The organism is Jeotgalibaca arthritidis, from assembly GCF_011100465.1.
GTDB lineage: Bacteria > Bacillota > Bacilli > Lactobacillales > Aerococcaceae > Jeotgalibaca > Jeotgalibaca arthritidis.
In genome coordinates, this window is sequence record NZ_CP049740.1 from 1038088 (window position 1) to 1095758 (window position 57671).

66 protein-coding genes and 1 tRNA gene (2 of these 67 only partly in view) are annotated in these 57671 nt (G+C 37.9%); 51 read left to right on the forward strand and 16 right to left on the reverse strand.

Annotated features, from left to right (window positions below; genetic code table 11):
* Positions 1-609, forward strand: partial view of a mannose-6-phosphate isomerase, class I gene (manA, locus tag G7057_RS05315; RefSeq protein WP_166161847.1) — the 3' portion only. 351 nt of this gene lie to the left of the window's left edge; 609 of the gene's 960 nt are visible here — the last part of the coding sequence; the start codon falls outside the window, past its left edge; its stop codon occupies positions 607-609.
* A 42-nt stretch (positions 610-651) separates the two neighbouring features.
* On the opposite strand, the gene G7057_RS05320 is transcribed toward manA, so the two are convergent.
* The 14 genes from G7057_RS05320 to dnaA all read right to left on the reverse strand — a co-directional run bounded on the left by G7057_RS05320 (position 652) and on the right by dnaA (position 16442).
* Positions 652-1509 carry an ROK family protein gene (locus G7057_RS05320; protein ID WP_166161850.1) on the reverse strand — a complete coding sequence of 286 codons (858 nt, stop codon included), beginning with the start codon at positions 1507-1509 and terminating at the stop codon, positions 652-654.
* 163 nt (positions 1510-1672) lie between these two features.
* Positions 1673-1745 (reverse strand) — tRNA-Lys (locus tag G7057_RS05325).
* A gap of 137 nt (positions 1746-1882) precedes the next feature.
* Positions 1883-3253, reverse strand: a complete 1371-nt coding sequence (gene dnaB, locus G7057_RS05330; RefSeq protein WP_166164084.1) for a replicative DNA helicase — start codon at positions 3251-3253, stop codon at positions 1883-1885.
* A 166-nt stretch (positions 3254-3419) separates the two neighbouring features.
* Positions 3420-3872, reverse strand: a complete 453-nt coding sequence (gene rplI / locus G7057_RS05335; protein ID WP_166161852.1) for a 50S ribosomal protein L9 — start codon at positions 3870-3872, stop codon at positions 3420-3422.
* Positions 3869-5890: a DHH family phosphoesterase gene (locus G7057_RS05340; RefSeq protein ID WP_166161854.1), complete on the reverse strand. Its 2022-nt coding sequence runs from the start codon at positions 5888-5890 to the stop codon at positions 3869-3871. The genes rplI and G7057_RS05340 overlap by 4 nt, the downstream gene beginning before the upstream one ends.
* A 414-nt stretch (positions 5891-6304) precedes the next feature.
* Positions 6305-6550: a 30S ribosomal protein S18 gene (gene rpsR / locus G7057_RS05345; RefSeq protein ID WP_076767876.1), complete on the reverse strand. Its 246-nt coding sequence runs from the start codon at positions 6548-6550 to the stop codon at positions 6305-6307.
* A 39-nt stretch (positions 6551-6589) separates the two neighbouring features.
* Entirely contained in the window at positions 6590-7120 is a 531-nt protein-coding gene (gene ssb, locus G7057_RS05350; RefSeq protein ID WP_166161856.1) for a single-stranded DNA-binding protein, read from the reverse strand.
* A gap of 39 nt (positions 7121-7159) precedes the next feature.
* Positions 7160-7450 carry a 30S ribosomal protein S6 gene (gene rpsF, locus G7057_RS05355; protein ID WP_076767872.1) on the reverse strand — a complete coding sequence of 97 codons (291 nt, stop codon included), beginning with the start codon at positions 7448-7450 and terminating at the stop codon, positions 7160-7162.
* 171 nt (positions 7451-7621) lie between these two features.
* Positions 7622-10192 carry a DNA gyrase subunit A gene (gene gyrA, locus G7057_RS05360; protein WP_166161858.1) on the reverse strand — a complete coding sequence of 857 codons (2571 nt, stop codon included), beginning with the start codon at positions 10190-10192 and terminating at the stop codon, positions 7622-7624.
* Between the two features lie 19 nt (positions 10193-10211).
* Positions 10212-12149 carry a DNA topoisomerase (ATP-hydrolyzing) subunit B gene (gyrB, locus tag G7057_RS05365; protein ID WP_166161860.1) on the reverse strand — a complete coding sequence of 646 codons (1938 nt, stop codon included), beginning with the start codon at positions 12147-12149 and terminating at the stop codon, positions 10212-10214.
* Positions 12150-12153: 4 nt separating this feature from the next.
* Positions 12154-13275, reverse strand: coding sequence for a DNA replication/repair protein RecF (gene recF / locus G7057_RS05370; RefSeq protein WP_166161862.1), 1122 nt, complete (start codon positions 13273-13275; stop codon positions 12154-12156).
* Positions 13272-13520 (reverse strand): S4 domain-containing protein YaaA, encoded by a 249-nt coding sequence (yaaA, locus tag G7057_RS05375; protein ID WP_166161864.1) that lies wholly within the window; start codon positions 13518-13520, stop codon positions 13272-13274. Before yaaA ends, recF begins: the two co-directional genes overlap by 4 nt.
* A gap of 256 nt (positions 13521-13776) precedes the next feature.
* Positions 13777-14928: a DNA polymerase III subunit beta gene (dnaN, locus tag G7057_RS05380; protein WP_166161866.1), complete on the reverse strand. Its 1152-nt coding sequence runs from the start codon at positions 14926-14928 to the stop codon at positions 13777-13779.
* Between the two features lie 182 nt (positions 14929-15110).
* Positions 15111-16442: a chromosomal replication initiator protein DnaA gene (dnaA, locus tag G7057_RS05385; protein WP_166161868.1), complete on the reverse strand. Its 1332-nt coding sequence runs from the start codon at positions 16440-16442 to the stop codon at positions 15111-15113.
* Positions 16443-17030: 588 nt separating this feature from the next.
* Between dnaA and rpmH the strand changes: the two genes are divergently transcribed.
* The 6 genes from rpmH (at position 17031) to G7057_RS05415 (ending at position 21331) form a co-directional block, all read left to right on the forward strand.
* On the forward strand, positions 17031-17165 hold the full coding sequence (gene rpmH, locus G7057_RS05390; RefSeq protein ID WP_076767859.1) for a 50S ribosomal protein L34: 135 nt from the start codon (positions 17031-17033) through the stop codon (positions 17163-17165).
* Positions 17166-17236: 71 nt separating this feature from the next.
* Positions 17237-17575: a ribonuclease P protein component gene (gene rnpA, locus G7057_RS05395; protein ID WP_166161870.1), complete on the forward strand. Its 339-nt coding sequence runs from the start codon at positions 17237-17239 to the stop codon at positions 17573-17575.
* Positions 17576-17608: 33 nt separating this feature from the next.
* On the forward strand, positions 17609-18442 hold the full coding sequence (locus tag G7057_RS05400) for a YidC/Oxa1 family membrane protein insertase (RefSeq protein ID WP_166161872.1): 834 nt from the start codon (positions 17609-17611) through the stop codon (positions 18440-18442).
* A gap of 30 nt (positions 18443-18472) precedes the next feature.
* The gene (jag, locus tag G7057_RS05405) at positions 18473-19282 is read left to right on the forward strand and encodes an RNA-binding cell elongation regulator Jag/EloR (protein WP_166161874.1); all 810 of its coding nucleotides are present in this window, start codon (positions 18473-18475) and stop codon (positions 19280-19282) included.
* A 95-nt stretch (positions 19283-19377) separates the two neighbouring features.
* Positions 19378-19818, forward strand: coding sequence for a type II 3-dehydroquinate dehydratase (gene aroQ / locus G7057_RS05410; RefSeq protein ID WP_166161876.1), 441 nt, complete (start codon positions 19378-19380; stop codon positions 19816-19818).
* A gap of 89 nt (positions 19819-19907) precedes the next feature.
* Positions 19908-21331 (forward strand): IS3 family transposase gene (locus G7057_RS05415; RefSeq protein ID WP_227004636.1). Its coding sequence is split into 2 segments (ribosomal slippage): positions 19908-20397 and positions 20397-21331, totalling 1425 coding nucleotides; the frame shifts between segments, so codons are not numbered across the junction.
* A 247-nt stretch (positions 21332-21578) separates the two neighbouring features.
* On the opposite strand, the gene G7057_RS05420 is transcribed toward G7057_RS05415, so the two are convergent.
* Together G7057_RS05420 and G7057_RS05425 are read right to left on the reverse strand one after the other, a co-directional pair.
* Complete coding sequence (locus G7057_RS05420) at positions 21579-21809, reverse strand: hypothetical protein (RefSeq protein WP_166161878.1); 231 nt, start codon at positions 21807-21809, stop codon at positions 21579-21581.
* Between the two features lie 101 nt (positions 21810-21910).
* Positions 21911-22120: a putative sulfate exporter family transporter gene (locus G7057_RS05425; protein ID WP_166161880.1), complete on the reverse strand. Its 210-nt coding sequence runs from the start codon at positions 22118-22120 to the stop codon at positions 21911-21913.
* A 190-nt stretch (positions 22121-22310) separates the two neighbouring features.
* On the opposite strand from G7057_RS05425, the gene G7057_RS05430 reads away from it, so the two are divergent.
* The 44 genes from G7057_RS05430 to G7057_RS05645 form a co-directional block, all read left to right on the forward strand.
* Positions 22311-24098, forward strand: coding sequence for a methyl-accepting chemotaxis protein (locus G7057_RS05430; RefSeq protein ID WP_166161882.1), 1788 nt, complete (start codon positions 22311-22313; stop codon positions 24096-24098).
* Positions 24099-24127: 29 nt separating this feature from the next.
* Complete coding sequence (locus G7057_RS05435) at positions 24128-24571, forward strand: chemotaxis protein CheW (RefSeq protein WP_166161884.1); 444 nt, start codon at positions 24128-24130, stop codon at positions 24569-24571.
* Between the two features lie 14 nt (positions 24572-24585).
* Positions 24586-25071, forward strand: a complete 486-nt coding sequence (locus G7057_RS05440) for a chemotaxis protein CheD (RefSeq protein WP_166161886.1) — start codon at positions 24586-24588, stop codon at positions 25069-25071.
* Between the two features lie 16 nt (positions 25072-25087).
* On the forward strand, positions 25088-26110 hold the full coding sequence (locus tag G7057_RS05445; protein ID WP_227004666.1) for a protein-glutamate methylesterase/protein-glutamine glutaminase: 1023 nt from the start codon (positions 25088-25090) through the stop codon (positions 26108-26110).
* Complete coding sequence (locus G7057_RS05450) at positions 26107-26883, forward strand: CheR family methyltransferase (protein WP_166161888.1); 777 nt, start codon at positions 26107-26109, stop codon at positions 26881-26883. The genes G7057_RS05445 and G7057_RS05450 overlap by 4 nt, the downstream gene beginning before the upstream one ends.
* A 13-nt stretch (positions 26884-26896) precedes the next feature.
* Positions 26897-28873 (forward strand): chemotaxis protein CheA, encoded by a 1977-nt coding sequence (locus G7057_RS05455; protein ID WP_166161889.1) that lies wholly within the window; start codon positions 26897-26899, stop codon positions 28871-28873.
* The gene (locus tag G7057_RS05460; RefSeq protein WP_166161890.1) at positions 28866-29459 is read left to right on the forward strand and encodes a chemotaxis protein CheC; all 594 of its coding nucleotides are present in this window, start codon (positions 28866-28868) and stop codon (positions 29457-29459) included. Before G7057_RS05455 ends, G7057_RS05460 begins: the two co-directional genes overlap by 8 nt.
* A 15-nt stretch (positions 29460-29474) precedes the next feature.
* Positions 29475-29837 carry a response regulator gene (locus tag G7057_RS05465; protein WP_166161891.1) on the forward strand — a complete coding sequence of 121 codons (363 nt, stop codon included), beginning with the start codon at positions 29475-29477 and terminating at the stop codon, positions 29835-29837.
* 13 nt (positions 29838-29850) lie between these two features.
* On the forward strand, positions 29851-30273 hold the full coding sequence (locus tag G7057_RS05470) for a chemotaxis protein CheW (protein ID WP_166161892.1): 423 nt from the start codon (positions 29851-29853) through the stop codon (positions 30271-30273).
* Between the two features lie 2 nt (positions 30274-30275).
* Positions 30276-31271: a flagellar motor switch protein FliM gene (fliM, locus tag G7057_RS05475; protein ID WP_166161893.1), complete on the forward strand. Its 996-nt coding sequence runs from the start codon at positions 30276-30278 to the stop codon at positions 31269-31271.
* Positions 31268-32347, forward strand: a complete 1080-nt coding sequence (gene fliY, locus G7057_RS05480; RefSeq protein WP_166161894.1) for a flagellar motor switch phosphatase FliY — start codon at positions 31268-31270, stop codon at positions 32345-32347. Before fliM ends, fliY begins: the two co-directional genes overlap by 4 nt.
* A gap of 261 nt (positions 32348-32608) precedes the next feature.
* Positions 32609-32902, forward strand: coding sequence for a flagellar biosynthesis anti-sigma factor FlgM (flgM, locus tag G7057_RS05485; protein ID WP_166161895.1), 294 nt, complete (start codon positions 32609-32611; stop codon positions 32900-32902).
* Positions 32902-33270, forward strand: coding sequence for a flagellar protein FlgN (locus G7057_RS05490; RefSeq protein WP_166161896.1), 369 nt, complete (start codon positions 32902-32904; stop codon positions 33268-33270). The genes flgM and G7057_RS05490 overlap by 1 nt, the downstream gene beginning before the upstream one ends.
* A 10-nt stretch (positions 33271-33280) precedes the next feature.
* Entirely contained in the window at positions 33281-34798 is a 1518-nt protein-coding gene (gene flgK / locus G7057_RS05495) for a flagellar hook-associated protein FlgK (RefSeq protein ID WP_166161897.1), read from the forward strand.
* A gap of 2 nt (positions 34799-34800) precedes the next feature.
* Positions 34801-35700: a flagellar hook-associated protein FlgL gene (gene flgL, locus G7057_RS05500; RefSeq protein ID WP_166161898.1), complete on the forward strand. Its 900-nt coding sequence runs from the start codon at positions 34801-34803 to the stop codon at positions 35698-35700.
* A 183-nt stretch (positions 35701-35883) separates the two neighbouring features.
* The gene (locus G7057_RS05505; RefSeq protein WP_166161899.1) at positions 35884-36990 is read left to right on the forward strand and encodes a flagellin N-terminal helical domain-containing protein; all 1107 of its coding nucleotides are present in this window, start codon (positions 35884-35886) and stop codon (positions 36988-36990) included.
* Positions 36991-37074: 84 nt separating this feature from the next.
* A complete protein-coding gene (locus G7057_RS05510; RefSeq protein WP_166161900.1) occupies positions 37075-37425 on the forward strand; it encodes a flagellar protein FlaG in 351 nt (116 codons plus the stop codon).
* A 7-nt stretch (positions 37426-37432) separates the two neighbouring features.
* Positions 37433-38836 carry a flagellar filament capping protein FliD gene (gene fliD, locus G7057_RS05515; protein WP_166161902.1) on the forward strand — a complete coding sequence of 468 codons (1404 nt, stop codon included), beginning with the start codon at positions 37433-37435 and terminating at the stop codon, positions 38834-38836.
* A 10-nt stretch (positions 38837-38846) separates the two neighbouring features.
* Positions 38847-39170 (forward strand): hypothetical protein, encoded by a 324-nt coding sequence (locus G7057_RS05520; RefSeq protein ID WP_166161904.1) that lies wholly within the window; start codon positions 38847-38849, stop codon positions 39168-39170.
* A 30-nt stretch (positions 39171-39200) separates the two neighbouring features.
* A complete protein-coding gene (gene fliS, locus G7057_RS05525; protein ID WP_166161906.1) occupies positions 39201-39563 on the forward strand; it encodes a flagellar export chaperone FliS in 363 nt (120 codons plus the stop codon).
* A gap of 301 nt (positions 39564-39864) precedes the next feature.
* A complete protein-coding gene (gene flgB / locus G7057_RS05530) occupies positions 39865-40248 on the forward strand; it encodes a flagellar basal body rod protein FlgB (protein WP_166161908.1) in 384 nt (127 codons plus the stop codon).
* Positions 40249-40264: 16 nt separating this feature from the next.
* Entirely contained in the window at positions 40265-40696 is a 432-nt protein-coding gene (flgC, locus tag G7057_RS05535) for a flagellar basal body rod protein FlgC (protein ID WP_076767792.1), read from the forward strand.
* 30 nt (positions 40697-40726) lie between these two features.
* Positions 40727-41038 (forward strand): flagellar hook-basal body complex protein FliE, encoded by a 312-nt coding sequence (gene fliE / locus G7057_RS05540; protein WP_227004667.1) that lies wholly within the window; start codon positions 40727-40729, stop codon positions 41036-41038.
* Positions 41039-41079: 41 nt separating this feature from the next.
* Positions 41080-42657, forward strand: coding sequence for a flagellar basal-body MS-ring/collar protein FliF (gene fliF / locus G7057_RS05545; protein ID WP_166161910.1), 1578 nt, complete (start codon positions 41080-41082; stop codon positions 42655-42657).
* Between the two features lie 3 nt (positions 42658-42660).
* Positions 42661-43665, forward strand: a complete 1005-nt coding sequence (gene fliG, locus G7057_RS05550; RefSeq protein WP_076767786.1) for a flagellar motor switch protein FliG — start codon at positions 42661-42663, stop codon at positions 43663-43665.
* Positions 43649-44410 carry a FliH/SctL family protein gene (locus G7057_RS05555; protein WP_166161912.1) on the forward strand — a complete coding sequence of 254 codons (762 nt, stop codon included), beginning with the start codon at positions 43649-43651 and terminating at the stop codon, positions 44408-44410. The genes fliG and G7057_RS05555 overlap by 17 nt, the downstream gene beginning before the upstream one ends.
* Before the next feature lie 6 nt (positions 44411-44416).
* A complete protein-coding gene (gene fliI, locus G7057_RS05560) occupies positions 44417-45727 on the forward strand; it encodes a flagellar protein export ATPase FliI (RefSeq protein WP_076767781.1) in 1311 nt (436 codons plus the stop codon).
* A 25-nt stretch (positions 45728-45752) separates the two neighbouring features.
* Positions 45753-46187: a flagellar export protein FliJ gene (gene fliJ, locus G7057_RS05565; RefSeq protein WP_166161914.1), complete on the forward strand. Its 435-nt coding sequence runs from the start codon at positions 45753-45755 to the stop codon at positions 46185-46187.
* A gap of 21 nt (positions 46188-46208) precedes the next feature.
* Entirely contained in the window at positions 46209-47519 is a 1311-nt protein-coding gene (locus tag G7057_RS05570; protein WP_166161916.1) for a flagellar hook-length control protein FliK, read from the forward strand.
* A gap of 19 nt (positions 47520-47538) precedes the next feature.
* Positions 47539-47964: a flagellar basal body rod modification protein gene (locus G7057_RS05575; RefSeq protein WP_166161918.1), complete on the forward strand. Its 426-nt coding sequence runs from the start codon at positions 47539-47541 to the stop codon at positions 47962-47964.
* Positions 47964-48362 (forward strand): TIGR02530 family flagellar biosynthesis protein, encoded by a 399-nt coding sequence (locus G7057_RS05580; protein WP_227004668.1) that lies wholly within the window; start codon positions 47964-47966, stop codon positions 48360-48362. The genes G7057_RS05575 and G7057_RS05580 overlap by 1 nt, the downstream gene beginning before the upstream one ends.
* A 38-nt stretch (positions 48363-48400) precedes the next feature.
* Complete coding sequence (locus tag G7057_RS05585; RefSeq protein ID WP_166161920.1) at positions 48401-49285, forward strand: flagellar hook-basal body complex protein; 885 nt, start codon at positions 48401-48403, stop codon at positions 49283-49285.
* A 30-nt stretch (positions 49286-49315) separates the two neighbouring features.
* A complete protein-coding gene (locus G7057_RS05590) occupies positions 49316-49528 on the forward strand; it encodes a flagellar FlbD family protein (RefSeq protein ID WP_166161922.1) in 213 nt (70 codons plus the stop codon).
* A complete protein-coding gene (locus G7057_RS05595) occupies positions 49525-50340 on the forward strand; it encodes a motility protein A (RefSeq protein WP_166161924.1) in 816 nt (271 codons plus the stop codon). The genes G7057_RS05590 and G7057_RS05595 overlap by 4 nt, the downstream gene beginning before the upstream one ends.
* The gene (locus G7057_RS05600; protein ID WP_076767768.1) at positions 50333-51058 is read left to right on the forward strand and encodes an OmpA/MotB family protein; all 726 of its coding nucleotides are present in this window, start codon (positions 50333-50335) and stop codon (positions 51056-51058) included. The genes G7057_RS05595 and G7057_RS05600 overlap by 8 nt, the downstream gene beginning before the upstream one ends.
* Before the next feature lie 3 nt (positions 51059-51061).
* Positions 51062-51529 (forward strand): flagellar basal body-associated FliL family protein, encoded by a 468-nt coding sequence (locus G7057_RS05605; RefSeq protein WP_166161926.1) that lies wholly within the window; start codon positions 51062-51064, stop codon positions 51527-51529.
* A gap of 21 nt (positions 51530-51550) precedes the next feature.
* Positions 51551-51859, forward strand: coding sequence for a flagellar biosynthetic protein FliO (locus G7057_RS05610; RefSeq protein ID WP_076767764.1), 309 nt, complete (start codon positions 51551-51553; stop codon positions 51857-51859).
* A 50-nt stretch (positions 51860-51909) separates the two neighbouring features.
* Entirely contained in the window at positions 51910-52590 is a 681-nt protein-coding gene (gene fliP, locus G7057_RS05615) for a flagellar type III secretion system pore protein FliP (protein ID WP_166164090.1), read from the forward strand.
* A 22-nt stretch (positions 52591-52612) separates the two neighbouring features.
* Complete coding sequence (fliQ, locus tag G7057_RS05620; RefSeq protein WP_076767760.1) at positions 52613-52876, forward strand: flagellar biosynthesis protein FliQ; 264 nt, start codon at positions 52613-52615, stop codon at positions 52874-52876.
* 10 nt (positions 52877-52886) lie between these two features.
* Positions 52887-53645 carry a flagellar biosynthetic protein FliR gene (locus G7057_RS05625; RefSeq protein ID WP_156892221.1) on the forward strand — a complete coding sequence of 253 codons (759 nt, stop codon included), beginning with the start codon at positions 52887-52889 and terminating at the stop codon, positions 53643-53645.
* A 14-nt stretch (positions 53646-53659) separates the two neighbouring features.
* Positions 53660-54727 carry an EscU/YscU/HrcU family type III secretion system export apparatus switch protein gene (locus G7057_RS05630; RefSeq protein WP_166161928.1) on the forward strand — a complete coding sequence of 356 codons (1068 nt, stop codon included), beginning with the start codon at positions 53660-53662 and terminating at the stop codon, positions 54725-54727.
* Between the two features lie 36 nt (positions 54728-54763).
* Positions 54764-56845: a flagellar biosynthesis protein FlhA gene (gene flhA / locus G7057_RS05635; protein WP_193566115.1), complete on the forward strand. Its 2082-nt coding sequence runs from the start codon at positions 54764-54766 to the stop codon at positions 56843-56845.
* Between the two features lie 23 nt (positions 56846-56868).
* Positions 56869-57591, forward strand: a complete 723-nt coding sequence (locus tag G7057_RS05640; protein ID WP_166161931.1) for a sigma-70 family RNA polymerase sigma factor — start codon at positions 56869-56871, stop codon at positions 57589-57591.
* On the forward strand, positions 57584-57671 hold the beginning of the coding sequence (locus G7057_RS05645) for a flagellar basal body rod C-terminal domain-containing protein (protein WP_166161933.1). 338 nt of this gene lie beyond the right edge of the window; the window shows 88 of its 426 coding nt (coding positions 1-88); it begins with the start codon at positions 57584-57586; its stop codon lies off the right edge, out of view. Before G7057_RS05640 ends, G7057_RS05645 begins: the two co-directional genes overlap by 8 nt.

Consider the following 57671-nt stretch of genomic DNA (forward strand, 5'->3'; position numbering starts at 1 on the left):
ATCATTGATGCGGATGAAGGTTCTGAAATTGTTTATGGACACTCTGCTCAAACAAAGGAAGCTTTTGCTGAGATGATTGAAGCTGGTCAATGGGATGACTTATTGACTCGCGTTAAAGTTAAAAAAGGTGATTTCTTCTTTGTTCCAAGCGGCACCATTCATGCTATTGGAGCGGGAATTATGATTTTAGAGACACAACAGAGTAGTAATACAACTTATCGTGTCTATGACTATGATCGTCTTGATGATAATGGTAATGGTCGTGAATTACATATTCAGCAATCAATTGATGTTTCTATGATTCCTCATCAAAATCCTGATTTGTTTATTCAGACTAAAAAACTAGATGACAATGAGATTGTTACTCTTATTGAAAGTGACTACTTCTCTGTTTATAAATGGAATATTCAATCTAGTATTCATTTTGATAAACATGCACCTTATACTTTAGTCAGTGTTATAGAAGGAAACGGACAAGTTATTGTCAATGACATCTCTTATCCACTTGCTAAAGGTGATCACTTTATTTTACCAGCTACAGTAACCTCTTGGGACATTAGTGGTAACTTGGAAGTCATTGCTTCTAACCCTGGACCAAAAAATAGTTAATATATAGAAGAAAAAGAATCGAGAGACGCGCTCTCGATTCTTTTATTTTACTTGATTAGCTAAGAGGATAGCCCCTGTAATTCCTGCATTATCTCCTAAACCTGGTTTCACTAAATATGAATCAAGTTCAGGTACATCAACATAATTCCCTAGTAAGGCATCGAATGCTTCCTTTACCTTATCTAGCATCTTAGGTGCGTGCATAACGCCTCCGCCTAAAATAATACGTTCTGGACGAAGAATAACAGTATAGGCTACTAAAGCTTGTCCTATGTAGTTAGCCATGAAATCCCAAACTTGGTGGTCTGGATCAACATCTTTACCTGCCATATCTAGACGCCCATTAATAGAAGGACCTGCTGCCATTCCTTCTAAACAGTTTCCATGGTATGGGCAAAAGCCGTCATAATGATCATCTTGATGTGGTTTTACTAATAAGTGTCCCATTTCAGGATGACCAATTCCTTCTAATAATTGACCATTTACAATAGCTCCAGCTCCTACTCCTGTTCCAATGGTAATATACATCACATTATCTAATCCGGCTGCTGCCCCTTTTTCTGATTCACCTAGTGCGGCAGCATTAACATCCGTTGTCCATCCCATTGGAATATCATAACGTTCTTTCATAGCTCCTAAGAAGTCGAAATCTTTCCATGCCAATTTTGGTGTTGATAAAACATAGCCATAAGTTTCCGATTTTTCGTTAATATCAATCGGTCCAAATGAGCCAATTCCGATACTTGCTAATTTATATTGATCAAAAAATTCAAAAACGTGTGCTAATGTTTCTTCCGGTGTCGTTGTTGGGAAAGAAACGCGCTCAATAATTTCATTGCTTTCATTTCCAATTGCACATACAAATTTTGTTCCGCCTGCTTCAATTGCTCCTACTAGCATGATTAGTCACCTATTCTTCTTATAATTTGTTATTTAAAACCCTTCCAAATGATTATAAGTCTTTAATAGAAAGTTCTCAACTAAGTATATACCTTTTTAATAAAAAAACGATGGTAAGAAAAGAATTTATCTTTTCTTACCATCGATTGATCGTTTTTTCGTATGGGTTATGGGGGGCTCGAACCCTCGACCCGCTGATTAAGAGTCAGCTGCTCTACCAACTGAGCTAATAACCCAATGACTAACAAAATAAATTTTACTCCTCTTTGGATTAAAATGCAAGAATTTATGACAACCTTTTTTCTTTTTTTCTGTCATTAAATAGATAAAAACACGTCCTTTCTATACTACTACGAAGGACGTGTTTTCATAACTATTCTTGTTCTGGAATATAGGAGACTGAAGAGAATTTATTAAATTCTTTTTTGAATAAGAGTTTAACCGTTCCTCGTGATCCACTACGGTTTTTTTCTATAATAACTTCTACGATATTATTTTCGAATTCTGGTTCAGCAGCAGAGTCTTCTCCACCTTCACGTTCATAGTAATCTTCACGATAAAGAAAGGCTACGATGTCAGCATCTTGTTCGATTGATCCAGATTCACGAATATCACTTAGTACAGGTCGTTTATCTTGTCGTTGTTCAACACCACGTGATAATTGTGATAAGGCAATAACAGGTACTTTTAATTCTTTAGCGAGTTTCTTTAACTGACGGGAAATATCAGACACCTCTTGCTGACGGCTCTCTTTATTATTTCCTTCAATTAGCTGCAAGTAGTCGATAACAATTAATCCTAGTCCACCTTGTTCTTGCATCAATCGGCGGCTCTTTGCACGAATTTCTGCTATACGAATACCAGGTGTATCATCAATGAATATCTTAGATTGCCCTAATGTCGCCATAGCCATAATTAAATTAGACCATTCTTCTTCACTCATCTGACCTGTTCTTAAGTGGCCAGCATCAATATTTCCTTCCGCACATAACATCCGGTTAACGAGTGATTCAGCCCCCATCTCTAAACTAAAGATGGCAACAACTTGATCCGCTTTAGTTGCCACATTTTGAGCAATATTTAAGGCGAATGCCGTTTTACCAACTGCGGGGCGGGCTGCTAAAATGATTAATTCTTCTTTTTGTAACCCAGCTGTCATTTTATCTAAAGCGATATATCCTGTTGGAATACCCGTTACATCGCCTGACTGCTGAGATAATAATTCAATGTTCTGTAGGGATGTATTAACCACATCTGAGATACGAATAAAACCTGAGCGATTTCGGCGTTCTGAGATTTGTAAAATAGTCTGCTCCGCACTATCTAAAATAACCGCTACTTGATCAGCTTCTTCGTAACCACTTTTAACAATATCGGTCGCTGAATGAATTAGATTTCTCAAGATTGCTTTTTCTTCAACAATCTTAGCATAATACTCCACATTGGCTGCAGTCGGAACGATAGTTGCGATTTCAGCTAAATAAGCCAGACCACCAATATTCTCTAATTGATCTTTGCTCTGTAATTCATTAGTTACGGTTACAACATCAATCGGTTCGTTACGATTATATAATTGGACAATAACATCAAAAATAAGCTGATGACTTTTTTTGTAAAAATCGACAGCTACTAAGTATTCTAGTACAGTTACAACTGATTCAGGATCAAGAAAAATAGAACCTAATACAGATTGCTCTGCTTCTGCACTATGGGGAGGTATTCGATTTTGGAAAGCTTCTTCCATATATATCTTCATCCTTCTACTCATTATTCAATAGCGACATATCGCTTTGCCTTCTTATTGTACTCTAAAAAACCTGAGAAAACAATTGCCTGAGCTGAACATACGTTCCTATTTTTAAAAAAGAAAGACGAGCAATATTCCACATGAAATATCGCTCGCCTATTCATTATTCTGCTACAATATGAACGGTTAAAGTAGCTGTTACTTCTGGGTGAAGACGGACTTCCATTCGTGTATATCCTAATGAACGAATTGGATTTGGTAAATTGATTTTACGTTTATCTAGCTTCACTTTATGTTGTTTGTTTAAATGTTCTGCAACTTGTTTACTTGTAATTGATCCGAACAAGCGATTGTCTTCTCCTGCTTTTGCTGGAATGGTAATTGCTGTTTCTTCTTTTTCCAATAACGCTTTTAAATCTTGTGCCACTTGCAGTTCTTCGGCTGCTTTTTTATCTTCTGCTTTTTGTTGGCCTTTTAAAGCAGAAACACTTGAAGTGGTTGCTTCCTCAGCCAAACCATTTTTAAGAAGGAAATTATTTGCGTAACCATCTGCTACGTTTTTAATTTCACCTTTCTTACCTTTACCTTTTACATCTTTAAGAAAAATAACTCTCATCGTGTTTCTCCTTTCTCTTCTTCATCTTTTAAAACATCTTCTAATCGTTTTTTTGCCTCTGATACTGATACATTCTCTATTTGAGTAGCAGCATTCGATAGATGTCCGCCACCACCAAGTTTTTCCATAATTCTTTGGACATTGACTTTACTCAAACTTCTTGCGCTAATTCCGACACGACCATCCGTACGTTTAGTAATAACAAAGGATGCCTCTACGTCTTCCATTGAAAGCATAGTATCAGCAGTTTGCGCAGCTAGAACAGTATCGTATACTCTATCATCTGCACCATTCACAACTGCCATTCCTGGAACAACAAACTCCATCGTTTCAAGTAAATGACTTCTTTCTAAATAAGTATCCAAGTCCTCTTTTAAGGCTTCCTGAATTAACACGGTATCAGCGCCATTTGATTGCAAGTAACTTGCTGCATCGAATGTACGAGAACCTGTTCTCAAGCTAAAGTTTCGTGTATCTACTATAATACCTGCTAACATGGCGGTCGCTTCAATTTTGTTAATCGTATCAATATCATTTGATTGGTATTCAAATAATTCTGTTATTAATTCAGAAGCAGATGATGCATAAGGCTCAATATAAACCAAAACAGGATTATCAGGGAATTCTTGCCCTCTTCTGTGATGATCAATAATCACAACATTAGATGAAACGTCCATCAATTCTGGTGCTGGTATCATAGATGGTTTGTGAACATCAACAAGTGTAATGAGTGAGTTTTCTGTAATCATTTCGGCTGCTTTTTCTGGACCAATAATAGACTTAGAAATATTAGAATCCTTATCAATAACAGCCATCATTCGTCTAACATCTTTCGAAAGCTGTTCAGACTTCAGAACAATCCAAGCTTCTTTATTATTCATTTGAACAATTCGTCTGATTCCTAAGCAAGAGCCGATAACGTCCATATCAGGATAATTATGCCCCATTACAAAAACTTGATCAGCGTTGACGATCAATTCTTCCAACGCATGACTAATCATTCTCGCACGAATACGGGTCCGTTTTTCCATTGGATTAGTTTTCCCACCATAAAATCTAGCTTCATCATTTTCAGCTCTTACGACAACTTGATCGCCACCCCGTGCTAAAGCTAAATCAACATTAGCTTGGGCTAATTGAGCAATGTCTTTCCATCTCATCAAAACTTCTCCCGTACTATAGGAGAATCCCATACTTAGTGTCAGTGGGAAGTTTTGCTTATACGTTCGTTCTCTAATTTGATCAACAATCTCAAATTTGTTTTGTTCTAATTTTTGCAGTGTTTTTTTATTCATCAGGCCAATAAAGCGGTCATCATCAACGCGCTTTAAATAAACATTATTTATGTTAGCCCAATTTGTTAACTGGTTAGTAATATAATTATTTACATTTGAACGTTTCCGGTCATTCATTGACTGAACTGCTTCATCATAATTATCTATGATGACATTTCCAAACACTAGACGTTCATCTTGATACTTTTCTTCAATCTTTGCATAGTCCGTAATATCCATTAAATAAAGAACGCCTATATCTTCCTGTATAACCATTTCGAAATAGCGGTCTCCCCATTTAACTTTAGTCATTTCATTATTCTTAAACTTCTCAATCCATTCGTACAGCTCAGAATCAACATCTTCAATTTTTCTTCCCAATATATCTTTGGTTTTAAAATACTTTAAGAGATAAGGGTTAGTCCATTGAATTTCTTGTGCCTCATTATATAACAAAATACCAATTGGCATTTGAATAAGAGCCTCTTGCTCACCCTTTTTAATACGATAGGATAAGTCAGATATATACTTGTTTGTTTCATCTATTAAATAGTCAGTTGAGTAATAGAAGAGTCCTCCTACGATAAAAATGACAAATAGTAAAACTAAACCGATTTTCCAACTCGTTATAAAAGCTAATACGATAAAAAGAATCAATGAAATTAATAAAATATACGCTGGCACTTTAATTCGATTTGAACGTATGAATGGAGGAAGTTTTTCTACTTTTTCCCTTATTTTCATTGTTGCTCCTTTTCTCAAATTATTAGATTGTCTTTTATAATTTTACCACAATGCTTCTTTAATAGCCACATTCCAAAAGAGTAACAAAATGTTTCACGTGGAACATTACTAGCTTTTTACAACTAATATTGTTTCACGTGAAACATTATTAGGAAGCGTTTTCTGTTATTTAAATAAATATCCACAACTCTCTTTATAAACATGTGGATAACTTTCCCTCTAACATATCATATCCTTAAGCTGACGCTCTTCTTTTATCTTTTTCCACATGTGGATATCTATCTCCCGCTTGCATAAAAAATCATTTAAGCTATGCAACGGACACATCAGATAGCAGCTAACATTTCTAACTGTCGTTACTATTTAGGATACAAAAAAGCAGCTAGGATTTCTCCTAGCTGCTTAAAGTTTTAATTATTCAGCAATCGTAAAAGGCATTAAAGCAATAATACGAGCACGTTTAATTGAAACTGTTAAAGTTCTTTGGTGTTTAGCACATGTACCTGTTACACGACGAGGTAAGATTTTACCTTTCTCAGATACATAGCGTTTTAATAGATCTACATCTTTGTAATCTACATGATCAATATGATTTGCGCAGAAATGACATACTTTTTTACGTCTACGTCCTCCGCGACGACCACCACGTTGTTGAGCCATGTTTGTTTTCCTCCTTTTTTAACCTATTCTTACTTTAGACTAGAATGGCAAATCATCATCTGAAATGTCAATTGATTGTCCGCTTGATAAGAATGGATCATCATTCGAATTGTAATCACTAAAGTTATTTTGAGATTGGTTAGAGTAAGACTGATTATTATAAGAGTTGTTTTGGTTAGATTGGTAAGAATTATTATTACCTTGGAATCCGCCGCTATTAGCTTCTCCTCTTGGTCTTTGCTCAGTAACGTTTCTTGACTCTAATAGAGTAAAGTTCTCGACAACAATTTCAGTAACGTATACGCGTTGTCCTTGTTGGTTTTCATAGTTTCTAGTTTGAATTCGTCCTTGAATACCTACTAGAGAACCTTTGCGAGTGAAATTAGCAAAGTTTTCCGCTGATTTTCTCCAAATAACACAGTTAATAAAATCAGTTTCTTTTTCACCTTGTTGATTTTTGAATTGACGATCAACAGCGATTGAAAAAGATCCTACTGCAGTGCCACTTGATGTATAGCGTAAATCTACATCTTTGGTCAATCTTCCTGTTAGTACAACATTATTAATCATTAAATGCTTACCCCCTTAAAATGTTTCACGTGGAACATTTTATGCTTCTTCTTTAACGATAATGTGACGAAGAATGTCATTATTGATTTTCGCTAAACGGTCAAATTCGTTAATCGATTCAGCAGTTTCAGATTTAATTTTCACGATATGGTAGATACCTTCGCGGAAATCGTTAATCTCGTATGCTAAACGACGTTTTGACCAGTCTTTTGATTCAATAATTTCTGCACCATTATCAGTTAAGATTGCGTCAAAGCGCGCTACCAATTCAGCTTTAGCAGCTTCTTCGATGTTAGGACGGATAATGTAGTTAATTTCGTATTGAGTCATTATGACTGTCACCTCCTTATGGACTTTTGGCTCTTACATTTTGTAAAAGCAAGGAGAGTATTCGTAAATACTCACGTCTTAAAATTATAGCACCTCAATCAATAAATTGCAAGTTTTTTCTTAAATTAAAAAGCAAACCTGCGATAAGCAGGTTTGCTTTTTTAATATTTTTTATTCTTCGTCTTCAAACAGACTATCCGCAAAATTTTGCATGTCTGTTTTAATTTGTTCTGAATCATTTTGAACAGTTGCTTGTTCTTCAGTTACAGATCCTTCAATCTCTTCTGTTTCCTCTTCTTCCGGTTCAACAACAGCCATCGTTGATACTTTAGAACCATCATCTAGACGGATTAAGCGAACACCTAACGTTGCTCGACCAATTTCCGATACATCTTTAGCATGGAAACGAATCATTACGCCTGCGTCAGTAATAATCATGATATCTTCATCTTCACGAACAGTCGCAAGACCAACTAGATTACCATTTTTCTCAGTAACATTAACGGTCTTAATTCCTTTACCGCCACGGCCTTTAATCGCGTATTCATCGATAGATGTACGTTTACCATAACCATTTTCGGTAATCGCTAAGACTTTTGTTCCTTCTTCTAGGAGATCCATACCAACAACATAGTCCTCGTCACGTAATTTAGCTCCACGGACACCTGTAGCGGTACGTCCCATAGCTCGAACATCATTTTCATCAAAGCTGACTGAGTAGCCAAAATGCGTACCTATGATGATTTTCTTAGTACCGTCAGTCAAGGCTACTTTGATTAATTCGTCATTTTCATTTAAGTTAATCGCACGTAGTCCATTTTGACGGATATTACGGAATTCAGTTGTTTCTGTCCGTTTTACAACACCTTGTCTAGTTGCAAAGAAGAGGTACTCGCCTTCTTTTGGTCCATTACCACGTAGATTAATAATGGTCTGGATTTTTTCATTAGCATCCAGATTCAACAAGTTAATAATTGGCAATCCCTTAGCTTGGCGACCATACTCTGGGATTTCATATCCTTTATTACGGTATACTTTCCCTTGGTTAGAGAAGTAAAGGAGGTTGTCGTGTGTTGACGCTGTAATCAGTGTTTCGATAAAGTCATCATCGTGGATTCCCATACCTTGGACACCACGACCACCACGACGTTGCGCTCTAAATTCGCTGCTTGGTAGGCGTTTAATGTAACCATTATGAGTTAGAGTAATCACGACTTCTTCTTCTTCAATTAAGTCTTCGTCTTCTAGTGACAGAACTTCACCGACTAATAACTCTGTTCTTCTGTCATCACCAAAACGCTCTTGGATTTCTAGTAGCTCTTCTTCAATGATTTCAAAAATACGCTGTTCGCTAGCAAGAATATCAGCTAAATCGCGGATTAACGTCATCAAGTCGTTATATTCACCTTCGATTTTATCACGTTCTAAGCCTGTTAAGCGAACCATACGCATATCTAAAATAGCTTGAGCTTGACGATCAGATAGACCATAATCCTCAATAAATTTTTGTTTAGCGACATCACCACTTGGTGAGCTTCTTAAAATATTAACGATTTCGTCAATATGGTCAAGGGCAATTCTTAACCCTTCTAAAATGTGAGCACGAGCTTCTGCCTTTCTCTTATCGTATTCTGTACGACGGCGGATAACTACTTTCTGATGCTCTAAATAGTGATATAAGATGCTCTTCAAGCTTAATGTTTCTGGAATACCATTCACAATGGCCAACATATTGAAGCCAAATGATGATTGAAGTGGTGTTAACTTGTAAAGGTTATTTAAAATAACGGATGCACTCACATCACGTCTCACATCAATAACGACACGCATTCCTTCACGGTCTGACTCATCAGCCAAGTCAGTAATTCCTTCAATTCGCTTTTCACGTGCTAACTCAGCAATTCGTTCAACCAATTTTGCTTTATTAACCACATACGGCAATTCAGTAATTAAAATACGTTCTTTACCATTTTTCAAATTCTCAATTTCAACGCGACCACGGACAATAATAGAACCGCGACCTGTTTCATAGGCTTTACGGATACCCGATTTACCCATTACAATCCCACCAGTTGGGAAGTCTGGTCCTGGTAATGCCTCCATCAAATCAGCTGTTGTTGCATCTGGATTTTTCATCAAGATATGGAGCGCTGAAATAACTTCTGTTAAGTTATGAGGCGGGATGTTTGTTGCCATACCTACTGCGATACCAGAAGCACCGTTAACCAATAAGTTAGGGAAGCGAGCTGGTAAAACATCTGGCTCTCGCTCTGTACCATCATAGTTGTCATGATAATCAATCGTATCTTTGTTGATGTCCCTTAACATTTCAAGGGCTAATTTAGACATTCTTGCTTCCGTATAACGCATAGCGGCAGCACCGTCACCATCGACAGAACCAAAGTTTCCATGGCCATCAACTAAAGGATAGCGGTAACTGAAATCTTGTGCCATCCGTACCATTGATTCGTAAATCGCACTGTCACCGTGAGGATGGTATTTACCCATAACATCCCCAACAATACGTGCAGATTTTTTATGTGATTTATCAGGGGTAATCCCTAATTCGTTCATTCCATATAAGATACGGCGGTGAACAGGTTTCAAACCATCTCGGACATCTGGAAGGGCACGAGAGACAATAACACTCATGGCATATTCTAAGAATGACGTACGCATCTCTTTACTAAGTTCGCGGACTTCCATTCCAGAGTCTAGATTTTTATTTTCTTCTTCACTCATTTAATTTACCTGCTCCTTCCTAAACATCTAGATTTTCAACGTATTCAGCATTATCTTGGATAAAGTTACGGCGTGGTTCAACTTTTTCACCCATCAACATGCTCAACACAGCATCTGCTTCAATAGCATCATCCACTGAGACTTGTGCAAAGCGACGGTTTTCTGGGTTCATGGTTGTTTCCCATAATTGTTCTGCATCCATCTCACCTAACCCTTTGTAACGTTGGATAGATGGTTTTGGACTTGCTGGAATAGTCGCTAAATACTGATCTAATTCTTCTTGTGATTGTAAGTAAACTTCTTTTTTACCTTGCTTAACTTGGAACAATGGTGGCTGTGCGATATAAACATAACCTGCTTCAACTAATGGGCGCATATAGCGATAGAACAAGGTTAATAATAGTGTTCTAATGTGAGCACCATCCACGTCCGCATCCGTCATAATAACAAGTTTGTGGTATCTAGATTTGCTAACATCGAACTCAGCACCAAAGCCTGTTCCCATAGCTGTAAAGAGCGAACGAATTTCCTCGTTAGCTAAAATACGATCTAGTGATGCTTTTTCAACGTTTAGAATTTTACCGCGAATTGGCAAAATCGCTTGGAAAATACGAGAACGTCCTTGTTTAGCAGAACCACCTGCAGAATCTCCCTCCACGATAAATAATTCTGATTTTGAAGGATCCTTACTTGAACAGTCTGCTAGTTTACCAGGCAAGTTACTGATTTCTAGTCCACTCTTCTTACGTGTTACTTCACGAGCACGCTTAGCTGCCAGACGTGCTTTGGCCGCCAAAATGCCCTTCTCAACGATTTGACGAGCTACTTGAGGGTTTTCCATTAAGAACTTATCAAAGGTGCTTGAGAAAAGACGATCTGTGATTGTACGCGCTTCAGAGTTTCCAAGTTTTGTTTTGGTTTGCCCTTCAAATTGAGGATCGGGATGTTTAATCGACAATACCATTGTCAATCCTTCACGCACATCTTCCCCACTTAGGTTTTCCTCGTTATCCTTCATGATTTTTGATTTTCTTGCATAATCATTAATCACTCGGGTCAGTGCTGTCTTAACGCCCGATTCGTGAGTTCCACCTTCATAGGTATGAATGTTGTTAGCGAAACTAAACAAACTTGTATGATAGCCGTCTGTATATTGCAATGCTACTTCAACTTGAATGTCATCTTGAACATCTTCCACATATATAATGTCATCAAATAATGGTCTTTTATTTTGATTTAAGTATTCCACATAACTACGAATACCACCTTCGTAGTAGTAGTTACTAGTCACTTCTTTTTCAGGACGTCTGTCTGTAATTGAAATATTTAAACCCTTGTTCAAGAAGGCTAATTCGCGAACACGAACCGCTAATTTTTCATATTCAAAGACGGTTGTTTCTGTAAAAATTTCAGGGTCCGGCCAAAATTGAACAACTGTACCATGCTCAGTTGTTTCGCCAACCACTGTTAAGTCAGTCATAATTTCGCCACGTTCATAGCGTTGTTTGTAGATTTTACCGTTTTTATAAACTTGAACAATTAATTTTTCGGAAAGAGCATTTACAACTGATGCTCCTACCCCATGAAGTCCACCAGAAACTTTATAACCGCCACCGCCGAATTTACCTCCTGCGTGTAGGACTGTGTAAACTGTTTCAACGGCTGGACGACCTGTATTAGCTTGGATATCAACTGGGATTCCACGACCATCATCTGAAACGATGATACTGTTATCTTCTTCAATTGAGATTTTAATGGTTGAAGCGAATCCAGCCAAAGCCTCATCAATCGAATTATCAACGATTTCCCATACTAAATGGTGCAATCCTGCTGCACTAGTCGCACCAATGTACATACCAGGACGTTTACGAACAGCTTCTAACCCTTCAAGTACTTGAATCTGACTGGCATCATATGCTTGAGCCAATTCTGCTTTTTCTTTTTCAAATTCTGTCATGCTCTTATGCACCTTCCTTTTCAACTTTTCCTGCTTCTATATAAAAAATGGTTGGTTCTTCAATTTTATTACGTTTTACACCATCTAAGCTTGGTGTTGTTAAAAAGGTCTGGACTTTTTTCTCAATTGTTTTTAAAAGATGCGTTTGTCGACTATCATCTAGTTCTGATAAGACATCATCTAATAAAAGAATCGGATACTCACCCAAAACCTCCTTCATACATTCTATTTCTGCTAATTTCAAACTCAAAACAGTGGTTCGCTGCTGACCTTGTGAGCCAAATTGATGAATATTCTTGTCATTAACATAAAAAACCAAATCATCACGGTGCGGACCAAATAAAGTTGTCGCCTGTTCGAGTTCACGCTGCTTCACTCTTTCTTGCTCTTCAAGTAATAAAAGGAAAATAGCATCTTTCGTCATATTATCTTCAAAAGTAATAGGTGATTTATAGCGAATTTTTAAATGCTCTTTTTCATCTGATATTTGATGATGAATAGAATCTGCCCATTTTTCTAGTTGTTTAATAAAGCTTAACCGAGCTTCAATAATTGAAGCTCCTAGCGTTGCTAGTTGTTCGGTTAAAACTTCCAAATAAACCTTATCTGATACTTTTCTAGTTAATAGCTGCTTTAAATACGTATTCCGTTGTTTTAACAGCCGTTGATATTGGACCAGATTATGGAGATAAATATGACTCATCTGGCCAAGTTCCATATCTAAAAACTTACGACGGCGGTTTGGTGAGCCTTTGACTAGCTCCAAATCTTCTGGTGCAAATAAAACGACATTCAGGGTCCCCACATAATCACTCAAGCGTTTTTGTTCAAGGTGATTAATTTTAGCTATCTTTCCTTTTTTAGAAAAGGTTAGCTCTAATGGGTAATCTGCATGCCTTTTTTCGACTTTACCAGTAATTTGTGCTTGCTCTTGTTGCCATTGAATCATTTCTTTTTCGTTAGAAGTACGCGGACTCCTTGCCATCGACAAGGCGTAAATCGCCTCCATTAAATTAGTCTTACCTTGAGCATTCTCACCAAGGAAAACATTTATCCCACTAGAAAAGGGAACAGATAGTTCTGAATAATTCCGGAAATTACGAAGTGTAATCTCTTTTAAAATCATAATTCTGAGCCGTCATCTGTCGCTTGGTTATTTCGTTGAACGATAAACGTTCCTGCATCAGGAATCTCTACAACAGAACCTGGATAGATTTTTTTACCACGGCGGTTTTCTTTTTCACTATCAATCATGACAGCATATTCCGCTAAATACCATTTGGCCATTCCACCACTTGAGATCACATTGACATGTTTTAATAATTGACCCAGTGTTATGAAATCATCATCAATATACACAATATTTTTCAAGGATTTCACCCATTTCCATTAAAATAAGCGTGGAAACCGTTGAATCCACGCAACTCATTTACTACTATATTATACCCTTTTTTTGTGAAAAATTCAAATAAATGGCAAAAAAACGCCTTTTATAAGGTTTTAACACTTAAACGACTAAAACATTGAAAGTGTTTATTTAAAAACCTAAGGCGCTAAATTTGATAGATAAAGCTTATAAAAATAAAAAAGGAAGTTGCATAAACAGTTGCAACTTCCTTTCATTTCATTAATACGTTCGAACAGGTGTAATTAATTGAATAAAAGCTTGCTCAATATCCGTATGGTTATCCACTGGAACGACTGTAAATGGTCGAATTGGAGCTGTAAAGCTAACCATAACATCTTGGTGACCAAATGTACGAAGAGCATCTTTCAAATAATCTGGGTTAAATGAAATGACCAATGGGTCGCCGTTCGCTTCTTGATACTGTAAATCTTCACGAACTGTTCCGATTTCTGGTGAATTACCGGATAGTTCCACTTTTTCATCTGAAATAGACAGTTTAACCACATTATTTTTACCTTCATGTGATAACAATGACGCACGATCAGTGGCTTGTAGCAAATCCGCTGCGTTCATCACTAAGTTAGTTGATGACGTTGTTGGAATAAGACGATTTGTATCTGGATAATAGCCTTCTAACAAACGTGAATAAAAATAAAGGTTCTCAGCTTTAAACAGAACTTGGTTTTCTGTCACCATCATATCAATCGTATCTTGATCTTCAACAATACGAGACAATTCAATCAAACTTTTACCAGGAATAATCACTTTATAGCTGTTTTCACTTAGTGATTCTGGAATATTGATTGGAATAATCCGTTGACTCAAGCGGTGGCTATCGGTTGCAACTGCTTTTAAGGTTCCATTCTCAATGGTGATGTTGACACCTGTCAAGATTGGTCTACTTTCTTGCGTAGATGTTGCAATAACAGTGTGTTGAATCACTTGTTTGAATAGATTAGTTGGTAAGCTAATCACTTCATTTGAATCGATTGTCGGGAAGTTTGGATAACTTTCAACATCAATACTATTGATTTTAAAGGCTGCATTTGCCGATGTAATATGGGTTTGTAAGTTATCTCCCACTTCAATCGTTAACTTTTCATCAGACATTTTACGAACAATGTCGTTAAAAATACGTGCTGGAAGGACAATGCCTCCCTCTTTAATAATTTCTAAATCATTGGATTCATCTTCTATTGGAATAAAGATTTCAATAGAGATGTCTGAATCACTACCACTTAGCATAAGTCCTGTTTTATCAGCTACCATTTTAATACCTGTCAGAACAGGGATGGTTGTTCTTGAAGAGATTGCTCTTTGAACGTCAGTTATATATTTTATGAAAGCTGGTCGATTAATATTAAACTTCATTTTATTTGCTTCCCTCCGTTTAAATTATATTAAATAAAAAATAGTAGTAGTAGTAGGGCATGTTAGTACTGTGGAAAACAAAATAAACCCTTAGATAGACAAAGTTTTCCACTTGTGGATAAGTTGTGCGTAAGTTTAGGTATAATTTAAAAGATGTCCACAGGCGAAAAAAAGCCTTTTTCCTACATATTTTTCAGTGTTTCCTTTATTGTATCAATTTCTTGTTTCATAGTAACGTCTTTTGCTAGAGAATTTGAAATTTTATCGTAGGCATGGAGAACAGTTGTATGATCCTTGCCGCCAAATTCTGTTCCAATTTTTGGAAGAGAGCTATCTGTTAACTCACGAGAGAGATACATAGCGATTTGACGCGGGACAACAATTCCTTTTATCCGTTTTTTACCTTTTAGTTCTTCAATCGTGACATGGTAGAACTTCGCAACGGTTTGTTGGATGGTATAAATAGACAAAGCTTTCGGTTTATCCGTTGGTAAAATACTTTTTAGAGCATCTGCTGCTAAACTGGTTGAAATATCCTTGCCTTGAATAGCTGAAAAAGCTTGTACTCTGACAAGAGCACCTTCTAATTCACGAATATTTGAATCGATTTGCCCAGCAATATAGCTTAATGTATCATCCGGAATCTCTAATCGTTCGCTGTTGGCTTTGTTTCTTAAAATTGCAATCCGTGTTTCTAAATCGGGCGGTGTAATATCGACTGATAGACCCCAAGCGAAACGAGAAACTAAACGTTCTTGCAATTTTGGAATTTCATTTGGCAAGCGATCACTTGTTAGCACAATTTGTTTTCTTTCATCATACAAAGCATTAAATGTATGGAAAAATTCCTCTTGCGTTCCCTCTTTATCTGCGAAAAATTGAATATCATCAACTAATAATAGGTCGACACTGCGGTATTCATTACGGAACTGTTCTTGTGTTCTGTTTTGAATCGAATTGATAAAATCATTTGCGAATGTCTCACTGCTGACGTATTTTACTTTAGCATTTGGGCGGAGCTGCAACATTTGATGACCAATCGCATGCATCAAATGTGTTTTTCCTAAACCAACTCCACCATAGAAAAACAGTGGATTATAAATGGTACCCGGTTCTTCAGCAACAACTAAGGCTGCTGCATGGGCCATTTGATTTCCTTTTCCAATAACAAAAGTATCAAAGGTGTATTTCGTATTTAATAAAGCTTGTTTAAAAGGTACTTTCGCTTCATTTTTGGTTTTTTCTTGTTTTAATGCAGGAACGTCTTCGTTTTTAAGCATAAAAATAGGTGAAATTTCTTTACCGCTAAATTCATAGATGCCTTCTACAACACGAGTTGCTAAGTTATTCTGCCAATAGTCTTTATGTAATGAAGATGGAACTTCAATAATAATGTTTGATTCCGTTAAACGAATCGGAACGGCACTATCAATCCAGGTATCGTAGCTGACTTTGGATAATGATTCTTTGAATTTTTCTTGCAAGTATTGCCACAGTGAATATATATCTTCCAATAGGAGCTTCCTCCTTCTTTTTAAATTTTTAATCTGGGAACTTTTTTCAAAAGACCAGGTCCTTCCTATTTTAGCATTATCTATAAAAGTTTTCCACAACAGATTTACTTGTGCATAAACATATAAAAAGGGCGTTCAAAAGTTTTCCACAGGATTGAAAATAACTGTGCATAAAAAAATAATCCAAAGCTTAATTATTCTTAACTGGGGATAACTACTCAATTTGAAAGATTGTCACATCAATACTTTTTAACGATGTCCACAGTTTTTTGAAGTTTTCCACAAAACAAAACACACACCTTGTTGCCATGTGGAAAAGTGGTGGAATACTTGAGGATAGCTATTTTACAAAAAAAAGTTATACAAACGGTTGTGTAAAATAAAAAAGACTTGTGGATAAAAAAAACAAACAAATTATAAAAAATTTCTTTCTCTTATAGAAGAAATGTGCTATTATATTCAAGTGAGTTTAAAAAAATAACTTTTACTTGACAGAGTGGTCTCTGTTTCTTTATAATGTCGGAGACTGTCTATAGGATATTAAATTGCCATAATAGAAGAAAAGTAATCTCAGGAGGTGTACGAGTAATGAAAAGAACATTCCAACCTAAAAAACGCAAACGTCAAACAGTTCATGGATTCCGTAAACGTATGAGTACTAAAAACGGCCGCAACGTATTAGCAAGTAGACGCCGCAAAGGAAGAAAAGTATTGTCTGCATAAGATCACTGACCGTCAGTGGTCTTTTTTTTTACAAATTATCAGCATTTTATGAAAAAAAGAGGGGGGACAAGATGCGAAAATCTTTTCGAGTTAAGAAAGAAAAAGAGTTCCAACGTGTATTTCATCATGGCGCTTCTAAAGCGAATCGACAATTTGTTGTCTATGTCCTGCCTAAAGAAGATCAGCAACACTTTCGAGTAGGGCTTTCTGTTGGAAAAAAAATAGGTAATGCAGTCACACGAAATGCCATTAAGCGTAAAATTCGCCAGTCTTTGTTGGAATTAAAGCCAATGATTAAGCCTGATATTGATTTTATTGTGATTGCCCGTCCACCAACTGCAGAAATGTCTACAGAAGAAGTTAAAAAAAGCTTGATACATGTGTTAAAATTAGCTCATGTGATGGAATAATCATTTAATATAGGTTTTAAGGAGGAACTGTCGTTGTCAAAGCGAAAACGATTACTTTTTACACTTAGTTTACTTGCTGTTATGATGGTCTTATCAGCATGTGGAAGTACTGAGGCGATTACGTCTGAAAGTACAGGATTTTGGGATGGTATGATTATTTACAATTTCTCTCGTATGATCATTTGGTTATCAAATATGTTCTTTGGTAGCTATGGAATGGGAATTATTGTTTTTACAGTCATTATCAGAGTAATTTTAATTCCATTAAATTACTTCCAAACAAAGAGCACACGCAAGATGCAAGACGTACAACCACAAATCAAAGCCTTGCAAGAGAAACATTCATCAAAAGACACTGAGACGAAAGAATTGCTACAAGCTGAAATTTCACGTGTCTATGCGGAAAATGATGTCAATCCATATATGGGATGTTTGCCTGCATTAGTGCAAATGCCTGTTATGATTGCACTTTACCAAGCAATTAGTCGTACAGAAATTTTACGTTCAAGCTCATTCTTATGGATGGACTTAGGTTCACGTGACCCGTACTTTATTTTCCCAATTTTAGCAGCAATCCTAACATTCTATACATCTAAATTAACGATGATGACGCAACCTGATGGCGGCGGTCAAGGTAAAGCAATGATGTATACAATGCCAGCTATGATTTTATTTATGGGTATTTCATTGCCAAGTGCTTTGTCTCTATACTGGACGGTAAGTAACGCCTTCTCAGTTGGACAAACGCTAATCATGAATAATCCTTATAAAGTAATTAACGAGCGCAAAGCAGAAGCAAGCAAGAAACGCGAGTTAGAAAAAGCATTAGAAAAAGCTAAAAATCCGAAAAAGAAAAGAAGAAAATAAACTTTTTTGAAATGGAAGGATGGAACAACAATGGAAAATGAAAAAATTGTAGTAAGAGATACAACGGTTGATCAAGCAATCAGCAAAGGGTTAGCTCAACTTAATTTAGGAACCCATGATGTTGACATCAAAATCATTTCTGAAGGAAAAAAAGGTCTGTTTGGTTTTGGACAAAAAGATGCTGAGGTTGAAATAACACCGAAACAACTTCCTGAAATGAAAGAACCTGGTAATATTTCAGTTTTTGAAAACGAAGAACGTGCTGATTATATTTCAGACCATCAAACGGAAGAAAATCTTGATTCAGAAGAAGACAATTACGAATATACGGATACGATTGCCTACGAAACAGTTGACGAAGATGAAGAGTTTCCAGCAGAATCTAACAAAGAAGAAGCGATTCAAAAAGTGATTGACTACTTAACGACGACGGTTGAAGTATACGGTGCTGATGCAAAAGTGACTGCTGAAGAAACGAGTCAAGCAATCACATTTAATATCGAAAGTGATAAAGCAGGCTTAATCATTGGTAAGCATGGTAAAATCATCAACGCCTTACAAACACTTGCTCAAACAGTCTACCAACAAAATGAACGCAAGCGTGCGTCAGTTATTGTTAACGTTGGTGATTACCGTGAAAGACGTGAAAAAATTCTTGAAAATATCGCTGATCGAACAGCAGAACGTGTTCTACGGACGAAACAACCTGTTTTCCTAGAGCCACTGCCAGCCTTTGAAAGAAAACAAATTCATGCTCGTTTAAGTAAAAATGACCGCCTTTCAACACATTCAGAAGGTAAAGAACCACACCGTTACCTAGTTGTTGAAATCGCAGAATAATCAATCAAAGAACCAAGCTGATTGCGGCTTGGTTCTTTTTATTTTTCTCAAATACGGTATACTAATGCTAAATGACGTGAAAAGGAGTCGAAGGCATGAAAAAAGTATTAGTCTTGCATGGTGTTAATTTAAATATGTTTGGCAAGCGCGATCCTCATCATTATGGGACAGAAAGTTTGGATGATATTAATGCGGCTATTCAACAATTAGCTGATGAGCTAGAGGTTAATGTCACCGTATTTCAAACAAATCATGAAGGGGAAATGGTAGAGCAGATTCATAAAGCCTTTGACGATCAGATTTCCGCTATTGTGATTAATGCTGGTGCTTGGACGCATTATAGTTATGCTATCCGAGATGCCTTGGCGATTTTAACTGTCCCTATTATTGAAGTACATATGTCTCACATTCATGCCCGAGAAGCTTTTCGTCACCAGTCTGTTTTCGCAGAGATTGCAAGAGGGCAAATCTCTGGTTTTGGCAAGGATAGCTATTTGCTCGGTTTAAGGGCTGCTGTTTCAGCTATTGATAAGTAATAGGATAATAAAGGCATCAGGAAGTGTTTAAAATGTACCGACCCCCAAAAGTTAGACCAAAAATCTGACGATTGGAGGTCGGTATTTTTATGGCTGTATACAGTTATGAGTTTAAAAAGAAAGTTGTAGATGCATATTTACGTGGCGAAGGAGGTTATACTTTTTTAGCAGAAAAATATGGAGTAAAAAACAGAAGACAAGTTCTCAATTGGGTACATTACTACGAAGAACTAGGTGATGATGGATTAAAACGTTCAAGAAAGAACGAAAATTATTCTTTTGAATTTAAGCTTGGTGCGGTAGAGTCTTATTTAACAAGTGAGGTATCTTATCAGGAACTGGCTCTTTCACTAGGGATTAATAATAATGCTCTTATCGCCAGGTGGGTAAATGATTATAGAGCGGCTGGTCCTGATGCCTTAAGAGATAAGAAACGTGGAAGAAGGGCTAAAATGAATTCATCAGGTAAGGCTGTAAATATACAACACCAAGATGATTCAGCTCCTGTTGATACAAGCACTGAGCATGTTAAACAGCTTGAAGCTGAACTCTTAAAACTAAAAATCGAGAATGCTTATTTAAAAGAACTGAGGAGGCTGCGTTTAGAGGAGGAAGCTCTTCTGAAAAAAAAGCGAGAATCGTCCGCAGCCTCCGAGGAGAATTCAAATTAAAAGATATTCTCGCTGTAGTTGGCTTCCCTAAAGCTACCTACATGTATTGGCAAAAAAGATTTGATAGAGATAATCCTGACAAAGAACTCGAAGAAAAAATCCTAAAAATACATGAAGATAATAAAGATTATGGATATCGACGCATGCGAGCCGAATTAAATAATCAGGGAATTCATGTTAACAAGAAAAAAGTCCAGCGAATAATGCAAAAACTCAATCTTCAGGTGACCTCATTTACACGTAAAAGTCGTAAATACAGCTCGTACAAAGGCAAGGTTGGTATTGTGGCACCTAATAGAATCCGTAGGCGATTCAATACACATATACCGCATCAAAAGGTTACAACTGATACAACTGAATTTAAATACTATGAAGTAGATTCAAAAGGCCATATGACAATGCACAAGCTTTATTTGGATCCTTTTATGGATATGTGTAATGGTGAAATTCTTAGTTATGGTATTGCTAAGCATCCTACGGCCAAGAATGTAATGGATGCACTAGATAAAGCAATTGAAATAACCTCAGATTGTTCTTATCGCCGAACATTCCATTCAGATCAAGGATGGGCTTACCAGATGAGAGCATACTCTAACCGGCTTAAGGAAGAACGTATTTTTCAAAGTATGTCTAGAAAAGGTAACTGCCATGATAATTCCGTTATGGAAAACTTCTTTGGACTGCTTAAACAAGAGATTTACTATGGTGTCGTGTATTACAGCTATGAGGAATTGAAGTCGGAAATTGAACGATACATAAATTACTATAACGAAAAGAGAATTAAAGAGAAACTTGGATGGCTAAGTCCAGTGCAATACAGACTTAGTCTTCAGGCTGCATAAAAATAGCGAGGCAGCCGAAACTGTCTCGCTAATAAAGTCTAACTTTAAGGGGTCACCTCAAAACGCTTCTTGATGCCTTTTAATTTGCTTAAAATGTCGAGTGGCAGTTCATATTTGACCCCACTCGACATAAAAAGTGAAAAAAGTGTCGAGTCGCGATTTTATTTGGCATCACTCGACATAAAAAGCGAAAAACCTGTCGAGTGGGCACCATTTTAGCGCCTTACTCGACAGGTTTTCTAAATTCTTAATTTAAATGTTGAATAAAGGTTAGTAATTGGTTAGCACGTTCGTTAATAATATCAGTTGTGCTGTTGATTTCCTCTGAAACGGAAGCTTGATTGTTAATTTTATCGGTCATGGTATTGATACTATCAACAATTTGTAAAACGGACTCATTAACCGTATTTAGAATAAGCTCAATGCTTTCTACGGCTGTTGATGTTTCATTAGATAGGGAAACAATTTCCTTTGCCACTTCATCAAAGCCTAATAAGCGTTTAAATTGAGGAGAAAACCAATATTTCTCTTCGGTTTCTTCCTTCTCAAAATCAATTCCCCACGCACCTTCAACTGTTCCTATACAATCGCTACTTCTAACAGTCGTTTCTCAGCGAATTGTGTACCTGGATTTAATCTAGGGTGAATGAAGAGTGTATTACCAAATAACATTCCTAATAAAATCGCGATTAAAGCCGCACTTAACTGCGGAAGAAAATTAGTCAAAAATTGACTGAGTAAAGATATGAATAGACTTACTAATAAGCCAGGTAAAATTGTAATAAACATAAATAAAACCGCCTTTTTGGTTACATATTCTGTTTACTATATTTTATTTTCACAATTTCGTCAAAAATATATTCTTATTTCAAACTATTTCTTCCTTATAAGCTAAATAAATGTAAGGAAAGACCGATATAGGATTTAGCAGAAAATATCGCACTATAATAAAAGTGTAGTCAATAAGGGAGTGTAAGTGTTGGATACAACAGAAAAAATCAAGAAAGACAAACAAAAATTTGATTGGAGTAAAATCAAAGGAAAATTTCAATCAGAGAAGTTCAAACGTTTTGGTTTTAACAATCAAACCATCCGTGTACGATTATTATTAAGTTTCTCTATTGTTATCATTTTTATGAGCGGGTTGGGAATTGCGAACTTTATTACGTTTAGAAGCATTAATAACGATATCAAAAAAATCGTTGAAGAAGAATTTGTGATTCAACAAAATTATGACAAGATTTCTTACTACATGGCACAAAAAATCTCAGCAGTGAGAGGATACCTTTTAACAGGCCGTGAGAGCTACGTTGTTGAATTCAATAACTACAAACAATGGAGTGCTGAGAACGAGAAAATAATCAGCAATATTGATAATTCAATTACCAATCAGAATTTATTCACTTCAATGGCAACATGGGATGAATCTGTTCAAACTGATATTTTTGATTTAGTTACAGAAGGCGACCGTGCTGCAGCGATGTTTAATATGAACGGTAATGTGAATCCGAAAGGCGAACAGATTATTAGTAATTTGTCTGGTCAAGCAACAACTAAATCAGCTGAAATTCGTTTAGAAACGAATAGCTTAATGAAGAAAATTACAACATCAATCAGCACAATGATTATCACGATTGTTGTCATTATTGTCTTATCCGTATTTGTAGCTATTTTCTTCGCTAATCATTTTTCTAAGGCAATTAGTAAAGTTGTCACTCGTCTAAAATCAATTGAAGAAGGTCAACTTAACCAAGAATTATTAGAAGTAGAAGGTGCTGGTGAATTAGCTGATCTAGGTCATTCTGCGAATGCTTTACAAATAGCGCTTTATGAAATTATGACTGTCATTTCATTAGGTGCAGAAGACATGACGCAACAAAGTGAAGAACTATCTCAATCATCTAATGAAGTAAAAGCAGGCTCTGAACAAGTAGCGATTACAATGCAAGAATTGTCAATTGGTACAGAAAACCAAGCACACTCTGCTAGCCAATTGTCAGCTAACATGGAAGCATTTAACCACAAGTTTATGGATGTATCCGAGACAACTGAGAAAGTAACCGTATATTCTGAAGACGTTCTAACGCTGTCAGGAAAAGGTAAAGAGTTGATGAACTCATCTAGCCAACAAATGGAAAAAATCAATGAGATCGTTCAAGACGCAACTGTCAAGATGACCGAACTTGATAAAGGAACAAAAGAGATTACAAAATTGGTTGATATTATCCAAAATGTTTCAAAACAAACCAATTTATTAGCATTAAATGCGGCGATTGAAGCAGCAAGAGCTGGCGAACACGGACGAGGATTTGCGGTTGTTGCTGAAGAAGTTCGTAAACTATCTGAACAAGTAGCGGCTTCTGTTAAAGAAATTACCCTATTTGTTGAAAACATTCACCGTGAAGCGAACGACGTAAGCGCGTCTCTACAAGAAGGCTTCCGTGAAGCAGAAGCAGGCTTAGTTGGCATTAAAGAAACAAACCTAACATTTGATGAAATTACTCATTCATTACAAAGTGTCGTTGAACATATCAATGGCGTTAGCACAAGCTTGAATGATTTAACAGAAACAGGAAAAGAAATGAATCATTCGATTTCTGAGATTGCTTCAGTTTCCGAAGAATCAGCGGCAGGTGTTGAAGAAACATCAGCAGCATCACAACAAATCAACAGTACAATGGAAGAGGTAGCTGTTAACGCTGGACAAATTGCTAAACTAGCTGAAAACCTAGGCGAAATTGTTCAAAAATTCCAATTGTACCCTTAAGAAGACAGATTTGATAAAGGAGGATGACGATGGAACAGTTTATTTTATTTGAAGCCAATACGCAGAAAATAGCTCTGCCTATCCAAGTGGTTGAACGAATTATTGAATTCGATAAAGGAATTGCTATACCCGATACGTCCGATTACCTAATGGGACTGCATCGCTATAACGATGAGAACCTTGTTCTGATTGATATGAACATGCGACTCTTTAAAACACCGATTCAAGCGACTGAAGATAGTAAAATTATTGTCGTAGATTGGAAAGACAAGAAATTAGGATTAGCAGTCGATCAAGTGACAACTGTCCAACGATTCGAAAGCAATCCTAATCAAAAACAGTCTGATGAGAACAAAACGAAATATATAGTAGAAACATTTCAATTTAATGATGAGATTATTCTTCATCTGGATGTCGAACAATTATTCCAAGATGAAGCTTCAAACGAAATTATGATTGTCTTAGCTAAATAAAGGAGAGAAACGCGATGCTGGAGGAAGCAATAAAAGTAGGAATTGGAGATTATAAGGTAGCCAACGCGCCCCAATCATTAATAACTGTAGCATTGGGGTCATGTGTCGGCATTGCTTTGTATGACCCGATTTCAAAAGTTGGTGGATTGAGCCATATTATGCTTCCGGATAGCACAGCTTTTCGAGGAGAAAAGAAAGTAGAAAAGTTTGCTGATCTGGCGATCCCTTCTTTAGTAGAAGACTTGAAAAAAATAGGGGCATCATCTAGACTAGAAGCAAAAATTGCAGGCGGCGCAAGTATGTTTAAGTTGAAGAATTCTATTGCACGCGAACAGATTGGACAACGAAATATTGCAGCTGTTAAGCAAGTTCTATCCGATTTAAAAATTCCGATCATTGGTGAACATACTGGTGAAGATTATGGTAGAACGATGTGGCTGGATTTAGAAGATTTGTCTGTTACTGTTCGCACAGCGCAACGTGAATATCTCGACTTGTAATAGAGGAAGGGTGAGTATGATGGCAACACGCATCTTAGTTGTAGATGATTCTGCATTCATGCGGAAAATATTGACAGAGCAAATCTCTGCAATTAACGGATTTGAAGTGATTGGCACAGCCCGGAGCGGTGAAGATGCCTTAAATAAAATGGCGCTTCTTCGCCCAGATATTATCACGCTTGATGTTGAAATGCCTGGAATGAACGGTCTCGAAACCGTTAAGAGAATTAGGGAAATCAGCGATTTGCCCGTTTTCATGTTGAGTTCCTTGCAAGGGAAAGAAATAACGATTGCTGCTCTTGAATCAGGAGCCACTGATTTTATTGAAAAGCCACAAAATCTAAGAGAAAACGCAGCAGAATTCCAACGCCAGTTGGCTTATCACTTAAAGTCAGTCCTTCAAAAAGATGAAGATGACAGTGGCGCAAAAAAAGAATTTACACCAGCTAACGAAGCAGATATTATCGATCAGGCTTATAAAGCCATCGTGATTGGCGCTTCAACCGGAGGACCACGTGCACTGATGCAGCTCGTTCAGGCGATACCGTCAACGTTAGCCATTCCTATTTTTATTGTTCAGCATATGCCGGAAGGCTTTACCGCTTCATTTGCTAAACGACTGAACGACAGTGCGCAAGTTCCCGTTAAGGAAGCGAGCCATTTGGAAAAAATACAAGCTGGAACAGTCTATGTTGCACCAGGAAATTACCATATGCATATTCATCAAGATGAGCTGTTTTTAACTCAAACCGAAAAACGAAATGGTGTTAGGCCAGCCGTTGATCACTTGTTTGAATCAGCAGCGCCTCTGTATAAGAATCGCTTGTTGTCGGTTATTTTAACCGGCATGGGGAAAGATGGTACACAAGGAATGCTAGCTGTGAAAGAAGCGGGTGGTTATACGCTAGCTCAGAACAAAGAATCTTGTGTGGTCTATGGTATGCCGGGAAGTGCTGTTGATGCTGGCGTCGTTGATGTTTGCGTCCATTTGAACTGCATTTCAGACATCATTAATAAAGTTGCGAGGACAAGTAAATGACACTACAATTTGAGAAGTTTTATGATTGGACGAAATCAGAGTTAAATCTACAACTAGATGGTTACAAACAAAGACAATTACAGCGTCGCATCACGACTATTATGAAGAAGAGCGGTGCCACTGACTTAGCGAGTTATGCCGAAAAAATAAAAAATGATGCGCAAATCAGGAATGATTTTTTGGACTATATCACGATTAATGTCACCGAATTTTTCCGAAACAAAGACATTTTCGCTGACTTTGAAACGGTATTAACCGATGAGTTGCCTCAAAAGTTTCCAGAATTAAAAATTTGGAGCGCAGCATGTTCAACTGGTGCAGAAGCTTATTCAATGGCCATAGCCCTGAAAAAGAAAAATTTGGATAGTCGAGCAAAAATTATCGGAACAGATTTAGATTTAAATATTTTAGAAAAAGCACGCAAAGGAATCTACCGTGATGCCGACGTTAAAAATGTCGAAGCGGTAGATTTGCAACGTTTTTTTAAAGCCGATGAGCCCTTTTACCACCTGAGCGACGACATAAAGAAATTGGTCGAGTTCAAGAAGCATGATTTAATTGTCGGAAAATACGATAAAGGTTATCACGTCATTCTATGTCGAAATGTAACGATTTATTTCAACGACGAAGTAAAAGATGACCTTTATCAAAAAATGAGCGATGCGCTTGTACCGGGTGGTATTTTCTTTATTGGTGCAACCGAAACGATATATAACCCTGCAAAATACGGATTACGAAAAATAGGATCATTCTTGTACGAAAAAATAGAATAAAGGAGGATGACAAATGGATGATAATTCTCAGTACCTAGATATGTTTTACGAGGAAACTGATGATAACTTGATGAAGCTAAACGATTTAGTCTTAGATTTGGAACACAATCCAACTGACTTATCCATCGTTGATGAAATTTTCCGCTCTGCCCATACATTAAAAGGAATGGCAGCGACAATGGGATTCACAACTATGACGGAAGTGACGCACAAGTTGGAAAATGTCTTTTCCTTTTTAAAAGAAAAAAATCAAGCTGCTAACGAAACAATCATTACAATTGTATTGAAGAGTTTGGATGCCTTGGCTGAAATTATGGACCGCATTCGTGCGGGAGAATCAGACTCAGGTGACTATTCTGATATTATTGCCATGTGTGACAAGGTAACGTCAGAAGGCGCGACAGCGAACCAACCAACTGAAGCTGCAGTAGAGGCAGCCATTGTGTCAACGATGACATTAGACGACTCAGATTGGGAAGTTGCTAAAAGTGCTCAAAAGGATGGTTATAAAGCTTACACCATTGCTGTCAAAATTGAGTCAGATAGCATGATGGCGAATGCGAGAGCCTTTCTAGTGATGAGTAAGCTGGAAGAGTTCGGAGAAATTATTAAAACTGAACCATCGCCAGATGTGTTAGAAACAGATGATTTTGGACATCTATTCAAATGTCTTTATTTCTCAGAAATTGATGAAGCAAGCATCGTTGAAACCATTAAGCAAATTAGTGAAGTAGAGACAGTAGTTATTAATAAGCTTCAAAAAGAGGAAACAACTGTTAAAAAGGAAGAGCAAAATACACAAGTCACAACGAAAAAAGCTGCTGCAAACCACCAACCTAACCATTCGATTCGGGTTGATATTGATAAGTTAGATTCCTTTATGAGCTTGGTGTCAGAATTAGTTGTTTACCGGACTCAGCTAGAGGACATTAGCCAAAAAACAGGTAACCAACAGTTAGAAGAGACATTGACTTATGTGTCTCGGATTACCAATGAACTGCAAAGTCTTGTTCTTAATATTCGGATGCAACCGTTACAAACGGTAACCAACCGTTTCCCACGTTTAGTTCGTGACTTGAGTTCAGATACTGGTAAGCCAATGGACTTAGTTATTGAAGGTGACGATACAGAATTGGATCGTACGATCGTATCAGAATTGGGCGAGCCATTGATTCACTTGATTCGAAATAGTGCAGACCATGGTATCGAAAATCCAGAACGACGTCTTGAGCTTGGTAAGGATGTTAGAGGGACTATTAAAATCTCTGCTTATCAAGAAGGAAACCGCGTATTAATTTCTGTTTCAGACGATGGTAAGGGATTGGATGCTGAAGCGATTAAGGCAAGTGCTGAACGTAAAGGCATTTCAACAGAAGGTTTAACAACACAAGAAATTCAAGAACTTATTTTCCACCCAGGCTTCTCGACTAAGCAAGAAGTAACGAAAGTTTCTGGTCGTGGTGTTGGGATGGATGTTGTTAAAACAAAGATTCAAGAACTAGGCGGTAGCATTGATATTGTCAGTGAAGCTGATAAAGGAACCATTTTCCGCTTAAGCTTGCCGTTAACCTTATCTATTATTCCAGCTCTATTAGTGAAGGTAGAAGAGCACATATTGGCTATACCGCTAAGTGTGATTAATAAAGTTGTTAGAATGGATGTAGATGCGGTTAAGCAAACGCATAACGGTGAAATTCTAATGGCAGGTGACAAAGGTATTCCACTTATTCGTTTAGAAAAACAACTCCAGCTCGCTGACGATAATGACGAAGCTAGCCATGTCATTATTGTAACTATTGAAGGCAAACAATATGCCTTGGCAGTTGATGCGATTGTGCGCCAGCAAGAAATTGTTATCCAAGAGCTAGGACCTGAAGTTGGACAAGACGCACCTTATTTAGGCGCTGCTATTATGGGTGACGGAAGCATGACATTGATTCTAGATATTACAGCAATCTGTTTAGAAAGGAATCGAATGCTAAATGTCTGAAAAATATACGGCTAACCAACTAGATATTTTGAAAGAAATGCTCAACATAGGTGGTGGCAACGCCGCGACTAGTCTATCAAAACTACTAGATAAAACAGTAAATATGAGAGTTCCTGTCCTAGAAAGAATGGCTTATGAAGCAGTGTTTGAGCAAATCATGTCAGCCGATACGGTTGTTCGTGCCGTTCAAATGCAATCAGCGGGCGATATTGAAGGAATGTTCCTGTTCGTTCTGAGTGATTTAGGCTTTAACGATATTACAAGAGAACTACTGAGAGGCTATGAGGATAAGGAAGATTTGGCAGAATCAGCAGTTTGTGAGCTAGTCAATATCCTTGTTAATACCTTCGTACAGGCTATTTCAACCTTACTAGATTTAAAGGTACAAACAGATGTACCATACATTATGGAGGATATGTTTGGTTCATTATTAACTAGTGCATATTTAGAAGAATTACAGTATGATGAGAACCTATGGATATTTAAAAATGAATATTTAATCGAAGGGATTAAGTGGGAGTCCTCACTTTACTTCGTTCCTCAAAATGGTATGTTAGAAAAATTAATGACAGAGATAAAATTTTAAAGGGGTAATATAAAAATGGCGAAAAATATTTTAATTGTAGACGATGCAGCTTTCATGAGAATGAAATTGAAAGATATTTTAGAAAAAAACGGCTATAATGTTGTTGGAGAAGCTCAAAACGGCTTGGAAGCAGTTAGCCTATATAAAGAAGTAAAACCAGACCTTGTAACAATGGATATTACCATGCCAGAAATGGATGGCATTGAAGCATTGAAAGAAATCAAAGCAGTTGACCCTGCAGCAAAAGTAATCATGTGTAGTGCTATGGGACAACAAGGTATGGTAATGGAAGCAATTAAAATGGGAGCTATTGATTTTATCGTTAAGCCATTTGATACAGCTCGAGTAATCAAGTCACTAAGTAAAGTTAGTTTGTAATGGAGGGGTTTAGTTGCAACTTGTCATTTTTTCTCTAAAAGATAAAGTTTATGCAATACGTTCTAGTGAAGTAGAGGAAATAACAGATCCTCAAAAATGGACAGACGTTCCCCAATCACCTACTTGGTTGCTAGGGTTAATTAATTTGCGAGGAAATGTTATTTCTCTTATAGATTTTGACAAATTTCTGAATAATCACCAAAACCCTATAAACGAAGAGAATTTATGCTACAATAATACGGTAATTATTAACAGCGGCAACCGGAAAGTAGCATTCGCATTAGGAAAAGTAGAAGAAGTGATTGATATTGAAGATGATCATATTCAACTAGCAGAAGAGCAAGTCAATGATGCGATTGAAGGAGTTTTATTTAGAGACGATCAGATTGTGAATCTTATCAATTTGCCGACTTTATTTTCCAAGAATGAGGGGTAAACGTGAATCCAGTTTTATCACAAGAAGAAATTGATGCATTGATGGAAGGTATGAAGACCGGAGAAATCGATGTAGCCAAGATTGAAGAAAAAGAACAACCTAAAGTAAAAAGCTATGATTTTAGAAGACCGGTTCGCTTATCCAAGGAATATGTGTCGACTTTAAACATGGTTTTTGAAGAATACTCAAAAATTGCTAGCAACCTATTGACGACACAGCTGCGTTCCAATGTATCTGTTGATTTAATGTCCATTGAACAAGTTAGTTTTGACGAATTTCTGCATTCGGTCCCTCATTTCACCATGATGGGTATGTTCCATGCAGATCCTCAACCAGGTATTCAAATTGTCGAAATGAACCCACAAATTTGTTTCCAACTCGTTGAAATTTTATGTGGGAGTTCAGAAGATAATATATTTAAAGATGAAGTCACAAAAGATTATTTTACAGAAATTGAATTAGCTATTTTAGAAGATGTTATCCGCCAATTCGGAGATGCCTTCCAACATGCATGGCGAGATATTATTCAACTTGAAGTGGGAATGGATTCTATGGAGCATAACTCACAAATGATTCAAGCTATATCTCCCAATGAACCAGTAACCCTTGTTACCTTTACAATTGAAATGATGGGCAATACCTCATTTATGAACTTGTGTATCCCATATGTTTTCTTTGAAACATTACTGGATAAGTTGAGCCTGCGAAACTGGTTCCATTCAGGTAAAGGAACAGATTCTACAGACCATGAGCAATTAGCTAAAAACATCCAAGGTGTCCGGTTAGATTTAGAGGTTCTACTCGGAAAGACACACATTAATTTAGATAGTTTCCTACAGTTAGAAGTAGGAGACATTATTACATTAGACAAAAGAATAAATGAACCACTTCTTCTTTCGATTGAACAGGAACCGTACTATTTAGTGAAGCCGGGCGTTAGAGACGATAAGATGGCAGTAGAAGTGTTAGAGGATATAGGAGGAAATCAAGAAGAATGAGCGATTCAGCATTAACACAAGAAGAAATTGATGCAATGATGATGGGTCTAAATGCACCAGCTGATGAAGCACCAGCCAATGAAGCATTAAGCCAAATGGATAAGGATATTATTGGCGAAGTTGGAAACATCTCTATGTCTCAAGCTGCTACTACCTTATCTGAAATCTTGGGCTACAAAGTTACCATCACAACACCACGCGTAAAAGCAACAAATATGAAAAACATCCTTGCTGCTTCATATAAACCAAAAGTTATCACATCTATTGAATTTAAAAAAGGCATCATAGGGAACAATATGCTAATGCTAGATGTGAGTGACTCTGGTAAGATTGCTAACCTCATGATGGGCGGCGATGGACAAGTTCAATCTGAAACACTAACAGAAATTGAAATGAGTGCCGTTGCTGAAGCAATGAATCAAATGATTGGGTCAGCTTCAACAGCTATGGCAACTATGTTCAGCAGAACCGTAGATATTTTCCCACCAGATGTATCACTTTGGGATGAGAAGAACAGCATTAACTTTGATGAAAGTAAATTAGATATTCCTGTATGTGAAATCTCATTTGAATTAGAAGTAGAATCCGTACTCAATAGTACGATTATGCAAGTGTTCACACTAGATGCAGTTCATGATATAACACGCATCATGTTGGAAGATAAAGCAACTGTTATTGAAGACGTTACCCCACCAGCAGCGCCAGTAGTTGAACAAGCACCACCAACTGCACCAGAAACAAGCGCTGTAGAAGAAGTATCCGTTACCGTTAAGAAACCAGAATTCCAACAGCTGGATAATGCGGATCCTAAACACCGCCCAAAAAATCTAGATTTAATTATGGATGTTCCGCTTGAACTAAGCGTTATGTTAGGACAAAGTAAAAAGACCATCCGCGATATTTTATCATTAGGGACAGGCTCAGTTGTCGAATTAGATAAGATGACAGAAGAGCCACTAAGTATTTATGTAAATGGTAAAATGATTGCTGAAGGCGAAGTTGTTGTGATTAACGAAAACTTTGGTATCAGAATTACTAATATTTTAAGCAAAGAAAACCGTTTAAATAACTTATAAAATAAATCAGGAAGGACTTGAGATGCGAATGTGCGGCTCAAGTCCTTTTTATATGGGCTGGTGCCGGCGAAACTGTCGAGTGAGCCCGAAATAAGTTCTCAGTCGACAGTTTAAGCCCAATTCGACCTCTTGCACTTCACTTCCTTTTTTAATAAAATAGTGAAAGACTATTAACTATTAATAAAAATAACCGATAGATAGTAAGAGCGAGGATATAAACCTCATTATGAAGCGATTTAAAATTAAAGGAGGCTCTTCAAAATGAAAATCACTAATGGACATCAACATTATTTAAATAACGTTCGCAACAGTCATACACAATCTGCTGAGAGCCAAAAGCAACCTATTCAAAAAACACAGCAACAAGACTATGTATCTGTAGAAATTTCAGATGAAGCAAAGAAATTATCTCAAGCAACATTAAGTAGTTCTGCCAACGAGAAATTAGATGCGATCAAAAAAGCAATTCAAGATGGAAACTATCACGTTTCAGCTGACAAAATTGCTTCTGGCATGATGGATGCAATTGCTGAACAGAAAAAGGATAGAGTGTAATGACACAAGATAAAGATGGTTTGCAACTACTAGAAGACTTTATCAGCTTATTAGAAACAGAAAAAGGTATTCTAACGTCTAATAACAGTAAAGAACTAGCAGCAATCGTAGAACAAAAACAACATTTCGTAGACAGCTTACCAACAATTGATTTCAGTGGTGTAGACCGAGAATTAGTTGAGGAAGCTGTTTTTAGAATTCGTGAACTACAAGAAACAAACCTGTTGCTGACTCAACAGAGTATGCAATTCGTTGATAATGTGATTACGGCATTCAACGAAGGTGTTAAAAAATCAACTAAAACATACTCCAAAGAGGGGTACCACACAGGCGCTTCACAAGCAAATTTGTTGAATCAGTCGCTATAGGAGGAAGACCATGTCAGGATTATTTGGAACATTAAATATTGGAACAAGAGGAATGGCAGCCTCTCAAACAGCGCTGCAAACAACAAGTCACAACCTAGCTAACATGAACACAGATGGATATACACGCCAACGTGTTAATTTCGAAGCTGAAAATCCCTATCACTTAGGTGGCGTGGGACAGATTGGAACAGGTGTTAAATTATCTGGAGTCGTTCGTGTCATCGACGACTATGTAACGAAGCAAATTCAACAAGAATCAGGTTCATACAACCGTTATGCTCAAAAATCAGAAATTTTAAGTAAACTAGAAATGATTTTTAATGAGCCATCTGAAACAGGCTTGAGTAACGGACTAAGCAAGTTCTATTCAGCTTGGAATTATCTTGGTTCGAATCCAGAACTACCAACTGCTAAAACAATGGTTAGCCAAGAAGCTCAGAGTTTATCAGATACATTAGCCCATATGTCTAACCAAATTGAGGGTGTTCAAGCCGATACCGTTTACGCCATTCAAAAAGACGTTATGGATTTCAACAACAAAATTGAACAATTAAATACCTTAAACCAACAAATTTTTAATGTGACGGTAAAAGGTGATACACCAAACGATTTGCTTGATCAACGTGACCGTTTAACAACCGAATTAGCAAGTATGTCAAATGTTGAATTCAGTTATGATAACTACCAACGTGTTGAAGTGAAACTAGATGGAGATAATCTGTTGAAAGGGAATGCTGTTAAGAAACTAGCAATCGTATCTGCTCATGATGGCCAAGGCAACATGATTATTACGGACGGTTCAAAAGATTCTGCAACACAAGCAGGCACACTACTCCCGGTTGGACAAGTTGTGATTGCATCTGAAGACGGTACATATAAAGAAGTCTTAGTAACAAACGGTAGTATCAAAGGCTCACAAGAAGCCCTAGAATTAGTTAACAATAAGCAAGAAGAATTAAACCGACTTGTTTATTCATTCGCTACAGCAGTTAATACCATTCATAGTAATAACTATGACGTCAAAGGAATTCCATTCTTCTCTGAAACCAATAGTGCTAAAACACTAAAAGTAAATGAAGTTATTTTAGGTGACTCTTCAAACGTCAATGCAGGTCAATCCATTGGTGAACCGTCTGATGAACTGCCAGCCGGCGATGGATCACGTGCGACCGCAATCTCAGCATTAGCAACAGCCAAGATTAACTATTTTGGCACGCCATTCGATGCTAAATATGATGAAACAACAATGAGCTTCGAACCACAAGCAAATGGCTCAACAACCAGCGGTGCTTACAACAATATGGTAACAAGCATGGGTATTATGAAAGAACAAGCAGACAATATGGCTGCTAGCCAATCAGAAGTTCTGACCTTCTTAGAAAACAGACGAGGTGCAATATCAGGTGTTTCAATGAATGAGGAAGTTGTCGACATGATGAAATTCAGTAGTGCCTTCCAAGCGAATGCGAGAATCATTTCTGTTGTTGATGAAATGCTTGATACCTTGATTAACCGAACAGGAGTGTAATAATGCGGATAACCGATAATATGATGTCTTCGAGCTATTTAAGAAACTTATCTCGAAACCAACAAAACGTTCAAAAGTATCAAAATCAACTTTCTTCTATGAAGGAAGTATCCAAACCATCTGAAAACCCATTACTTGTTTCAGAAATCATGACCTTAAAATCAAGCATTACTCAAAATGCCCAATACCAAACAACAATTGAAGACTCAATTAGCTGGACAGATATGCAAGATTCAGCTTTATCAAATGCTTCGAATTCATTAATGCGTATTAAGACGCTCGTTCAGTCAGCTGCTAACGATACCATGAGTGACGAAGGACGTGCTGCAGTTAAGGCTGAGATTGAAATGGAATTGGCAACCTTTGTGGATGCTCTAAATACAGAGTTTGGTGGCCGTCATGTGTTTGGCGGAACAGAAACGACGCACGCACCTTTTAAGATCGAATACGATGATGGTAAGATGACAGGGATTGATTACAAGGGTAACGATCAAGATATTAATCGTGAAATTGCTTCTGGTGTCACTGTTCAACTACCAACTAATGGTATTGGTTTAGTAAATAATTCTAGCGGTGAACTTGGTAGGCTGCTATACGATATTCTAGCTGGTTTAGATGCTAATGATTCCGATGTTATGCGCGGTAGCCTAGATAAGCTCGATAACCAAATTGATAATGTGGTGAGAACACGTACAGAAATTGGTGCAGTTTCTAACCGTATGAAGTCAGCACAGGCTAGAAATGAGAGCCAAGAATTAGGACTGAAAGAAATGTTATCGTCAAAAGAAGACATTGATTTCGCAGAAAAATATATGCAGTTCAATATGGAGTATGTAGCTTACTCAGCATCACTTCAAATGGGAACGAAAGTATTGCAGACATCCATTTTAGACTACCTGTAAAAAGGTAGTTTTTTTATTTAGAGAGAATTATAGAATCAAAGAAAGATATAGATAAAAAATAACTTAAAAATAATTTTTATTAAAATAATTCAATATAACCCTTAAACTTCATTGAATTAAACCGATACATAGATTAGAGGCAAGGCCTTAAATAAAAAAAATCTTATCAGGAGGAAACAAACAATGAGAATTAATACAAATATTTCAGCAATGAATACATATTCACGTCTAACATCAGCTAACGCTTCTAAATCAGGATCATTAGCAAAACTATCTTCAGGTCTACGCATTAACAAAGCTGGGGATGACGCAGCTGGTTTAGCAATCTCAGAAAAAATGAAAAACCAAGTGTCAGGTATGGCGCAAGCAACTCGTAACGCACAAGATGGTATTTCATTAATCCAAACAGCAGAAGGCGCATTGAAAGAAACACACTCAATCCTAAACCGTATGCGTGACTTAACTGTTCAGGCTGCAAACGAAACAAATACTGTAGATGACCAAAAAGCGATTAAGTCTGAGCTAGATTCTTTGACAGAAGAAATTACACGTATTGCTGACCAAACACAGTTCAATACAAAAGGCTTACTGAATGAGAATGAAGTAATTGGAACAAAAACTACTGTTACTATACCTGGTCAAGATGCTGTGAATCCAGCAAAAACATTAGATGCAGCTACTTTAACTGATATTACTGGTTTAGGAGCAATGCATACTGCTCTAGGTTCAACCGGTGATGCAGATGCAGCTATTACTAGTTTTGGAGCAGCAGATAGCGCAAAAAAACAAGCAGCTTTAGCAGCTTACAATGGAGTTGCAACAACTAAAATCGATAATATTGCTCAATATGTAGGAACAGATAAAGTTGATGCAACAACTGAAGAAGTAGATATCAAAGGAGCTTCTTTCTCATTCCAAATTGGCGCAAATGCTGGTGAAAAAATCTCTGTTAAAATCGCTAGTGTATCTGCTGAATCATTAGGTATTGATGATTTATACGAAGTAAATGGAGATACAGATGTTGCACTTAAGAAACTTGACGATGCAATTTCAACAGTTTCCGAACAACGTGCAAACCTAGGTGCTGTTCAAAACCGTCTAGACCACACAATCTCAAATCTATCAACAACTAAAGAAAACTTGTCAGAAGCTAACTCACGTATCGTAGACGTTGACATGGCTGAAGAAATGATGAGCTTTACAAAATCAAACATCTTGTCACAAGCAGCAACAGCAATGTTGGCACAAGCTAACCAAATGCCACAAGGTGTATTGCAATTATTGCAATAATCTCGTTAAACCATATATAGAAAAGGAGAGTCGACGTTGTCGGCTCTTGCTTTCTATTATCAAACATTACTTTTGGAGGTGTAAATGATGGATGTTCATGGCATAAATAGAATCGTCTTTGATACGACTGGTCGAGACCATATTGAAATGATTAATAAAATCAAAACTATTACTGAGGTAAGCAAAGGTGATTATAAGGAGAATCTTACTTCAGACACTGAAATAAAAAATATTGTCAAAGAAGCAAATGGGCTTGTATTAGGACTTAATGTCAATTTTCAAGTCTTGACACATGAAGGAACGAATCGTACGATAGTCCAGATGAAGGATTCAATCACAGATGAGGTAATTAAGGAATATCCGCCAAGTGAAATGTTAGATGTGATCGCGGGTATTTGGGAACAAGCGGGGATCATAATCGACAGAACGGAGTGACAGTAGCATGTCTTCAAACAGTATTAACATCCTGGGAACCTATTCGGGTATTACCATGGACACTATTGAGCAACTGCTATCAGCAGAATCAACTAAACTAACCTCTTATAAAAATGAACAAGCGGCCGTAGAAAAAGAAAAAAGCGCTTGGAAGGATGTCCAAACACGAATAACAAATTTAGCGACTAAGATGGATGCTTTGAAGCAAGCAGACACTTTCAATGCTAAAAAGGCGACACTCTCGCAAGAAGGGAAAATTGGCTTTACAGTAGGGTCAAAGGCGATTGCTGGTGACTATTCAATTACTGTTAAGCAATTAGCGACTCGTACAGAAATCAAGGGGAAAGAGCTCCAGCTTGATGAGAATAAGACGTGGCAAAAAGAAGGACCGCTAACCTTCCAAACGACGAATGAGGCTGGCGAAGTTAAGCAGTTGGACATTAAGATTGAAGCTGGCGATAACCTAGAAAAAATCGTTAATAAAATTAATGATGCAACTAAAGAAACGGGCGTTTCAGCTGTCGCAATTGATGGTCATTTAGTTTTACAGAACAAAGCGTTTGGCGCAAGTAACATTGAAGTTGTTGGAGAGTTAGCAAGTGAGTTTGGTTTTTTGGATAATGAAGCCAAAACAATGGGAAAAGTTGCCGAGCTGACCATTAATGGTATCGATATCGAACGTAACAGCAACCAAATTTCAGACGTGATGGACGGTGTGACCTTAGACCTTAAGGAGGTAACGAGTCAAGCCATTAAGGTTGAAATAGCTGATGACCTCGGAAAGACGGAAACAGCGGTTAAAGGCTTTGTAGATCAGTATAACTCAACGATGTCATTTATTAGTGGCTTGTTAAGTGTAGGTGATCCGTCTCAAGAAAACAATGAGACAGGCGCACTAGCAGGTGACAGCAGTTTGATTCGTCTGCAGTCTCAATTACGTTCGTTATTAACGAACGCAGTTGACAACGGCAATGCTGGAGCGAATACAGTTAAATCAATTGGGATTGAAGTAGATCGTGATGGTGTGGCTAGCTTTGATGCAGATAAGCTAAAAGAAGCATTAAAAGAGGACAGTTCGAAGGTTCGTGATTTATTTACCTTTACCAAAACATCGGTCAATGCGGCTGGTGAGACTGTTGAAGAAGAGATTGGGATTGGACAAAAATTTGAAAGTCTTATTAACAGCTTTACAGATTCAAAAGACGGGATTATTGCGACCAAAAATGCGACTTACGATAAGCTAATTAAAGATATTACAGAGCGAATTACAGTCTTTAACGACCGTTTGGAAACCAAACGCCAACAGTATATTGCTAAGTTTACAGCCTTAGACGTTGCGATGATGGAAGCTGAATCGCAGTTAAGCTACATGATGAGCCAGTTTAGTAATTCGTCATCAAGCAATAGTTAGGAGAATAACCATGAGTAATCGACTGACCGTACTTGAAGAGATGAATCACGTATTGGATTCATGGGATAATCAGGCCGAATCAGGCGCTGATATCATTCAAAAGATGAAGCCATTGATTGACGGGCTTAAAGGTCTACCAAATGATCCTTATACAGCGGAAGAAGACCACCTACTTAAGGACATTTATAAGAAGGAAACACGACTCGTTTCAGTGATGGAAGTAGCTAGAGAAGAAATTGCTCAAGAGCTTATTGGTTTAAACAAGAATAAGACGGTGGTTCAACATTATGTCTATCCTAAAAAGACACCCACCTTCGTCAACCAAGAGTTATAGCTATCGGTTTTACAATAAAGGAGCAAGAAAATGTATAACAAGCAAGCAAAGAATGCCTATCAACAAAATCAAGTATTAACAGCGTCACCCAAAAGATTAGTAAGCTTGCTACTTGAAGGAAGTTTAAAAAATCTAAAGATAGCTGAACTAAGTCTAGAGAAAAATGATTTTTCAAAAGCTAATGAAGTATTGTTAAAACACCAAGATATTTTAGCGGAACTCCAACGTACACTAGACATTGAGCAAGGCGGAGCGATCGCGCAGGATTTAGATGCCCTATATACTTTTTTGATAAATGAAGCAATCCAAGCAAATATTCAAAAAGATGTCACAAAGATTAAAAATTCCCAAAAGTTGATACAAGAACTATTGGAGACATGGAACCAAATTTAACCCTTCAAAAGCCCGATTTAAAAGTGTTTATTAATCTAATAAGATTAGTAAGCACTTTTTCGTTCTTTTTTATATAACAATATTTTAGACAATATAACAATATAGATTTATATACTAAAAATTACATATTTCATGTAAAATAGATAACGTAGAGTTAAAAGTATAGGCATTATAGATCAGATTGACCTTAGAGAAAGTAAATAAACGCTAAGTTTAAGTAAAGCAGCAGATTGAATAAAAAAGACACCATGTCAATATAGTGAAGAATACTATTGTCATTTAGGAAGAAGGGAACACGTCAGTGACGAATATTAACTTTGATTTACTAAAAAACTCGCTTGATGCAGTCAGCCTTCGCCAAGAATTAATTGCTAGTAACATTTCAAATGTAAACACAGAAGGATATAAGGCGAACAAGCTAGAGTTTGAAAGCTTATTAAAGCAAGCGGCTGATGGTAGAAGCTTGCATACAACACACGCTTCTCATTTAGGCGGTAGCAGTAATTTGGCAGAAGTAAATCCAATTTTGGGTAAGAATACAACGACCAGTGTGAAGGAAAACGGCAATAACGTAGATATTGATATGGAAATGGCTAATCAAGCTCAAAATACCATTCAATATCAAGCACTGACTGCGCAACTCAATGCTCAGTATCGAAGGTTAGGAACCATTATCAACGGCTAAAAGGAGATGAAATCAGATGACAATTTTTAATTCCTTGCATATTAGTGCAAGTGGCTTGAGTTTGGAACGGTTAAAATTGGATACTATTTCGTCCAATATTGCCAATGTAAACACGACTCGTACGGAAGAGGGCGGACCTTATCAAAAGAAAACGGTTGTCTTTGAGGAAGCGTTTAAAGAGAGTGTGCAAACAATTGAAATGGGTACATCAAGAAAGAGTTTTGGGGTTCGTGCAACAGAGCTAGTAGCGGATGAGACAGAAGTTAGGGAATACGACCCAACTCACCCGGATGCTGACGCAGAAGGTTACGTTTTAAAATCGAACGTTAATATGTCAGACGAAATGATTGATTTGATGGCAGCAGTAAGAGCTTATGAGTCGAATATTACCAGTCTAGAAGCAGGCAAGGATATGTTGAAACAGGCTTTAACCATCTCATCAAAATAATAACGGGTCGTTGAAAAGGAGCAAGTCATTTTGAATATTGAAAACTATACGCATATAGCAAATAAGATAAACAGCTTGGATTCAATCAATTTTTCTCAAACAAATCAAGTAAGTGAAAATGGTGAAGGTTTTTCTGCCATTTTTAATCATGCATTAAATAGCTTTACGACATCTCAGCAAATGGCTGATGGGGCAACAACCTCTCTTGTTGTAGGAGATGATGTGGCATTACACGACATTATGATCCAAACAACGGAAGCTCAACTATCGTTAGAATTAGCAATACAAGTCAGGAATAAATGTCTAGAAGCATATAACGACATTAAAAATATGCAATTCTAATCAAATAGCCTTGATGGGGAAAAGGAGTAAGTTTAGGGGAAATGGATGTTGTAAAAAAATTATGGAATTCAATGAAATCAGGGTGGAACGGCTTATCACAAGCCAAACGCATTGGACTAATCAGTGTCAGTGCTCTTACAGTTATTATTTCATTAGTGGTTTATATTCATTCTCAAACAGTAGAATACGCCCTGCTGTTTAGCGGCATGGAAGAAGCAGATTCGGGAGCAATCGTTAATGACTTAGATGCCAAGGGGATCGCTTACCGTTTAGAAGATAATGGAACGAGTATCCGTATCGACAAAGATTATGTCGACAAATACCGAATTGAGTTAGCAGTAAATGATATGCTGCCTAACAATTCAATCGGATTTGAGATTTTTGATACATCAGGCATGATGGATACCGATAAAGACCGAGATATTAAAAAACAACGTGCTATTCAAGGCGAATTAGAGAGAGCAATTAGTGCTCTGGGTGGAATTGACAGTGCAAAAGTCATACTATCTATCCCAGAGGACAGCGTATTTACACGTCCGGATGACCTAGAGGAATCATCTGCTTCTATTATGATTGTGAAGAGTGGAAGCTTATCAACCTCAGCAATCCAAGGTATTGCGGCTCTTGTTTCTGGTGCGGTAGATAATTTACCGATTGGAAATGTCAGTATCGTCGATGAAAATGGTGCGTTATTAAGTGCGTTCCTACAAGAGAATGGGACATCATTATTTGCCTCTGATGAGGCATCTCGTAATCGTGAAATCGAAAAAAATTATGCGAGAGAACTGGAACAAAAAGTTCTAACGACATTAGCACCTATATATGGATTAGAAAATCTATCCGTGTCAGTCAATGTGAGCATGAATTTTGATGTTGGCGAAGAAGAATTAGTTTTATATGGCCAAGAAGCGGTCGATACAGACGAAGCAGTTGGCTCTAAAGTTAGAAGCGAGATTGTAACTGCTTCTGGTGGTGAAATTAATACAGAACAAGTCAATGGGAATGACTTGGCAGTCAATGAAGTTGTTGAAGGCGAAAATGGTAACACAGCGTCATTTAACAGCACGCGCAATTATGAATTAGATCAACGGACAACACGTACGATTTTTGAAACAGGTCGTGTAGAAGAGATTTCAGCCTCCGTGTTGTTTAATGCAGGTATTCCAGGATTAGCAGATGATAATCAGTTGCAAGCAGTAGTCACGAACATTTTAGGTTCAGATGCTGAAGGGAACATTGAGGTTATCCGTGCGAACTTTAACACGCCAAACGATGACTCTGACCCAGCAGTTATAGCACCAGAACAATCATTAGAAGAATTCTGGATGAACAACCGCTTCTTCATTATTATCGGTTTCGTTTCTATATTATTAATAGTGATAATTATTTTAGTAGTTATAGCGAGAATACGTAATAAACAAGAAGAGGAAGCAATTAACTTACAAATGGAAGAAGAAAAACAAGTAGAAGCGAAAAATGTTGAATTAAAAACGAAGAATATACTGAAAGAAAAATTGAGAAACGAACAACTCGAAAAGGAATCTTCTGCCCACCAAGAAGCGAAGGACAATCCAGAAGTTGTCGCTGACTTAATAAAAATGTGGATGAAGGATGAGTAGATAATGGAAGAAATGTCAGGAATTAAAAAAGCGGCAATCCTTTTAATATCACTCGGTGCCGAAACATCTGCTGAAATAATGAGACTTTTACCAGAAAGTTATATTCAAAAAGTGAGTTATGAGATTGCCAATATTGATTATGTTAATCCGACCGAGCGTGAAGAGATTCTAAATGAGTATTTAGAAATGTCCCAAGCTCGTCAGTATGTGATAGATGGCGGTGTGGATTACGCCCGTGAAGTATTAAATCGTGCCCTAGGAGCACAACGAGCAAAAGAAGTGATTGATTTACTCAATCAAATTCAGTTGCGAGAGCGTCCGTTTAACATTGCGAGGAAGGCTGACCCGATGCAATTGAAAAACTTGCTACTAAGCGAGCAGCCACAAACGGTAGCCTTGGTATTGTGTTATATGCAGCCAGACAAAGCGGCACAAATTCTTGCCCAATTTCCGCTTGAATTACAAACCGAAATTGCAGAGCGTATTGGAACAATTACACGGACATCGCCAGCAGTTATTGAGAAGATTGAGAAAGTAATCGAGAATAAATTCTCTTCTTATATCGAGAACGATACCGAAACAGTCGGTGGCGTTCATGCTCTTGTAGAGATTCTTAACTCTGTGGGTCGAACAACTGAGAAGAATATTATCGAAGTGTTGGAAGAAAGACAGCCTGAATTGGCAGACGAAGTGAAGGCAAACCTATTCACCTTTGAAGATATTATTTCCTTGAATCCCTCAGATGTTCAGAAAGTCTTGCGTCATGTGGATAATGATGATCTTATGTTGGCTCTTAAAGGTGTGGCAGACGACATCCGTAACTTCATTTTCCAAAATATGTCATCTCGTGCTGTTGAAACAATTAAGGAAGATATGCAGTTTATGGGACCAGCACGTTTGTCTGCTGTAGAAGAAGCTCAAACGAAGATTGTGGCGATTATTCGCTCATTGGACGAATCAGGCGAAATTTATATAAGAAGAGGCGATCAAGATGCTATCATCTCATAAAATTATCAAAGCCGGTACGCAAGCAAGTCATCCAAGTGAACGTGCAGCTGTTACGACAAACTGGCAGCCTAAGTCTTCTGAATTTCTATTAGATGACATTGAAGAGTTAAATGATATGCAATTTCAAGAAGAACGTCATAGAATTGAAGAATTGATTCGAGAAAAAGAATCGGAGAAACAAGCGATTTTGACAGAAGCCAAGTTAGAAGCAGAAGTCATCAAAGCGAGAGCAACAGAAGAAGGCTATCAAGTGGGCGAACAAAAAGGCCTGCAAGAAGGGTTTAAGGCTGGCTTTCAACAAGCGATGGTGGCTGCGACAGAAGAATCAGAATCAATTAAGGCGCATGCCAAGCAAGTATTGGCTGATGCGACTGCTGAAGCACAGCAGTTTTATGAAGAGAAACGACAGGACATTATTGCTTTAGCCGCTCAAATGGCTGAGAAAATTATACATGAAACCATTGATGCATCAGATAATAAGATTATTGATTTGGTAACACCTATTCTAACGAGAATGGATCAAGAGAGCAGTTTTATCACTATTTCAGTTAGACCAGAGAGTCAAGACCAGATGAAAACCCATATAAAAGATTTAGAGGTGACTTATCCCCTATTTCGTTTTGTGGTCTTTGCAGATCCTGCATTGGAGAAAAATGGCTGCGTGATTGAAAGTTCCCATGCCATTATCGATTTGCAAATCAAACAGCAGTTAGAAGCAATGGTAGCAGATTTGAAGGAGTTGTAAGCGTAGATGCTTGAAGTACCGTTCGACCAGTATCAAAAACAGCTGAAGAAGAAAAATTACTTCCAAACAAAAGGTAAGGTATCGGAAGTAACGGGTTTAATTATTAAGGTTGAAGGATTGGAAGCTTTTATTGGAGAAGTTTGCGAGATTTTAATCAAAGCGACGGAGAAAATTGTATTGAGTGAAGTCGTTGGCTTTGTAGAAAAAACAGTTCTACTTATGCCGCTTGATAATTTAGACGGGATTGGACCTGGCTGTTTAGTTCGTCCAACGGGTAAAACCCTTCAAGTAGAGGTGTCAGACGATTTACTTGGGACTACACTCGACGGATTAGGTAGGCCCATGTCTCATGACGAGCCTATTAATGGCAGGTTGCAAGAGGTAAATGGAGAGGCACCCGATCCCTTTAAACGAAGAAAAATTGAAACCATCATTCCAACCGGTATTAAGGCTATCGATGGTGTATTAACAATCGGTGAAGGCCAACGAGTTGGAATTTTTGCCGGGAGTGGGGTTGGTAAATCAACTCTTCTCGGTATGATCGCACGTTATTGCGAGGCCGATGTCATTGTAATTGGCCTAATTGGTGAGCGTGGACGTGAAGTTTTGGAATTTATTCAAAATGATCTTGGTGATGAAGGTTATAAGAAGTCGGTTGTCGTTTGTGCGACGTCTGACTCGCCGCCACTCGTTCGCTTGAAGGGTTCCTTTACAGCAACGGCCATTGCCGAGTATTTTCGTGACCAAGGTAAGAAGGTGGTCTTGATGATGGACTCTGTTACTCGTGTGGCGATGGCACAACGGGAGATTGGTTTGGCGACAGGTGAGCCGCCGACAACCAAAGGCTACACACCCTCTGTCTTTACAACGTTGCCACGGTTGTTAGAGCGAAGTGGGATGTCGGATAAAGGTTCGATTACAGCCTTCTATACTGTTCTGGTTGAAGGGGATGACATGAATGAACCGATTGCCGATACGGTAAGGGGGATTCTGGATGGTCATATTCTCCTATCTCGAAAGATTGCGTCCGAGAACCAGTATCCTGCTATTGATATTCAAAACAGTATCAGCCGTCTGATGAAGGAGATTGTTTCCGAAGATCATTATCAAGCAGCCGGCAGATTGAAAGAAAATATGGCGATTTATGCCGAATCGAAAGATTTGATTGATGTTGGTGCCTACCAAAAAGGGTCTAATCCAAGTGTTGACCGAGCAATTCAACTGCACCAACCCATTAAAGGGTTTTTAAAACAACAAGTTGAAGAACCTTATACATTTACAGAAACCATGCAATTTTTAACGAAGACATTAGCTTAAGAGATTATGAGTTGAGGTGAACAGAGTGGCAAGTCATACATTTTCCATGGAGAAAATATTAGGGTGGCGTTTTGATCAAGAAGATGAGGCGAGACTACAAGTTGCTAATCTGAAGGAAAAATGGGATCGCGAAAACCAACATCTTCAAAGTTTAATCCAAGAGAATATCAAAGTAAAAAATGATAATCTGAAGAATACTCACATTCAAACATTACGCTACAACGATTATTACAAAATGGTGATTGATGAAAAGATTATCCAACAAAAAAACCTTATGGATGCGACGCAAGCGCAAATTAGTAAAGCTAATGAACAGTTGCTTGAAGCTCATAAAAATCGTAAAGCAATGGAAAAGCTGAAAGAAAAAGAATTAACGGCTGCAGAAGAAGAGATGAAACGGATTGAACAAATGCAGCTCGATGAATTTGCGACAATGAGCTATAAACAACGCGTCTTATAAGAAGACGAGTTGTGAAAGGAGGTGAATATACTGGATAGCATATCCTTATTAACAACCGTTTTAACAGCAGAAAATAATCACCAACTAAAAACACCAGCAGCAGATAGTGAGCTATTTCAAGAGTTGCTCGGACAGTTTATGCAAGGTTCTACTGAAGACCAAGCGCCTTTTATTGAAGATGAATTGACAGTTGATGTTGATACAACTGAATTAAGGTTTGAAGAACCCGCTGAAGATATTGAAGAAATGCTAGAGGAAGCTAAGAAAGTCATGCTAACCTTCCAACACGTTCGTAACGATGAACCAAGAGAAGGGCCTCAAATTTCTGATAATAGCCAACCGCAAATAATCACATCGCACGATCAACCGACTATGCTCTTTATGAAGAAGGATATATCTGACAAACAAGCGATGATAGCTAGTGAGTCGTTAGAAGCTGAAATGATGATGAGCTTTGAAGCGGATCGTTTCGAAAAGATTAGTTCACCAGAGGTTATCCATGAAGTGTCAGTTTCTGAAAATATAAGTCAACCAAGTGATCTTAAACCGACAAAAGAGACACCCGTTTCTGAGTTGGAGTTACTTCCGCAAGAAGAACGAGAATTTGAGGTTCCTGAACCAGCAAAAGCAAAGATTGAAGATAAAGTTGAACAAGTTAAACTGAGCCCTCCAATCGACCAGCTGAGTCTTGATAGCGAAGTAGAGCCTGTTACAGAAGACTTTTTGAAAGTTGATGGTAAGCAAGTTGGGATGAGAGAACAACTCGTGACAGCAGATCAACCGCTAGTTGCTGAAGCTGTTCAAGTTCAACAACTTGAGCAAGCACCCATCAATCCTGCTCTGAGAGAAGCAACGCCACTTCCGACTCCATCGACAACTGAAATAAGCTTTCATAGCCCACAACAGTTTGTAAGAGATGTCGGAGCATTAATGGACTTATCGATTCAAGACATAACAACTAAAGAGAGTAAGCAAATTCGTGTTAGCTTGACACCGGAGACATTAGGGAACATTGAAATCCAGCTAGAATGGAAGGACGACAAAGTTTTGGCTAAGTTGATGGTTCAAAAGGACGATGTTAGAACATTTTTGGAAACGAAGATGCCGCTTCTCTTATCAGAAACGAAAAATGAAACAGTGATTCAATCGATTGTGATTGAAGAATTGCCACAAGCAAACCTTCATTTCTCAGGTCAGCAGATGGATTTCAATAGCCACCAGCAAGCCGAGAAACATTATCCGACTAACTATTCAAACCAATCAACTATGGTTGAAGAGGAAGCCGAAGAAGAAATGACAACTTCAACAGATGGGTTGAGTTTATATATTTAAGAAAGGAAGCGAAACTAAAATGGAAATTTCACAAAACTTTACAATCGGATCAACAGCGCAAGTTCAAGCCGCCGCTAAAACATCAAATTCCGATATGAATATGGAAGACTTCTTAAAAATATTAGCAGCCTCATTGAGTATGCCATCAATGGGTGGTAGTGAGGGTGGATCCGACCAATCAATGGATTACATGAGTCAAATGATTCAGTTCAGTACGATTGAACAGTTACAAGACTTATCAACCTCACTGACAACGACCATGTTAATGACACAGCAACAGCAAGCCTTAACGATGATTGGGAAGGAAGTAACCGTTGTTCAAGATGGCGAACGCATTACAGGAACCGTTGAAAAGGCAAAATTCCTAAATGGCTATGCAACGCTTCACATTAATGGGAAAGATTACTATATGAATAGCGTGATGGAAGTAGGAGCTGATTCTTAGTGGCAATTCGGATTAATCAGGCGACTGATCCTGTATCGCGGCCAATACATCAGCCCCAACAACAAGAAACAAAGGTATTTCAATCCGTTTTATCAGAAGAGAAGAGCGAATTGAAACTATCTAACCATGCCCAAAAGCGGTTAGAACAACGTGGCATGCATTTGGGAGAACAAGATTTTACGCAATTGAATGATGCAGTGGATGAGTTAGAAGAGAAGGGCTCCAAACAATCCTTACTGATTTATAAGGACTTGGCGCTGATCGCAAGCATCAATAAACGAACCATCATTACTGCTCTAGACCGTGAAGAGGTTGACACAGTAACGAATATTGACAGTACTAAATTTGTAAAAGAGCTGGACCGAAAGGAAGCTCCGTCTACTGACCGATTGATGTAGACCATAACTATAAGACAACAAATGGAGGAAATAATAACATGTTAAAATCTTTATACTCTGGCGTAAGTGGAATGAAAAACCTACAAACAAAAATGGACGTTATCTCGAATAATATCGCAAACGTAAATACAACAGGTTTTAAAACAGGTCGTGTTCGTTTTGAAGATATGATTAGCCAAACTATTTCAAATGCGCAAACAAACGTTAACGCAAAACAAGTTGGTCTAGGTGTCCAAGTGGGATCCGTTGATAATGTCATGGGTGGCGGAAACTTACAACCAACAGGGAGAGATTTAGACTTCGCGATTGAGAATGGTGATAACTCATTCTTTACAGTTAGTCCTGACGGTGAAGATGAAGCAGTCTTCTATACGCGTGATGGTGGGTTTTACTTGAACCCTAATAACGAATTAGTAACAGCATCTGGCTACCATGTCATGGGTGTGATGGCACCAGCAGGAACTAAAAATGATGCGACTTTCGATATCGGAACAATTGAATATGATGCAGCTGCAGGTATGTCTAAAGTTGAAATTCCAAAAACAATGTTAGACGATGCTGGTGTAGCACAGCCTTTAGACAGCTATTCTATTGATTCAACAGGGATTATTTTTGGTGTTTACAACGGAACATCATACATCGTTGGACAAGTATCATTAACGAACTTCAGTAACCCAGGTGGTCTTGAAAAAATTGGTGGAAATATGTACCAAGCAACAAACAACTCTGGTGAGGCACAAGTCGGCGGGGCACATCAAGATGGCTATGGTACAATTCGTAGTGGCTTTTTGGAAATGTCAAACGTTGACTTATCAAACGAATTTACTGAAATGATTGTTGCGAGCCGTGCTTACCAAGCTAACTCTCGTAGTATTACAACATCAGATCAAATGATTGAAGAATTACTATCATTGAAACGTTAATAAATAACCGATAGATTTGAGGAATAAATCGTGATTACATTAAGATCAATTACAGGAAAAGAATTTTTACTAAATAGTGATTTAATTTACCGCATTGATGAAAATTTCGACACGATTATTACACTAACAAACGGAAAAACACTCCCTGTAGCAGATACAGGAGTGGAAATAACTGAAAAAGTAATCGCCTATAAGCGTGAGATTATGAGTGGTTTTAGTTTAGAAAGGAAAGATAGTGAATGAAAAGAAGTTACGTTTCAGTCCTGTCCTTAGCCATTGGCTTCGTGTTGATTTTCTGGTCAATCGTTGTTGGTGGGGGAGCCATTTCGGCATTTTTTCATCCCCCTTCCATTATTATTACGGTTGTTGGGTCATTCTCTGCTTTAGTTATTAGTTATCCAGTAGAGCAACTGAAAAAGGTGCCCTCTGTTCTGAAGAAGTTAGTTCATTCACCAGAAGTAGACCGTCAAGAATTGATTGACCGAATTGTAGAGCTAGCACGAATAGCTAGAAGCCAAGGTTTGTTAGCTTTGGATAATGAGATTAACGCTATTAACAATGAGTTTTTAGCAGAAGGGCTAAAAATGGTTGTTGATGGTATGGATCCAGAATCCATTCAGGAAATTTTAGAGTTAAAGATTAGTAATATGGAAGATCGTCATGCGATTGGCCAGGGAATCTTCATAAAATGGAGTGAACTAGCACCAGCCTTCGGTATGATTGGGACATTGATTGGTCTAATTAATATGTTAGGTGCCTTAACAGACCCGAGTACCATTGGGTCGGGGATGGCGGTTGCTTTAATTACAACCTTCTACGGAAGTTTCTTGGCTAACCTTGTGTTTGTACCGATTGCTACCAACCTACAAGCAAAGACAGAAGTTGAAGTTCTTATTAATGAAATGATGCTTGAAGGGATTTTAGGCATCCAAGCAGGTCAAAACCCACGTATTATTGAACAAAAATTAGTAAGCTACTTAGATGGTAAAACTAAAAAAAATCGACTAGCTGATGCACAGGTAAACATACAAGGTGAGGGACAAGGCTATGCGTAGAAAGAAGAAAAAGGAAGTCCAAAGTGCGGGATCACCGCTATGGATGACAACTTTCTCTGACTTGGTTACGCTGCTATTAACCTTCTTCATCTTACTTTTTTCAATGTCACAAATTAGTGACGATAAATTTAACCAAATGGCTACCTCTTTATCAGGAACGTTCACAGGAGGAAATGGTATACTGGATGGTATTATTATGCCACCAGAAGAGCTAGTTGATGAACAAGTAGATAACGAAGTCGATACATCAAATTTTGATCCTGAATTACTAGATCTGTATCACGAAGTTTACTATTTTATAAAAGAACATGGATTAGAAGAAAAAGTTTCATTAACTGCTGACCAAGATGGTATCTATGTCAACATGAATAGCACGATTTTGTTTGGTATTGAGAGCGCAACTGTTACAAGTGACGGACGTAATGTGCTCTCTTCACTAGCAGACTTGTTTAGCCGCTTGGACAACAAGGTGATTGTTGAAGGATATACGGATGATGTCCCAACTCAATATGGTCAATACCCAACAAACTGGGAGTTATCGGTCAGTCGAGCGGTATCAGTTGTCCGTTACTTGAGCGAAGTAGAAGGAATTGATCCTAATCGCTTGTCAGCAGTGGGATACGGTGCACATGAGCCACTCGTTCCAAACGATTCAGCTGCTAACCGCGCAAAAAACCGACGAGTAAATATCGTTGTAGTGTATGAAAAGGAGGACTAACGTTTGAAAGTAAAGAATAACAACGGACTAACGTTTCCTAAGCTAATTATCCTCGCCCTTTTAGTAGGTGTGTTAGCAATCGGTGGCGGTGTAATCGGATCGATGGTTAGTTCTGGTAAAATTCAGGAATTCTTCAATAAGGAAGAAGAGGTCGTGGTTGAGAAAATCACCGTGCCATTCTCCGAATTCCTGTTAAACTTGAAGCCCGTTTCAGCAAATGATAATAGTTACTTACGAATTGAATTTTCATTTCTTGTAACTAGCGCTAAAGATGAAGAAGCTTTACTAGCAGAAGAGGCAGTGGTAAGAGACACTGTCATTGCCATTTTAAGAGAAAAAACAAGAGCAACCATCTTCTCAGAAGAAAATGGGAGCTTAACTGTTAAAGAAGAAATAAAAGCAGCAATTAATGACGTGATGGGACGAGATGTTGTCGCAGACATTTATGTGGTTAATATGGTCATGCAATAAGTATGAAAGGTGTTGAATTCAGTGGGAATAACATATGTGTTAAAGATGGTTGTAGCTCTTGTAGTGATTATCTTTTCAGCTAATATTTTGTTGCAGAAGATGAACCAACTTTCTTCAAAAGGCAGTCCAAATATGAAAGTAATCGAACGGCTAGCACTGAGTCGGACTTCTTCTATTTGTATTGTTGAAGTAATGGAGAAATACTACTTAATGAGCTGTACCGAACAACATAATGAGATTCTCAAGGAAATCGATGCTAGCGAGATGAAGCGGGTAACCCCTTCGTCCATGTTGTTTAATCAAATGAAAGAAAAGAGGAGCAACAGTTGAAAAAAGCAATAACATCACTATTGCTTACTCTTTTCTTCTTTCTTTTCGATATGCCTGCCATAAAAGCAACAGGACTCGATAACCTACTGACAGACAGCGCGACAACTCCTGATTCTGTTAAGTTGTATGTCTTGCTCGGTCTACTCAGTATTATTCCTGCCTTTTTAGTCTTAACAACGAGTTTTACACGGATTATTGTGGTCCTATCTTTCTTAAGAAGTTCATTAGGAACCCAACAAAATCCGCCGAATATGTTGTTAACTGGCTTGGCTATGTTCTTAACTATTTTTATCATGCAACCCATTTACTCTCAAGTGAATGACGAAGCGTTACAGCCCTTTTTAAATGATGAAATTAGCTTAGAAGTCGCATTAGAAAGAGCAGAAGTTCCGATTAAGGACTTCATGCTTGATCAAACAAGAGGAAAAGATTTGCAATTATTTTTAGAGTTATCGGATCAAACAGAAGACATTGAAAGTCGAGCAGATATTCCATTGTCTGCTACTATTCCAGCGTTCGCCATTAGCGAATTACGGACAGCCTTTACGATCGGATTTTTATTATTTATTCCATTTTTAATTATTGATATGGTCGTTGCTAGCATCCTCATGTCCATGGGTATGTTTATGCTGTCGCCGGTTATGATTTCATTGCCATTTAAGCTCTTACTCTTTGTGTTAGTGGATGGCTGGTATTTAGTTGTTGAATCAGTCGTATTGGGCTTTTTCTAGTATAAAAGAATGAGGGATAGAGATGACGTTAGAGAGTAGTTTAGATATTGTACGAGAAGCTTTCGTAGTCATTATTACGGTAGCAGGTCCTGTTTTATTAGTGGCTTTGGTTGTTGGTTTGTTAATTAGTATTATTCAAGCAGCCACCCAAATTCAGGAACAGACCCTGAGCTTCGTGCCCAAAGTACTGGCGGTTATTGGCTCATTAATTGTACTAGGAAATTTTATGCTGAATGTGATTGTTAGTTTTACTGAACGGATTTTTGAATTGATTTCGGGTTTGTAGGAGTGAGAGCGTGACGCCAAGTGTTCAAGTATTTTTACTGGTTTTAATGCGTGTCAGTGCTTTTATCTTCGTTTCGCCTGGTTTTTCGCTAAAGGGAGTTCCTCCCATGATGAAGATTGGCTTATCGGTTGGCTTAAGCATGCCGGTTTACAGTGTTATGCCGGTTTTTTCGGTGGCATATAGCTTCCCATCATTTATGGTTTTAGCTATTAAGGAAGTATTGATTGGGCTAGCGATTGGCTACATCTCTCTCTTGTTTTTTAGTGCAGCTGAGATGGCCGGATCATTTGCAGATGCGCAAGCTGGTTTCACGATGGCCGCTCTGTTAGATCCATCATTAGGTGTGAATATGTCCTTTCTTGGAAAGGTGTATTACTGGTTTGCCTTGGCGATTTTCTTTCTTGGCGATTTGCATCACTTGATGATTCAAGCCATTGTCCAGTCATTTGATCAAGTTCCTATTGTTGCAACGGTTGCCGTTGTCCAGACAGAAGGCATCGTCAAGTTGTTTTCAATGGTGTTTACTGCTGCTTTTAATTTGGCTGCGCCATTAATGATTGTGGCTTTGCTAACGGAAATCTTGCTCGGTGTCTTGTCTCGAACGGTTCCGCAGATTAACGTTTTAATTTTAAGTATGCCATTGAAAGTGCTAGTCATAACGATTTTTATGCTGGCTTTCTTACCAGTGCTGATGGACAATCTATCGTCTTTCTTGCCACTGATGATTAAATATACCAATGAATTTATCCAATCACTGTCGCTAGGATAAGAGGGTGAGAAAACGTGTCAGAAAAAGATGGAAAAACAGAAAAGGCCACCCCCAAGAAGCTTCGCGACGCGAGGAAAAAGGGGGAGTTGGCAAAGAGCCAAGAGCTGTCTAGCTCACTTACATTTGCTATTTTTGCTCTAGTGGGTGTGTCGTTGGTAACCAATACCTTGCAGAAGGCCTATCCTTTTTTAATTCGTATGCTGACATTACCGCAATCGGTTCAGAACATTGAGAATGACCTCAATAAGATTGGTATTCAAGCAGTTCTTTACTTCTTTGTGTTTGTCGGCCCTTTTTTGGCAGTGGGATTTGTTGGGTCTTATGTCGCAAATGTGATACAAGTCGGCCTCTTATTTTCGAAAGAGTCCTTAAAACCAAAGCTTAATCGTTTAAATCCGGTGAGCGGCCTTAAAAATATGTTCAGTAAGACTGCCCTGTTTAACTTGGTTAAAAACCTCGCTAAACTGGCTTTACTTGTGTGGGTGGCTCTATCGTCGGCTGAAATGGCGGGCTATTATGCCTTAAACGCCGGTATGGTGGGTGCTGAAAAATTATACTTTTTAGTTTTAGAAATTATTAAAAGCGTCAGCACCAAGCTAGCGGCCTTATTATTCGTTTTGGGAGCTGCAGATTTTGCTTATCAGAAATATAGCTTCCAGAAAAAAATGAAGATGACGAAGCAAGAAATAAAAGACGAATATAAAGAAAGCGAAGGAGACCCGCAAGTGAAGTCTCAACGCAAACAAAAATACCGACAACTAACGCGCGGTACGCTAAAAGATGTGGAAACAGCCACCGTTATTATTACCAACCCAACTCATCTAGCTATCGCCATCCGTTATGATCGTTCTAAGGATGAGGTGCCGATTGTGGTTGCCAAGGGAGCGGACCATATGGCTGCTATTATTAGGGAACGGGCTAAGGAACATGACGTTCCGATTATGGAAAATAAACCTGTTGCTCGTGCCTTGTACAAGTCGGTTGATGCTGGTCAAGCTGTTCCAGCTGATATGTACCAAGCTATTGCAGAAGTACTGGCACTTGTGTACCAAATGGATGAGTTGAAGAAGAAAAAAATATAACAAGCTGAAATAATGGAGGAAGAAAAAAATATGTCTATGAATATTTTGAAGAAGGCGCAAAGAAAATCCGCAACAATGGATATTAGTGTATCGATCTTTGTTGTGATGATTTTGGCGATGATTATTCTTCCTTTGCCAGTTGTTATACTGGATTTTATGTTTGTTTTAAACATTGCCTTATCGATTACGATTTTACTACTGACCTTGTTCACTAAAAGTGTATTGGAATTCTCAAGTTTCCCAACGGTTCTGTTGATTACAACCATGTTCCGCCTAGGATTGAGTATTGCCTCAACACGTTTGATTTTGACAGAGGGTAATGCCGGACAAGTCATTGATACCTTTGCTAACTTAGTGGCCGGTAATAATATGATTGTCGGAACCGTTATCTTCTTGATTATCTTTATCGTTCAGATGATTGTTGTAACAAGTGGGTCGAGTCGTGTATCTGAAGTGTCAGCTCGTTTTACTTTGGATGCGATGCCGGGTAAACAAATGTCGATTGACTCAGATATGGCATCAGGCTTAATTACTGAAGAAGAAGCTCGTAAACGTCGGACAGACTTAGAACGTGAAACACAGTTCTACGGTGCCATGGACGGTGCGAGTAAGTTTGTAAAAGGGGATGCAACAGCCAGTATTATTATCACCTTGATTAACTTAATCGGTGGGGTTGTTATTTTCTCCTTACAACATGGTATGGGAATTGGGGAAGCTTTGAATCAGTTTGGTAAGCTAACCATTGGTGATGGCCTTGTCAGCCAGATTCCTGCCCTATTGATTTCCATTGCTTCGGGTATTTTGGTGACTCGTTCAGGAACATCCAAGAGTTTTGGTAGTTCGTTGCTACCAGAATTATTTTCAACGACCAAGGTTATGTTTATTCTAGCAGCCTTAATGATTATTTTTGCTTTCACACCGGGTTTTCCGACAGTATCATTCTTTCTGATTGGTCTAGCGGCTGGTGTCGGTGGCTACTTATTGAATGAAAACGAGAAGGCTGAAACAGCCAAATCCATTCAAAATGAGCAAGCCGTACTTGCTCAAAAGAGAACGGAGCGAGATAAGGATACGAAGGAAGCCATCGTGCCTCATCAAGTGGATGCCATTTCGATTGAAATTGGTTACGGCTTGATTGGAATCGCTGATGAAACAAAAGACGAGAATATTATGAATCAAGTGCTCATTATCCGTAAACAATTCGCTCAGGAGTTGGGCTTGTTATTAGGACCGATTCGTATTCGCGATAATCTACAGTTAGAAATGAACGAATATGCCATTAAAATTAAAGGAAATACCCAAGCTAAGGGTAATCTCTATATGGATAAGGAACTGATGCTCCTACCTGACGGACAGGATGTAACCTTTAAGGGAATTCCTGCTAAGGAGCCAGCATTTGGTTTGGATGCCTTGTGGATTGAGTCGTCTGACCGCGAAATGGCTGAAATTAATGACTTCACCGTTGTTGATCCATTGACCGTTTTAGTCACTCACTTAAAAGAAACCATTCGCCTAAACAGCTATTCCTTGCTTGGACGTCAAGAAGTGAAACAGCTGCTAGAAGGATTGAAGGACAAATACAATGTGGTTATTGATGAATTGATTCCTGACGTTTTACGTTTAGGTGAAGTTCAAAAAGTCCTACAAAATCTTCTGAAAGAACAGATTCCGATTACCGATATGGTTACTATTTTAGAAACATTGGCAGATTATGGTAATACAGTAAAGGATACAGAACTGTTAACGGAATATGTTCGTCAAGCTCTAAAATATACGATTGTTCAACCATATATGGATGAGTCACAAACCTTAAATGTGGTTACCCTTCATCCAGACACAGAAGAATTATTAAGCCGAAATATTCAAAAATCTTCAGCAGGTTCTATTCCTGTGTTACAGGGAGACGTGATTACGAAACTATTCGATAGCGTGAAGGTTGTCCACTATCAACTAGAAACACAAGGTATTCCACACGTCTTACTTGTATCACCAAAAATTCGTCCTGCTATGAAGAATTTAATTCATTATAATTTCCCTGAGTTAGCCGTGCTGTCATTAAATGAAGTACCTAATGAAATTGCGATTACCGCAGCAGGGATGGTCGATTCTATTGCCTAGTCAAGTTCTCGAGGAGGTGAGCCATGTATTCTGAAGTAAATCAAAGCCGTGACGATGCTATTCTCCAATATTTACCATTAGTGGAGAAAGTTGTTAACGGCCTTAAAATAAAAAGTCGTGAATATGAACGTGGGGATTTAATCAACTTCGGTGTGATTGGATTGATGGATGCGATTGAAAAGTATGACCATCAACAAAAAGTCCCGTTTGAAAGTTATGCCTATTTAAGAATTCGCGGTGCGATTATTGATGAAGTTCGCAAGGTCTCTCATGTTGCTCGCAGCGGTATGGACAAGGTAAAGAAATTCTACCTAGCAAAAGAAGACTTACAAAAAGAGTTGAAACGAGAACCAACAGAAAAAGAAATTTTAAGTAAAATGGCGATAACAGAACGACAGCTGGATGATATTTATGACATTATCAACCAATTGTCTGCTACTAGTCTTGAGCAGTTAATTTTCACGGATGAGAGTGGCGGTGCTAGCTTGGGCGACTTTATCGAAGATAAACGTGTCGACCAAGCTGAGGATATTTTGCTATTAGAAGAAAGAAAAGCTTACCTAGCACGAGCTATTGAACACTTATCAGAACGAGATCAACAAATTCTACAACTATTGTATACAGAAAAGATGGCACTAAAAGACATTGCCTATATCTTTGATATTTCAGTTCCGCGTGTTTCTCAGATTCACGGGAAAGCTATTACGAAGCTAAGAGAGTATATCGGGAGGGAATACCGTGATTAGAAGTTTTAATACCTTACAACAAAATTTTACTAACTTGCAAAGAAAACAAGAAATGGTCAGTTCAAACCTTGCAAATATTA

Bases quoted from the DNA above. Each gene is read 5' to 3' on its own strand.
- G7057_RS05320 (WP_166161850.1), bottom strand. From the start codon at position 1,509: ATGCTAGTAGGAGCAATTGAAGCAGGCGGAACAAAATTTGTATGTGCA.
- dnaB (WP_166164084.1), bottom strand. From the start codon at position 3,253: ATGGAAGAAGCTTTCCAAAATCGAATACCTCCCCATAGTGCAGAAGCA.
- rplI (WP_166161852.1), bottom strand. From the start codon at position 3,872: ATGAGAGTTATTTTTCTTAAAGATGTAAAAGGTAAAGGTAAGAAAGGT.
- G7057_RS05340 (WP_166161854.1), bottom strand. From the start codon at position 5,890: ATGAAAATAAGGGAAAAAGTAGAAAAACTTCCTCCATTCATACGTTCA.
- rpsR (WP_076767876.1), bottom strand. From the start codon at position 6,550: ATGGCTCAACAACGTGGTGGTCGTCGCGGAGGACGTAGACGTAAAAAA.
- ssb (WP_166161856.1), bottom strand. From the start codon at position 7,120: ATGATTAATAATGTTGTACTAACAGGAAGATTGACCAAAGATGTAGAT.
- rpsF (WP_076767872.1), bottom strand. From the start codon at position 7,450: ATGACTCAATACGAAATTAACTACATTATCCGTCCTAACATCGAAGAA.
- gyrA (WP_166161858.1), bottom strand. From the start codon at position 10,192: ATGAGTGAAGAAGAAAATAAAAATCTAGACTCTGGAATGGAAGTCCGC.
- gyrB (WP_166161860.1), bottom strand. From the start codon at position 12,149: ATGACAGAATTTGAAAAAGAAAAAGCAGAATTGGCTCAAGCATATGAT.
- recF (WP_166161862.1), bottom strand. From the start codon at position 13,275: ATGATTTTAAAAGAGATTACACTTCGTAATTTCCGGAATTATTCAGAA.
- dnaN (WP_166161866.1), bottom strand. From the start codon at position 14,928: ATGAAGTTTAATATTAATCGACCAGCTTTCATAAAATATATAACTGAC.
- rpmH (WP_076767859.1), top strand. From the start codon at position 17,031: ATGAAAAGAACATTCCAACCTAAAAAACGCAAACGTCAAACAGTTCAT.
- rnpA (WP_166161870.1), top strand. From the start codon at position 17,237: ATGCGAAAATCTTTTCGAGTTAAGAAAGAAAAAGAGTTCCAACGTGTA.
- jag (WP_166161874.1), top strand. From the start codon at position 18,473: ATGGAAAATGAAAAAATTGTAGTAAGAGATACAACGGTTGATCAAGCA.
- aroQ (WP_166161876.1), top strand. From the start codon at position 19,378: ATGAAAAAAGTATTAGTCTTGCATGGTGTTAATTTAAATATGTTTGGC.
- G7057_RS05425 (WP_166161880.1), bottom strand. From the start codon at position 22,120: ATGTTTATTACAATTTTACCTGGCTTATTAGTAAGTCTATTCATATCT.
- G7057_RS05435 (WP_166161884.1), top strand. From the start codon at position 24,128: ATGGAACAGTTTATTTTATTTGAAGCCAATACGCAGAAAATAGCTCTG.
- G7057_RS05440 (WP_166161886.1), top strand. From the start codon at position 24,586: ATGCTGGAGGAAGCAATAAAAGTAGGAATTGGAGATTATAAGGTAGCC.
- G7057_RS05445 (WP_227004666.1), top strand. From the start codon at position 25,088: ATGATGGCAACACGCATCTTAGTTGTAGATGATTCTGCATTCATGCGG.
- G7057_RS05450 (WP_166161888.1), top strand. From the start codon at position 26,107: ATGACACTACAATTTGAGAAGTTTTATGATTGGACGAAATCAGAGTTA.
- G7057_RS05455 (WP_166161889.1), top strand. From the start codon at position 26,897: ATGGATGATAATTCTCAGTACCTAGATATGTTTTACGAGGAAACTGAT.
- G7057_RS05460 (WP_166161890.1), top strand. From the start codon at position 28,866: ATGTCTGAAAAATATACGGCTAACCAACTAGATATTTTGAAAGAAATG.
- G7057_RS05465 (WP_166161891.1), top strand. From the start codon at position 29,475: ATGGCGAAAAATATTTTAATTGTAGACGATGCAGCTTTCATGAGAATG.
- fliY (WP_166161894.1), top strand. From the start codon at position 31,268: ATGAGCGATTCAGCATTAACACAAGAAGAAATTGATGCAATGATGATG.
- flgM (WP_166161895.1), top strand. From the start codon at position 32,609: ATGAAAATCACTAATGGACATCAACATTATTTAAATAACGTTCGCAAC.
- G7057_RS05490 (WP_166161896.1), top strand. From the start codon at position 32,902: ATGACACAAGATAAAGATGGTTTGCAACTACTAGAAGACTTTATCAGC.
- flgK (WP_166161897.1), top strand. From the start codon at position 33,281: ATGTCAGGATTATTTGGAACATTAAATATTGGAACAAGAGGAATGGCA.
- flgL (WP_166161898.1), top strand. From the start codon at position 34,801: ATGCGGATAACCGATAATATGATGTCTTCGAGCTATTTAAGAAACTTA.
- G7057_RS05505 (WP_166161899.1), top strand. From the start codon at position 35,884: ATGAGAATTAATACAAATATTTCAGCAATGAATACATATTCACGTCTA.
- G7057_RS05510 (WP_166161900.1), top strand. From the start codon at position 37,075: ATGATGGATGTTCATGGCATAAATAGAATCGTCTTTGATACGACTGGT.
- fliD (WP_166161902.1), top strand. From the start codon at position 37,433: ATGTCTTCAAACAGTATTAACATCCTGGGAACCTATTCGGGTATTACC.
- G7057_RS05520 (WP_166161904.1), top strand. From the start codon at position 38,847: ATGAGTAATCGACTGACCGTACTTGAAGAGATGAATCACGTATTGGAT.
- fliS (WP_166161906.1), top strand. From the start codon at position 39,201: ATGTATAACAAGCAAGCAAAGAATGCCTATCAACAAAATCAAGTATTA.
- flgC (WP_076767792.1), top strand. From the start codon at position 40,265: ATGACAATTTTTAATTCCTTGCATATTAGTGCAAGTGGCTTGAGTTTG.
- fliF (WP_166161910.1), top strand. From the start codon at position 41,080: ATGGATGTTGTAAAAAAATTATGGAATTCAATGAAATCAGGGTGGAAC.
- fliG (WP_076767786.1), top strand. From the start codon at position 42,661: ATGGAAGAAATGTCAGGAATTAAAAAAGCGGCAATCCTTTTAATATCA.
- G7057_RS05555 (WP_166161912.1), top strand. From the start codon at position 43,649: ATGCTATCATCTCATAAAATTATCAAAGCCGGTACGCAAGCAAGTCAT.
- fliI (WP_076767781.1), top strand. From the start codon at position 44,417: ATGCTTGAAGTACCGTTCGACCAGTATCAAAAACAGCTGAAGAAGAAA.
- G7057_RS05575 (WP_166161918.1), top strand. From the start codon at position 47,539: ATGGAAATTTCACAAAACTTTACAATCGGATCAACAGCGCAAGTTCAA.
- G7057_RS05585 (WP_166161920.1), top strand. From the start codon at position 48,401: ATGTTAAAATCTTTATACTCTGGCGTAAGTGGAATGAAAAACCTACAA.
- G7057_RS05595 (WP_166161924.1), top strand. From the start codon at position 49,525: ATGAAAAGAAGTTACGTTTCAGTCCTGTCCTTAGCCATTGGCTTCGTG.
- G7057_RS05600 (WP_076767768.1), top strand. From the start codon at position 50,333: ATGCGTAGAAAGAAGAAAAAGGAAGTCCAAAGTGCGGGATCACCGCTA.
- fliP (WP_166164090.1), top strand. From the start codon at position 51,910: ATGCCTGCCATAAAAGCAACAGGACTCGATAACCTACTGACAGACAGC.
- fliQ (WP_076767760.1), top strand. From the start codon at position 52,613: ATGACGTTAGAGAGTAGTTTAGATATTGTACGAGAAGCTTTCGTAGTC.
- flhA (WP_193566115.1), top strand. From the start codon at position 54,764: ATGAATATTTTGAAGAAGGCGCAAAGAAAATCCGCAACAATGGATATT.
- G7057_RS05640 (WP_166161931.1), top strand. From the start codon at position 56,869: ATGTATTCTGAAGTAAATCAAAGCCGTGACGATGCTATTCTCCAATAT.